Raw genomic sequence first — 56,009 nt, forward strand, 5'->3', positions numbered from 1 at the left:
CGTGGCTGGCCGAGGTGTCCTCGGTCGTGCTCCAGCAGGCCCTCGCCGACCTGAATACCGCGTACCGCAACTTCTTCGCCTCGGTCACCGGTAAGCGCAGGGGCCGCAAGGTGGCGCCGCCACGGTTCCGGTCCCGCAAGGACAACCGGCAAACGATCCGCTTCACCAGGAACGCCCGCTTCGCCGTCCTCGGCAACGGTCGGCTGCGCCTGCCGAAGGTCGGCGACCTTCCCGTTCGCTGGTCCCGGCAGCTCCCATCCGACCCGTCGTCCGTGACGATCATCCGGGACGCAGCCGGGCGGTACTTCGCCTCGTTTGTCGTCAGCACCATCCAGGACGAAACGCTGCCCGAGGTGGAGTCCGAGGTGGGTATCGACCTGGGGCTGACCCACTTCGCGGTGCTGTCGGACGGCACGAAGGTGGCGGCGCCGAAGTTCCTGCGCCGGGCGGCCCGCAAACTCAAGCGGTTGCAGCAGGACCTGTCCCGCAAGACCAAGGGATCGAACAGACGCAAGAAAGCCGCCGTCAGGGTGGCGAAGGCGCACGCCAGGGTGGCCGACACCCGGCGGGACTGGCAGCACAAACTCTCGACACGGATCATCCGCGACAACCAAGCGGTGTACGTCGAGGACCTGTGCGTCGCCGGTCTCGGCCGGACCCGGCTCGCCAAGAGCGTGCACGACGCCGGCTGGGCGTCGTTCACCGGCATGTTGGAGTACAAGGCCGCCCGGTACGGACGCACCTTCGCCAAGATCGACCGGTGGTTTCCGTCCACCCGGATGTGCTCTCACTGTGGGCGCATCAACGACAAGATGACGCTCAACGTCCGGGCGTGGGACTGCCCCTGCGGAGCAGCCCACGACCGGGACGCCAACGCCGCCATCAACGTGTTGGCCGCCGGACGGGCGGACAACTCAAACGACCGTGGAGCGCGGGTCAGACCACCAGCGATGGCGGCACCGCGCGGCGAAGCGGTAATCAACCCGGACGCCGCGTGTCCGACGCGCAGCGTGGAGGGAATCTCCGTCCTTCAGGGCGGAGAGAACGTCAACGCCAGAACACCGCCACAGCGGCGTTCAGCAGGGTCAACCCGATGATCGCGAGGAAGTGGCCGCGGGCGACCTGCTCCCGCTTACGGGAGAAGAAGACCATGACGAAGATCAGCAGAGCCAACACCAACTTGGTAACAAGCTTCGCGGGTGCGGGCTCGTCGCCGTCGCGCAGCGGCGCGGCGAGGCCGATGCCGGTGAGCAGACCGATCACCGAGCCCCAGAGCATGGCCGCGTTGATCCGCAGCCGCCCGCTGACGTACTGGGCGATCGCGCCGCCGAGCAGCAGCGCGAACCCGATCAGATGAACGTAGAGAAGTACCAGCCGAAGAGCTTCCACGCGAGCCATCCTCCCCCATCAACGACAGTTTGTAGTAGGCAGCCCACCGGCTGAGCTCATACCGTGATCTCGCTGGCGGTCGGCCGGGGCGCGCGAGCGCGACCGACCAGCACCAGGACGAGCCCGATCGCCGCGTAGCCGGCCAGCACGGCGACCGACCGGGCCGCGCTGGCGCCGTCGAAGAAGGTGGCCGAGCGGAGCAGTGTCCCGCCGGCCCCCACCGGCAGGAACTGCCCAACGGTGCCCCACGGCTGCGGCAGCAGTTCCGGCGCGGCGCTGACCGCGGAGAGCGGGTTGCCCACCAGGAAGACCAGCAGCGCGCCGAGGCTGAGCCCCGGGCCGCCGAGCAGCGCGCCCAGCCCGGCGACGACACCGGCGGCGGCGAGCGCGAAGAGTCCGATCGCCCCAGCCTCGGCCGCGAGGTCGCCCCCGATCACCCCGAGCCAGCCGTGCAGCACCGCCGTGCCGGCCAGCGCGGCGAGCAGGGCGTAGCCGAGCAGCCCGACCAGCCGGGCGCGCCGGCCGGGGACCAGGACGGTGAGCAGGACGCCGGCGAGCAGGCTGGTCAGCGCGAACGGCAGGAACCCGGCGGCGAAGCCGGCCCCCCGCGGGTCGTCCGGGTCGACCGGCACCACCGCCGTGACCGGCACCCGCTCGCCGGAAAACTCGGCTGCGGCCTCGGCGAGCAGGGCCGCCACGGTCGGGCTCGCGGCCGGGGCGCAGCAGATCCTCGACGCGGCCCGACGCTGCTTCGTGCGCGACGGCTTCCACAACACCTCGATGCAGGACGTGATCGCCGAGGCGGGGCTGTCGGTGGGCGCGGTCTACCGCTACTTCCCGAGCAAGAACGACCTGATCACCTCGATCGCCCAGTCGGTGATCGGCGGGGCGGACGCGGTCTTCGCCGAACTGGCCGCCGCCGAGCCACCGCTGCCCCTGGTCGAGGCGCTGGACCGGGCGCTGACCTACGTCGACGCCCAGGCGGGCGAGGACGGCGTGCTCCGCCTGGCGATCCAGGTGTGGGGCGAGTCGCAGCGCCACCCGGCGCTGGCCGCGTTCGTGCAGCGCCACGTACACCGGCTTCCGCGACCGCTTCGCGCTGCTGGCGCGGCGGGCGCGGGAGGCGGGCGAACTGCCCCCCGACGCCGACCCGGACGCCGTCGCCGCCGCGCTGTTCGGCCTGGTCCCGGGCTACCTCGTGCAGAAGGTGCTCACCGGCCGCCCCGACCGCCGGACCTACCTCACCGGCGTCCGCACCCTGCTCGGCCCCGGCACGGCCTGACCCGGCCGCCCGACGTGCCGGGGACGGGCCCGCGAGCGCGGGATCGCCGGGCCGGGGCCCAAGTCAGGACAGACGCCAGACCTGGAAGGTGGGGCCGTCGGCGGGGAGGGTGACCGTGCCGTCGGCATCGGGGCGCAGGGCGGGGGCGCCGCCGTACGCGTTCTCCCCCGCCGTCAGGCCGGCCAGCCGGACGGGCCGGCCGGCAGCGCGGCGGGCGAGCACCAGCACCGCGCCGGTCGGGGCCTCGCGAAGGAAGGCCAGGGTGTCGGCGTCGGCGTGCACCCGGCGCAGGCCGCCGTGGCGCAGCGCCGGCTCGTCGCGTCGCAGCGCCAGCAGCCCCCGGTACGCGGCGAAGGTGGCCTGGTCCCAGCTCTGCGGCCGGTGCCACGGCATCGGGGTACGCGAGCCCTCGCCGTTGGTGCCGGTCAGCCCCAGCTCGTCCCCGGCGAAGACCACCGGGGTGCCCGGCATGGTGGCGAGCAGGCCGGCGGCCACCTCCTGCCGGGCGGCGTCGCCGACCACGGTGCGGATCCGGGCCGAGTCGTGCGAGCCGAGCAACTGCCACGAGTGGATGTACGAGCGCCAGGAGATCAGCGACCGGTAGGTGTCCATGGTGGCCAGCACCGCTTCGGCGTCCCGCCGCCGCACCCCGCCCGGCGTGCCGAGGAAGTTCGGCACCGGCTCCTCACCGTGCCGCAGCCAGGACCAGACCGGGTCGGTGAAGCCGACGTAGTTCATCGTCCCGTGCCAGCCGTCGCGGTCCAGGTCGCCGGTGTGGTCGTGGCCGTGCTCGGCGAGCAGCAGTCCGTCGGCGCGGGTGTCGGCGACCACCTCGCGCAGCAGCCGCGCCACCTCGTGGGTGTACGCGTCCGCGCCCCGCCGGCCGGTCATGTTGGCCACGTCGACCCGCCAGCCGTCCAGCCCGTACGGCGGGCGCAGCCAACGCCGCAGCAGCGAGTCCTCGGCGGTGGCGAAGCGCCGGCGCAGCTCGGCACTGCCCCAGTTCAGCTTCGGCAGCGAGGTGACCCCGTTCCAGGACTCGTAGTCGCCGGTGGCCTCGTCGAAGTAGTACAGCTCCCGCTCGGCGGCGCGCACGTCGGCCACGGCGGTGGTGAACCACTCGTGCGCGTCGCCGGTGTGGTTGCTGGTGATGTCGCCGAGCAGCCGCCAGCCCCGGGAGTGGACCGCGTCGGCGAGCCGGGCCAGCGCGGCGTCCCCGCCGAGCAGCGGGTCGACGGTGTCGAAGCTGGCCGCGTCGTACCGGTGGTTGGATCGGGCCGGGAAGGTCGGGGTGAGGTAGAGGGTGTTCACGCCGAGCCGGGCCAGGTGATCCAGCCGCTCGGTGACGCCGTCCAGGTCACCGCCGTAGAACTGGTACGGCGTCTCCGGCCCACGGCCGATCACGGGGGTGTCCCAGTCGCACGGGATGGCCCAGTCCGGCGGGGTGCGACCGGCGGCGGCGGCGGAGCGGGCGAACCGGTCCGGGAAGATCTGGTAGATCACCGCGTCCCGCGCCCAGGCGGGCGGCGGGGCGTAGCTGACCAGCTTGAAGTCGGCGTTGTCCGGCACGTCGTGGGCGACCACGCCGGCGGCGTTGAGCCAGCGGTGGCCCGTCGCCCCGGAGAGCATGAAGCGGTAGTTGCTGACCGGGTTGCGGACCTGGACGTCGGCCCGCCACCAGACGTCGCCGCCGGCGCGCCGGTCCACGATGGCCTCGGCGAACCGGGGCTCACCGTCGCCGGTGGTCCGCACGTGCACGGTCCGCACGTCGGCGCCGGCCGGGACGCGGACGAAGACCGGCACGGTCTGACCGAGCGCGGGCTCCTGCTCGGGTACGTGGAGGGCGGATCCGTCGTGGTGCGGCTGCAGGAACATGGAGCGACCTTTCGCGTCGGTGGGACGGGGAGAGAGAGGGGTCACCCGCCGCGACCGCTCTCCCGGTCGCGGCGGTCGGCCCGTGACTGCTCCGGTGTACGTCGACCCGACGCCCTTGCCGCAGCGTGCGAACTGCCATCGGAGGTGTGGTCCCACCTTTCGGCAGGCGGCCCCGCCGCTCGGCGGACCCGGACCACTCACCCCGCGCCGCGCGGCGAGTGGCCACCCCTCCGATTCACCCCTTGACGGATCCGGCGGTGAGCCCGGAGACGATGTACCGCTGGAGGAACTGGAACACCAGCACCGTCGGGACGGCGGTGAGCAGGGTGCCCGCCGCGAAGATCCCGAAGTTGTTGTTGCGCTCGCCGGCCACCAGTCCGAACATGCCGACCGCCAGGGTCTTGGACTCGGAGTTGGTGAGGAACACGTTGGCGATCAGGAACTCGTTGATCGTGCCGATGAAGGCGAGCAGCCCGGTCACCGCCAGGATCGGCGCCACCAGCGGCAGCATGATCCGGAAGAAGACCTGGGCGTGCGTGGCGCCGTCCATGGTGGCCGACTCGTCCAGTTCCCGGGGGAGCGTGTCGAAGAAGCCCTTCATCAGCCAGGTGTTCACGCCCAGCGCGCCACCCAGGTAGAGCAGCAGCAGGCCCCACGGGGTGTTGAAGCCGATCGCCGGCCACAGATCGGAGACCGTGGTGAAGATCAGGAAGATCGCCACGATGGCCAGGAACTGCGGGAACATCTGGATCAGCAGCAATGAGAGCAGCCCGATCCGGCGGCCGGCGAAGCGCATCCGGGAGAAGGCGTACGCCGCCAGCGACGACAGGAAGATCGAGGCGAAGCTGGCCACGCCGGCGATGATCAGCGAGTTGAGGAACCACCACCCGAACGGGGTGCGGTCGAAGAGGTTGGTGAAGTTCTCGAGCGACACGCCGCTGGTCGGCACCAGGTCCGTGGAGGAGAGGGTGCCGAGCGGGTTGAGCGCCGCCGAGAGTACGAACAGGATCGGGAAGAGGCTGAACGCCACCGCCAGCACCCCGACCACGTGCCGCCAGCCGACCTGGGCGAACCAGCGGCTCTTCCGCCTGCCGGCCGCGTTGCGGTTGGCGACCGGGGCGTCCGCGTGGATGCTCACGTGTACACCTCCTCCTGCTTGCGGGTCCGCGAGAAGCTGACCGCGGAGACCACCGCGACGATTGTGAAGATGAAGATCGAGACGGCCGCCGCCAGGCCGAACTGGGCGCCCTGGGCGCCGAAGGCCAGCCGGTAGGTGTACGTGATCAGCAGGTCCGTCGCGCCCGAGGTCGGGTTGTCCGCCGGGAACGGCCCGCCCTCCGTGGTCAGGTAGATCGCGTTGAAGTTGTTGAAGTTGAACGCGAACGACGAGATCAGCAGCGGGGAGAGCGCGACCAGCAGCAGCGGCAGGGTGACCGCGCGGAAGGACTGCCAGGGCGACGCCCCGTCGACCGAGGTGGCCTCGGTCAGCTCGCGCGGAATCGCCTGGAGCGCCCCGGTGGCGACCAGGAACATGTACGGATACCCCAGCCAGAGCTGCACCAGGACCACCGCGATCCGGGCGGACCAGTCCTGCCCGAACCAGTCCACGCCGAGCCCGAACAGGTTGTTGATCAGGCCGAAGTCGGTGTTGAACATGTCCCGCCAGACCAGCAGCATCGCGAACGACGGCATGGCGTACGGCAGGATCAGCAGGATCCGGTAGAGGTTGGTGCCACGCATCCGGGGCGAATGCAGCGCCAGCGCGATGGCCATCCCGAGCAGGAAGGTGCCGCCGGTCGAGCCGATCGCGAAGGCGAAGTTCCAGACCAGGGTGCCGAAGAACGGACCGGAGATGGCCGGGTCGGTGAGCACCCGGTCGAAGTTCTTCAGCCCGACGTCGACCTTCCAGCCCTGGGCCAGCTGCTCGCCGTCGGCGGCGACGAACGCGCCGAGCTCCTCGTCGGCCGCCCAGGTCTTGCCGGTCTCGGTGTCCTTGATGCAGTCGCACCCGGCGTCGTAGGCGCGGAGCGCCTTGCCCTCGTACGCCCGGGAGAGGCCGGAGGAGCGCAGCGCGCCGCCGGAGGTCGGGACCACCAGGTCGGTGATCTCCTTGCTGCGGGTGCTGGCCTGGCTGAAGTTGAGCACCTGGTAGCCCTCGGCGGCGGTGACCTTGCCGCCCGGCGCCACCGTCACGTCGGCGGCGTCGAGCGGGGTCAGCCCGCCGGCGTCGCCGGCGGAGACCGTGCCGGTCTTCGGATCGGTGACCAGGAAGACCAGCGGGGCGGTGGCCGGGTCGCCCTTGGTGGCGATGGAGAGGGCGTACTCGGTGGAGCCGGGGACCTGCTTCACCGAGGAGCTCTGGATGGCGACGATCGCGTCGGACTTCTCGCCGCGGTGGCCGTCGCCGAAGTTCGTGAACGCGGTGCTCGCGGTGTAGAGCACCGGGAACACCTGGAAGGCGATCAGGAAGATCGTGCCGGGGACCAGGTACTTCGCCGGGATGTGCCGGCGGGTGAGGTACAGGTAGAAGAGGCCGACGGTGGTGACCGACAGGATGCCCAGCCCGACCCACTTCTCGGCCTCGATGAGCGGGAACGCCGCCCAGGTCGCGATCCCGGCCACCAGGCCGAGCAGGACCACCTTGACGAGCAGGCCGGTCAGGGTGATCGGCGCGTGGTGCCGCGCGTCACGGGACGTGCGCGGGAGCCCGGAGCGGACGGGCCCCCGGCCCGGGGCCTGCGTGGCAGACCCCGGGTCGGACAGCGACGCGCTCATTACTTGATCTGGCCGGCGATCGTCTTGCCGGCCGAGGTGATCGTCGTGGCCGGGTCGGCGCCACCGATGACGGCGGCCTCCGCCTTGCCGAACGGGTCCCAGATCGCGGCCATGGCCGGGATCGCCGGGAGCACGTGGCCGTTCTTGCCAGCCTCCTGGAACTTGCCCAGGTCGGGGTCGGTGCCCTTGACCTGGTCGAAGGCGGCGGTCAGCGCCGGCGGGCGCGGCTCGGCCTGGTACAGCGCGACAGCCAGCTCCGGCTTGGTCACGTAGTTGGCGACGAACTCCTGGGCCAGGGCCTTGTTCTGGCCCTTGGCGGCCACGTAGAACGCCTGGACGCCCACGAACGGCTGGGCCTCCTTGCCACCGGCGAAGCCGGGGACCGGGGAGATGTCGTAGGAGATGTTGGCCTTCTTGGCGTCGGCGATGGCCCACGGGCCGGAGACCAGGAAGGCGCACTTCTTGCCGGTGAAGGTGGCGATGGAGTTCTCGCCGGTGATGGAGCGCTTGAGCGCGCCCTCGCCCTTCTCACCGAGCTTCGCGATCTTCTGGAAGGCCGCGATCGACTCCGGCTTGCCCACGCCCAGGTCCTTCGGGTCGTAGTCGCCGTTGGCCGCCGTGCCGAACAGGTAGCCACCGCCGGAGGTGTACAGCGGGTAGATGTGGTACGCGTCGCCGTTCTGGCCGGACTGGAGGCAGAGGATCTCGCTGGCCTTCTTCTCGGCCTTGAGCTTCTTGCCGGTGGCGACCAGGTCCTCGATCGTCTTCGGTGCCTCGGGGGCCAGCTCGGTGTTGCGGATCAGCGCGATGTTCTCGGTGGCGTAGGGGACGCCGTAGAGCTGACCGTTGAAGGTCACGGCCTTGACGGCGGTCTCGTTGAAGCCACTCTTCTGCTCGGCGGCGAGCTGCACCGGGTCGATGGCGCCGTTCTGCACCAGGTTGCCGATCCAGTCGTGCGCGCCGACCACGACGTCCGGGCCGCTGCCCTGCTGGGAGGCGGTGACGAAGTTGGTCTGCAGGTCCTTGGAGACGGCCTGCACCTCGACGGTGACACCGTTCTCCTGGCCGAACTTCTCACCGAACGGCTTGAGGGCCGCGGCCCGCTTGTCGTCGGCCCAGATGACGAGCTTGCCGCTCGCGGCCTTGGGGGATTCCTTCGCGGCCGGCTCGTCCTTGCTGTTGTCGCCGCAGCCGGACGCGGCGAGCGCCAGACCGAGAACGGCGACCACACCCGCGGTACGGATGCGCATCGGTACTCCTGTCGTTGTGGCGGCCCGCCGGGGGAAGGGCGGCCCGCCAGTGGAAACCTCTGTACGTTCTTGCCAATCGGCGCCAGGGTGCTGCGCCGCTGCCTCGCGTGTTGCGGGGACGCTAGCAAGACGTTGCAGAGAATGGAAGGGCTTGCAGCAGTGTACGCAAGAACTTGCTCGTGAGCTAAAGTGCCGCCATGCGCGCTCGACTGTCCGACATCGCCCAGCAGGCCGAAGTCAGCGAGGCCACGGTGTCGCGGGTGCTCAACGACCGCCCCGGCGTGGCCCCCGAGACCCGGCAGGCCGTCCTCACCGCCCTCGATGTGCTCGGCTACGAACGCCCCGCCCGGCTGCGCAAGCGCAGCGCCGGGCTCGTCGGGCTGGTCGTCCCGGAACTCGACAACCCCATCTTCCCGATGTTCGCCCAGGTCATCGAGTCCACTCTGGCCCAGAGCGGGTTCACCCCGGTGCTGTGCACCCAGACCCCCGGCGGGGTCACCGAGGACGAGTACGTCGAGATGCTGCTGGACCGCCAGGTCTCCGGGATCGTCTTCGTCTCCGGCCTGCACGCCGACACCGCCGCCAACCACGACCGGTACCGCGCGCTGATCGCCCGCCCGCTGCCCGTCGTCATGATCAACGGGTACGTCCCGAACATCGCCGCCCCCTTCGTCTCCTGCGACGACGGCGAGGCCGCCGAGCTGGCCGTCGCCCACCTGGTCGCGCTCGGCCACCGCCGGATCGGCCTGATCACCGGCCCGGACCGGTTCGTCCCGGTGCAGCGCAGGGTGGCCGGCTGGCGTACCGCGATGACCCGGCTGGCCGACGCGACCGAGCTGGACCTGGAGGAGCTGGCCGAACTTTCGCTCTTCGGTGTGGAGGGCGGCGAGGCAGCCGCCGGCCGGCTGATCGAGCGCGGGGTCACCGGCGTCGTCTGCGGCTCCGACCTGATGGCGCTCGGCGCGATCCGGGCGGCCCGGCAGCGCGGCATGTCGGCTCCGCGGGACCTCTCCGTGGTCGGCTACGACGACTCCCCGCTGATGGCCTTCACCGACCCGCCGCTGACCACCATGCGCCAGCCGGTCGCCGCCATGGCGGTCGCCGCGGTGCGGGCCCTGGTCGACGAGATCAACGGCCACGCCGCGCCGCACTCGGAGTACCTGTTCCGCCCGGAGCTGGTGGTCCGGGGCTCCACCGCGGTCGTCCGCCCGGCCGGCACCACCCCGGCTCCGGGTGGGGCGCGCACCCCGGCTCCGGGTGGGGCGCGGCAGCGGCCGGCGCCGCCCACGCTCGTCGTCCCCGCCTGACTCGCGCTCGCCCTCCCCCGCCCGACCCCAGCCGTCCCGAGTTGTGGCGCTCGCACGAGTCGCCGCCCTGCCCTGAGAGCGGACCACAGCATTTCTTGCGCAAGGAATGCTTGACTCTTGCAGCCACCGGCGGCATTCTGCTCTGACACCCGCGCCTCCGGGCCCACTCCGGGTGCTCCACAGAACGGGGATCGTCACCGATGACCGACGCCACCAATCCGGCACCGCCGACCTCCGACGACGACTGGTGGCGGTCCGCGGTCGTCTACCAGGTCTACGTCCGCAGCTTCGCCGACGCCGACGGCGACGGCGTGGGTGACCTCCGGGGCATCCGGGAGCGGCTGCCGTACCTGCGTGACCTCGGGGTCGACGCGCTCTGGCTGACCCCCTTCTACACCTCGCCGCAGATCGACGCCGGCTACGACGTCGCCGACTACCGTGACGTCGACCCGCTGTTCGGCACGCTCACCGACTTCGACGCGATGATCACCGACGCGCACGCCCTGGGGCTGCGGATCATCGTCGACCTGGTACCCAACCACACCTCCAGCGCGCACCCCTGGTTCCAGGCCGCGCTGGCCGCCGGCCCGGGCTCGCCGGAGCGGGAGTTCTACCTCTTCGCCGACGGCAAGGGCGAGCGGGGCGAGCGGCCCCCGAACGACTGGGAGAGCATCTTCGGCGGCCCGGCCTGGACCCGGGTGCCGGACGGCCAGTGGTACCTGCACCTGTTCGACCCGGCCCAGCCGGACCTGAACTGGCGGCACCCACGGGTGCGCGCCGAGTTCTCCGACGTGCTCCGCTTCTGGCTGGACCGCGGCGTCGACGGGTTCCGGATCGACGTGGCACACGGGATGATCAAGGCCGAGGGGCTGCCGGACGTCGGCTTCAGTACGATGAGCACCGGCCAGCGCCAGTCCGAACTGCTCGGCAAGGGCAGCCTGCCCTACTTCGACCAGGACGAGGTACACGAGATCTACCGGGCCTGGCGGCCGATCCTGGACAGCTACCCCGGCGGCCGGATGGCCGTGGCCGAGGCCTGGGCGGAGACCCCGCAGCGGCTGGCCCGCTACATCGGCCCGGACGAGCTGCACCAGGCGTTCAGCTTCGACTTCCTCGACGCCACGTGGTCGGCCGACTCGTTCCGCAAGGTCATCGACACCGCGCTGGCGGAGTCCACCATCGTCGGCGCCCCGACCACCTGGGTGCTCTCCAACCACGACCGGCAGCGGCACGTCACCCGGTACGGCGACGGCGAGGTCGGCCTGCGCCGGGCCCGGGCCGCCGCCCTGTTGATGCTGGCCCTGCCCGGCTGCGCCTACGTCTACCAGGGCGAGGAGCTGGGCCTGCCGGAGGTGCTGGACCTCCCCGACGAGCTGCGCCAGGACCCTGCGTTCCTGCGTACCGGGCAGAGCCGCGACGGCTGCCGGGTGCCCATCCCGTGGAGCGGCGAGCTGGCCCCATACGGCTTCGGCCCGGCCGGCAGCGAGCTGAGCTGGCTGCCGGCCCCCGCGACCTGGCGTGCCCTCTCGGTGGCCGCCCAGACCGGCGTCGCCGGCTCCACGCTGGAGCTCTACCGCGCCGCGCTGCGGATCCGGCACGAGCACCCGGCGCTGGCCGGCACGACCGACGGGGTGACCTGGCTGGAGGCCGGGCCCGGCATGCTGGCCTTCCGCCGCTCCGCCGGTGGCACCACGCTGACCTGCGTGGTCAACATCAGCGGCGCCCCGGCCCTCGTCGAGGGGTACGGCCGGCCGGCCGTCGCGAGCGAGGAACTCACCGAGCAGGGATCGGGTCATCTCCTGCCGGTGGACGCAGCTGCGTGGTTCCAACGGCGCTGAGCCGGGTAACCCGCCATTGACCTGGTCGTCCGTTGTGCCCCGCGCCGACGGGCGACTGGGCTGCCGACCCCTTGTGGTGGGGGGTGAGGTGGCACCGGCGCCTCGGGGGGTCCGCTCCCCGGGGCGCCGGTGTCCGTCTCGGACGATCGGCGTCGAGGACGCCGACCTGGGGTGACGAAGGCTTCGCCGTGCCGGCCGACCCGGACCGCGGCGAGTCTGCGTGCTGGACCGGCCGCACCGGGTCAGCGGCCCTTACGCCGCAGCAGCTCGGCGATCCGGTCGAAGCCGGCCCGCAGCTCCTCCTCGCTGGGCGCGGGCAGCGGCTCGGCCGGGTGCTCCTCCCGCGCGGCGGCCTGCTCCAACTCCTCGTCGATGACGTCGGAGAAGTCACCGTAGAGATCGGACTCGTCGATCCGGGCTGCCTCGTCCGCGGCGGCGAGCTGCGCGGCGGCGATCTCGCCGCGCACCTCGTCGGCCGACAACGCCGGCACCAACGGCTCGACCACCGCCATCAGCTGTTCCTCGGCCACCACCGCCTCGGCCAGGGCCAGCGCGTGCGGGCGCTCGTACGGGCCGCAGACCACGGGCTCCCACTCCGCCGGGTCGCCGAGCGGGCCGAACGTGATGATCCACGGCAGGCCGAGCATCGGCGAGTCGTCCGGCAGGTCCAACGTCACGAGTGCGCCCACGCGCTCATCATGGCCGGTCACGGCGGAGAGGTGAGTGGCATTTGCCGCAACTGCCGGTTCGCGCATCGTCGGTTTTCCTGACCTCTCCGCCCAGTCCCGGCCGTGCGGCTCCGCCCAGGTCCCGGCCGTGCGGCTCAGCCCGGTCGGGCGGCGTCGAGGGCGGCGCGGACCAGGGCCAGCGCCCGGTCCGGCGGCACGCCGAGCCGCACCGCCTCGTCGGCGTACCGGGCCGCGGCCCGCTGCAACCGGTCGGTCGCGTCGTCGCGGCCCGGCGCGACGTACGTCCCGTGCCGCCCCCGGGTCTCCAGCAGCCCGGCCGCCTCCAGCTCCCGGTACGCCCGGGCCACCGTGTTCGCCGCCAGCCCCAGCTCGGCGGCGAACTGGCGCACCGGGGGCAGCCGGGTGCCCACCGGCAGCCGCCCGTCGCCCACCATCGCCGCCAACTGCCCGCGTACCTGCTCGTACGGGGGCACCGTCGACCCCGGGTCGATCTCGATCAGCACGTCAGCCCGCTCCTCCCGGGGTACCCGGACCGGTGTCCGGCTCCAGCTCGACGTCGAGGTCCGCCGGGACGGGCCCGTCGGAGAGGTCGACCACCCGCCCGTGCCGGCTGGTCGCGGCGAGCGCCGCGCCGAAGAGCACCATCTGGTTGAGCAGGTACAGGTAGAGCAGCAGCCCCACCGCACCGGCCACCACCGTGTATGCCGGGTTCCGCTCGGTGCGCACCACGTAGTAGCGCCCGACGGTGTTGAGCAGCGTGATCCCCACCGCGACGATCAGCACCACCGGCCGCAGCCGCCGGCGGCTCATCCGCAGCCGGGGCACCGCCACCAGCAGCGCCGTCGCCAGCACCGCGTTGACCAGCACGCTGAGCACCGCGCTGACCGTGGTCAGCCCGACCGAGCCGGTGGCCCGCAGCAGGAAGCGCAGCAGGGACTCCAGGGCGTCGACGGCGACCACCGACACGCCGAGCATCACGAAGACCAGCACCAGCACGCCCAGGTCGACCAGGCGGCGCACCACCAGGTTTCCGGGCTGCTGGTTGAAGCCGTACATCAGCCGCTGCGAGGAGCGGATCGCCTCCACCCAGCCGATCCCGGTGAAGACCAGGATGACCAGGCCGGCCACCCCGACCGCGTTGCTGCTCTCCGCGATCTTCGCCGGGTCGAGGAACGGCAGGTTCTCCCGCAGGAAGCCGGCCGCGGCCGCGCTGACGTCGTCGTTGTCCTCCACGATCGCCCCGAAGATCGAGTACGCCACCAGGGCGAGCGCGAAGACCGCGAAGAAGCCGTAGTAGGCGATCGCCGCGGCCAGCCGTCCGCCCAGCACGTTCCCGTAGAGGTCGATCGCCCGCCACAGGTGGTCGAAGCGGGGCCACCGGTGCCGGGCCGCGGTGAACCGGCGGTCGATCCCGGCCGTCAGCCGGCCCCACGCGTCCACCACGTCATCCTCGCCGATCTCCCGCCCGCTGGCGGGCATGTGGCCACCCGGCCCCGGTCAGCCGCCGAGCCGGAAGTCCCGGCGCGGTTGCCACCGGGTCTCGCCGCTGTGCGAGAAGAGGGTGAACGAGTCGACCTCGAACATGGCCGAGAAGTCGGCCAGGTCCTCGTACGCCCGGTCCAACGCGTCGGGCGCGACGTCCTGCGCGACGGTGACGTGCGGGTGGTACGGGAAGCGGGCCTGCCGGTGCAGCTCCGGCGCGGCGTTGATGGCGGCGGCGAGCACCTCGCACTCGCTGATCCCGGCGGCCACCGCCACGAAGACCACCTGGGTCACCGGCCGGAACGTGCCGGTGCCCCGCAGGTGCAGGGTGAACGGCAGGTGCGCGGCGGCGACCCGGGCCAGGTGCTCCTCGACCGCCGGCAGCGCCGCCACCGGGATCTCGGTGGGCCCGAGCAGCGTCACGTGCGCCGGAACCACCTGCGGGTCGCCCGCCTCGACCCGGCGCCGGGTGAGCATGCCGCCCCACGGCTCCGGGACGTCCACCGCGATCCCGATCTGGATGGTGCCGCCGGCCACCGGCGCCCCGTCCCTGCGCTCCACGCTCCGCGCCACCCCTCCACCCGTACCCGTCAGCCCCGGGGCCGTTACTCGAAGCGGACCGGCGGGAAGAACCCGATCCGGTCGTACGCCGCCCGCAGCGTCGGCCCGGCGATCGCGCGGGCCCTCTCCGCGCCGGCCGCGAGCAGCTTGTCCAGCTGCGCCGGGTCGTCGAGGTAGGCGTTGGTGCGCTCCTGGATCGGGGTGACGAACTCCCGGACCACCTCGCCGAGGTCCTTCTTGAGGTCCCCGTAGCCCTTGCCGGCGTACGCGGCGACCAGGTCGTCGATGCCCCGACCGGAGAGCGCCGAGTAGATGGTCAGCAGGTTGGAGACGCCCGGCTTGGTCTCGGTGTCGAAGACGATCTCGCGGCCGGTGTCGGTGACCGCTGAGCGGATCTTCTTGGCCGAGCGGGCCGGATCCTCCAGCAGGTCGATGATGCCGGCCGGCGAGGAGGACGACTTGGACATCTTGGCCGTCGGGTCCTGCAGGTCGGTGATCTTCGCGGTGTCCTTGACGATGTGCGGCGCGGGCATCGTGAAGGTCGGGCCGAACAGCGAGTTGAACCGCTGGGCCAGATCGCGGGAGAGCTCCAGGTGCTGGCGCTGGTCCTCGCCGACCGGCACCGCGTCGGCCTGGTAGAGCAGGATGTCGGCGGCCTGCAGGATCGGGTACGTGAAGAGGCCGACGCTGGCCCGTTCGCTGCCCTGCTTCTGCGACTTGTCCTTGAACTGGGTCATCCGGCTGGCCTCGCCGAAGCCGGTGATGCAGCCCAGCACCCAGGCCAGCTGCGAGTGCTCGGGCACCTGCGACTGGACGAAGAGGGCGCTGCGGTCGGGGTCGAGCCCCACCGCGAAGAGCTGCGCGGCGGCCACCCGGGACCGCTGCTTCAGCACGGCCGGGTCGTGTCCCGCGGTGATCGCGTGCAGGTCGACCACGCAGTAGAACGCCTCGTGGGTCTCCTGGAGCGCCACCCAGTGCCGCACCGCGCCGAGGTAGTTGCCGAGGTGGAACGAGTCGGCCGTCGGCTGGATGCCGGAGAAGACGCGTGGCCGTGCGGGAACGTCGGACATGCCGGCAATTCTGTCAGCAACGCCGGGCGTACGTCATGACGGGCCGGCGGGTCGGCTCGCCGCCGGCCCGGCGGGGGCGGTGACCTCGCGTCGCTGCTCGGGCAGGCGCGCGGCGGAGACCGCCACCCGGGACACCCGGCGCCCCTCCAGGGCCAGCACCCGCAGCAGCCAGCCGCCGACCGGCTCGTCCGGCGCGGCGGCGTCGGCCGGGGACACCGGCACCTCGTCGCCGGCCACCGGCAGCCGGCCGAGCGCCGCCATCAGGTAGCCGCCGACCGTCTCGTACGGCCCGACGGGCAGTGGCACCCCGGTGCGCTCGGCGAAGTCGGCGAGGTTGAGCCGGCCGTCCACCACGGCGGGCAGGCCGGCGTGCACGGGCTCGGGGGCGGCGTCGTACTCGTCGTGGATCTCCCCGATCAGCTCCTCGATCAGGTCCTCCAGGGTGACGATGCCGGCGGTCCCGCCGTACTCGTCGACCACCACCGCCAGGTGGTGCCGTTCCCGCCGCATCTCGGTCAGCGCGGCGAGCACCCGCTTGCTGCCCGGCAGCTGTTTGACCTCGCGGGTCAGCTCGCCGACGGTGGTGCACGGGTCGAGGTCGGGGCGGAGCAGCACGTCCCGTAGGTGCACGAAGCCGACCACGTCGTCGTGGGTGCCGTCGACCACCGGGTAGCGGGTGTGCGTCTCGGCCCGGACCACCCGCTCGGCCTCGGCGATGCTCAGCCCGGCGGAGAGGAAGACGACCTCGGTGCGGGGCATCATCACCTCGCGGACCAGGCTCGCGCCGGCGACCAGCACCTCGTCGATGATCCGCCGCTCGTCCGGGTCGAGCAGGGTGTTGGCCGCGACCAGGTCGCGCAACTCGTCCTCGCTGATCCGTTCCCGACCGGCCGCCGGGCTGGCCCCGAGCAGGTCGGTGACGCGGCGGATGGCGCCGTCGGCGGCGCGGACCACGAGCCGGGCGACCGTCCGGGCGACCGGCCCGGGTCGGCGTCGGGCCTGCCCCGACGCGCGCCGGCGCAGCCCGGGACCGCCCGCTTCCCGCATGGAAGTGATGGTAAGGCTGCGGGTCACCGACGGCGGCCGATGTTCGTATCTGTTCAGTCGTGAAGGTTCATGATGGAATGATGTGGGCCGCGACGCTGAGCGCGCGCACTGCGTGCGGCCGTAGGGTGATCACGAACGGCCGCGACGGGACGCGGCCAGGCAGGAGGACCCGACGTGAAACTGCTCGTCACCGGCGGCGCTGGCTTCATCGGCAGCGTGGTGACCCGGATGCTGCTCGACAACGGCCACGACGTGACGGTCCTGGACGACCTGCGCACCGGCCACCTGGCGGCGCTCGCGCCCGAGGCCACCCACGTCGACCTGCCCGTCCACGAGGCCGCCCGGGTGCTCACCCCCGAGGCCGGCTTCGACGGGGTGCTGCACCTCGCCGCGCTGATCGCCGCCGGCGAGTCGATGGTCCGGCCGGAGCTGTACTGGCACGCCAACACCGTCAGCTCGATCGCCCTGATCGACGCGGTCCGGGCCGCCCGGGTGCCCCGGCTGATCTTCTCCTCCACCGCCGCCGTCTACGGCAACCCGACCGAGCTGCCCATCCCGGAGACCGCCGTCAAGGCCCCCACCAACACGTACGGGGCCACCAAGCTCGCCGTCGACCTGGCGCTCACCTCCGAGGCGATCGCCCACGACCTGGCCGCCGTCTCGCTGCGCTACTTCAACGTCGCCGGGGCGTACCTGCGCGGCGACGTCGCGCTCGGCGAGCGGCACGACCCGGAGACCCACCTGATCCCGATCGCGTTGGACGTCGCCGCCGACCGGCGGGAGAAGCTCCAGCTCTTCGGCGACGACTACCCCACCGTCGACGGCACCTGCGTACGCGACTACATCCACGTGGCGGACCTGGCCCGGGCCCACCTGCTGGCGCTCAGCGCCGCCGTGCCCGGCCGGCACCGGATCTACAACCTGGGCAACGGCAACGGCTTCACCGTCAAGCAGGTGGTCGACGTGGTCCGCGAGGTCACCGGCCACCCGGTGCCGGTCGAGGTGTCCCCGCGCCGCGAGGGCGACCCGGTCGAGCTGGTCGCCTCCTCGGCGCTGGCCCGCGAGGAGCTGGGCTGGACGCCGGAGAAGCCGACCCTGCACGACATGGTCGGCGACGCCTGGGCCTTCTACCGGGCGCACGTGCTGGGTCAGCGGTGAACGGGCCGGCCGTGAGCACCGCACCACCGGCGGCCGCGTCGGGCGACGTCGCGGACCGCGCCGCCGCCGGCTTCCGCGCCGGGTACGGCGAGGCGCCCGCCGGCCGCTGGGCGGCTCCCGGCCGGGCCAACCTGATCGGCGAGCACACCGACTACAACGACGGCTTCGTGCTCCCCTTCGCGCTGACCCTGCGGACCGTGGTCGCCGCCGCCCCGCAGCCCGGTGAGCGGTGGACGGTCCGGTCGGAGCTCTCCGACACGCCCGTGGAGTTCGGCGCCGCCGAGGTCGGCGAGCCGGGCCGGGTCACCGGTTGGGGCGCATACGTCGCCGGGGTGGTCTGGGCGCTGCGCGAAGCCGGGCACCGGGTTCCCGGGGCCCGCATCGCGATCGCCTCCGACGTGCCGCTCGGCTCCGGGCTCTCCTCCTCGGCGGCCCTGGAGGCGGCCGTGCTCGCCGCCCTGGTCGACCTCGGCGGGCTGGACCTGCCCGCCGAGAAGCGGCCTCGACTGGCCCAGCGGGCCGAGAACGCCTACGTCGGCGCGCCGACCGGGATCATGGACCAGTCCGCGGTGATCCGCTGCCGTCCGGGGCATGTCCTCTTCCTGGACTGCCGCACCGAGGCCGTCGAACACATCCCGTTCGACCTCGACGCCGCCGGGCTGGCCGTGCTCGTCGTCGACAGCCGCGCCCCGCACCGGCACGTCGACGGCGAGTACGCCGCCCGCCGCGCGGCCTGCGAGCGGGCCGCCTCGCTGCTCGGGGTGCCGGCGCTGCGCGACGTCGCGGTGGCCGACCTCGACGGCGCGCTGGCCCGGCTCGACGACGAGGAGATCCGCCGCCGGGTCCGGCACGTGGTCACCGAGGACCAGCGGGTCCTGGACACCGTCGGCCTGCTCCGCGCCGGCCGGATACGCGAGATCGGACCGCTGCTCACCGCCTCGCACGTCTCGATGCGGGACGACTTCGAGATCACCGTCCCGGAGATCGACACCGCGGTCGAGGCGGCCCTCGCGGCCGGCGCGCTCGGCGCCCGGATGACCGGCGGCGGCTTCGGCGGCTGCGTCCTCGCCCTGGTCGAGGCCGACCAGGCCGACCCCGTGGCCCGCGCTGTGGCGCAGGCGTACGCCGACCGCGGCTTCCCCGCCCCCCGCACCGTCCTCCCCGCCCCCTAATCCCCTCCCTACTCCCGCGTCGCGGCGCCTTCTTACCCGGAAAGAGTGGCTATTCGCGCTGGAACAGCCACTCTTTCCGGGAAAGTGCGGTGTCGGAGGCCGGTCAGGCGGTGTCGACGATCATGGCGGCGGCGACCGTGCGGTTGGTGGCTTCGTCGATGATCACGAAGCCGCCGGTGGTGCGGTTGCGGCGGTACTCGTCGGCCAGCAGCGGCACGGTGGTGCGCAGCCGGACCCGGCCGATCTCGTTCAGCTTCAGCTCGCCGGCCGCCTCGTCCCGGTGCAGGGTGTTGATGTCCAGCCGGTAGTGCAGGCCGCGTACGATCGCCCGGGCGGACCGGGTGGTGTGCTTGATCGCGTACTTGCCGCCGACCTGGAGCGGGCGGGTCTCGTCCATCCAGCAGACCATCGCCTCGATGTCCTGCGAGACCGCCGGGGAGTTGTTCGGCCGGCAGATCATGTCGCCCCGCGAGATGTCGATCTCGTCCGCCAGGCGGACGGTCACCGACATCGGCGGGAACGCCTCGCCCACCGGGCCGTCCGCCGTCTCCACCGAGGCGATCCGGCTGGTGAAGCCGGACGGCAGCACCATCACCTCGTCCCCCGGCTTGAGCACGCCCGAGGCCACCTGGCCGGCGTAGCCGCGGTAGTCGGTGACGGTGGTGGACTGCGGGCGGATCACGTACTGCACCGGGAACCGCACGTCGACCAGGTTGCGGTCGGAGGCGATGTGCACCCGCTCCAGGTGGTGCAGCAGCGACGGCCCCTCGTACCAGGGCATGTTCTCCGAGCGGGTGACGATGTTGTCGCCCTTCAGCGCGGAGATCGGCACCACGGTCAGGTCCGGCACGTCGAGCTTCGCGGCGAACGCGGTGAACTCGTCGGCGATCCGCTCGAAGACCTCCTGCGAGAAGTCGACCAGGTCCATCTTGTTGACGCAGAGCACCAGATGCGGCACCCGCAGCAGCGAGCAGAGGAAGGCGTGCCGGCGGGACTGCTCCACCAGGCCCCTGCGGGCGTCCACCAGAATCAGCGCCAGGTCGGCGGTGGAGGCGCCGGTGACCATGTTCCGGGTGTACTGGATGTGCCCCGGGGTGTCGGCGATGATGAACTTCCGCCGCGGGGTGGCGAAGTAGCGGTACGCCACGTCGATGGTAATGCCCTGCTCCCGCTCGGCGCGCAGGCCGTCGGTGAGCAGCGCCAGGTTGGTGTACTCGTCGCCCCGGGCCGCGCTGACCGCCTCCACCGCGGCGAGCTGGTCGGTGAAGAGCGACTTGGTGTCGTACAGCAGCCGGCCGATCAGGGTCGACTTGCCGTCGTCCACACTGCCGGCGGTGGCGAAGCGGAGCAGGTCCATCGGCCGGGCCTCCGGCCCGGCCCCGGTGGCAGCCCGGGCGTCCGTCGCGCCGTCGGCCGGGGCCACGGTCTCGGTGGTCATCAGAAGTAGCCCTCCCGCTTGCGGTCCTCCATGGCGGCCTCGCTGACCCGGTCGTCACCGCGGGTCGCGCCGCGCTCGGTGATCCGCGTGGCGGCCACCTCTTCGATCACCTTCTCCACCGTGTCGGCGTCCGAGCGGACGGCCGCGGTGCAGGAGGCGTCGCCCACGGTGCGGTAGCGCACCCGGGCCTTGAACCGCTCCTCCCCCGCGCGGGGGCGGAAGAACTCGTTCACCGCGTAGAGCATGTCGTCGCGCTCGACCACCTCGCGCTCGTGCGCGTAGTAGATCGAGGGCAGCGGGATGCGCTCGCGGGCGATGTAGTGCCAGACGTCCAGCTCGGTCCAGTTGGACAGCGGGAAGACCCGGATCGACTCGCCCGGGTGGTGCCGGCCGTTGTAGAGCGACCACAGCTCCGGACGCTGGTTCTTCGGGTCCCACTGGCCGAACTCGTCGCGGAAGCTGAACACACGCTCCTTGGCGCGGGCCTTCTCCTCGTCGCGCCGCGCGCCGCCGAAGAGCGCGTCGAAGCGGTGCTTCTCCACCGCGTCCAGGAGCACCGGGGTCTGGATCCGGTTGCGCATCCCGTCGCCGGACTCGCGGACCATGCCGCTGGCCAGGGCCTCCGGCACGCTGGCCACGACCAGGTGCAGGCCCAGCGCGGCGACCCGCTGGTCGCGGTATTCCAGGACCTCGGGGAAGTTGTGCCCGGTGTCCACGTGCATGACCGGGAAGGGGATGTTGGCCGGGGCGAACGCCTTCTGGGCCAACCGGAGCATGACGATCGAGTCCTTGCCGCCGGAGAAGAGCAGCACCGGGCGCTCCATCTCCGCGACCACCTCGCGCATCACGAAGATGCTCTCCGCCTCCAGCGCGTCGAGGTGGGACACCTGGTAGAAGCGGGCGGGGGCGGTCATGACACGGTCTTGATCGGCGCGGATCCGCTCATGGATTCCAGACCTTTCCGGTCGGATACATCAAGAACAAGCGCTCAGGTTACCCGGAATGTCTCTGCAGCGCTGCAAGCAACCGGGTGGCGAGATCCTTGCGGCAGACCAGCAGGTCCGGCAGGCGCGGATCCGCCTCGTTGTATTTCAGCGCAGAACCGTCGATCCGGGAAGCGTGCAGGCCGGTGGCCGTCGCCACAGCGACCGGGGCTGCCGAGTCCCACTCGTACTGGCCGCCGGCATGGATGTAGCCGTCCACCTCACCGGTCACCACCGCCGCGATCTTCGCGCCCGCCGAACCCATCGGCACCAGGTGCGCGCCCACGTCCTCCGCCAGGTCGGTCAGGAACACCGGCGGCCGGCTCCGGCTCGCCGCCAGGCGCAGCGTCCGCCCGCCACCCGAGGTCGCCGCCTCCAACGTCATCGGCGGGTACGCCGGCGGATGGTCCGTGCCGAGCACCCGGTGCTGCGCCGGCAGCCCCACCGCACCCGCCACCAGCCCGTGCGGCGTCGGCGCGTTGCGCGCCCAGAGCGCCACGTGCACCGCCCAGTCCGAGCGCCCATCCTCGGAGAACTCCCGGGTGCCGTCCAGCGGATCGACGATCCACACCCGGTCGGCGGTCAACCGGGACACCGCCCCGGGGTTCACCTCCGCCGCCCAGGCCAGCCGCGAGCCCTCGTCCTCCTCGGAGAGCACCGCGTCACCGGGCCGCCACTTCGCCAACTCGGTGCGGATCAGGTCGTGCGAGACCTTGTCTCCCGCCGACTTCAACGCGCCGGCGTCGGCGAAGCCCATCTCGGCCCGCAACCCCAGCAACGCCTGCCCGGCCCGCGCCGCCAGCCACCGGGCGAACGCGCCGTCGATCATCGGAGGACTGCCCACGTGCGCGCTCCCGTCGCCCAGCACGATCGGCGGCGCCGGTCACGCCACGCCAGAAGGCGCAGACTACCGGCCGGAGCAGCCCCTTCCCGGTACGCCCCGCCCTCAGGCCCCGTGGTAGGCGTTCTGCGTCGGCTCCACGCCCTTGGTGACCACCGACTCCACCACGTCCGCCGCCCGGTCCACGAGGAACTCCAACTCCTTGCGCTCCGCGGCGCCGAAATCCGACAGGACGTAGTCCGCCGGGTCCTGCCGCCCCGGCGGCCGGCCGATGCCGAACCGCACCCGGACGTAGTCCTTCGTCCCCAGCGACTTCGACATCGAGCGCAGGCCGTTGTGCCCACCCTCCCCGCCGCCGATCTTGATGCGCAGCTGGCCGTACGGGATGTCCAGCTCGTCGTGCACCGCGACCACCCGCTCGGCGGGAATCTTGTGGAACTGGGCCAGCCCGGCCACCGGACCGCCCGAGAGGTTCATGTACGTCAGCGGCTTGACCAGCACCAGCTTCGGCCCGCCGAACCCCAGCCGTCCCTCGGCGACCTCCGCCACCGCCCGCTTGGGCCGGCCGAACCGCGCGCCCACCCGGCCCGCCAGCAGGTCGGCGACCATGAAGCCGACGTTGTGCCGATTACCGGCGTACTCCCGACCGGGGTTGCCCAGGCCGACCACCAGCCACGGCCCCGCCTCGTCCGTCACGTCCCGTCCCTCCCGCCCGCCGCATCAGCGCCGCACGTGTCCCGATACGCCGGCAGGCGCCCCCGGTGTCCGCCGGGAGCGCCTGCCACAAACGATGATGCGAACCGATCAGGCCTCGGTCCGCGCCTCGGCGCTCTCCTCGCCCCCGGCGACGGCCGGAGCGCCGACCTCGGCGCCCTCGGAGGACTCGGCGGTCTCCTCGCCGACCCCGGCCTCGACCTCCTCGTCGGCCACCTCGATCTCGGGCAGGGTCGCCTCGAGCTGCTCGGCGGTCGGGGCGGCGGTCACCGAGGCGACGGCCAGCTCCGAGTCGGCGGCCAGCTCGACGCCGGCCGGCAGCTCGACGTCGGCGGCGGTCACCTGGGTGCCGGCCTCCAGGCCCTCGATCGAGGCCTCCAGGTGGTCCGGCACCTTGGTCGCGTCGGCGGTCACCGACAGGGTGTCGTGGTCGTGCACGATCAGGGTGTCCTTGGCGGCCTCACCGACCAGCTGGACCGGAACCTCGACGGTGACCTTCTCGCCCCGGCGCACCAGCAGCAGGTCGACGTGCTCGAAGCTGTCCTTGATCGGGTCACGCTGGATCGCCTTCGGCAGCGCCAGCACCTGGGTGCCGTCGCTGACCTCGATCGCGAAGAGCTGGTTCGCGCCGCCCTTGCGGATCGCGGCGGCGAACTCGCGGGCCGGAAGCGCGATGTGCTTGGGCTTCTCGCCGTGGCCGTACAGCACGGCGGGCACCTTGCCGGCCCGGCGGGTACGACGGGCACCACCCTTGCCGAACTCGGTACGGGGCTCGGCGCTGATCTTTACCTCGGACACGGGGAAACTCCTGATGCTTTCGCGGCGGCGGCTTGTCGTCTTGCGGTGCCGGGGCGAGGGGCTCGCTGGGGCTCATGCGTCATGAACGACTGCCCGGAGCACCGCGTCGATGACGGTGCCTCCGTGCGGCGCTCTTCAGCGGCCCGCCGGGCACCCTCGCCGTGGCAACCGCACCAGTCTACCCGAACTGATTCCGCGGTCGCCGGCAGTCCCCTCCTCACCGTTCCCGCCGGCGCGCCGGCCAGCGGGAACGGTGCCGCACCGCGGTCACCGCCGCGGCGCGAAGGTCAGCTCAGGCCGCCGAAGAGGGTGGTCACCGACCCGTCGTCGAAGACCTCGCGGATCGCCCGCGCCAGCAGCGGCGCGATCGACAGCTCGGTGAGCTTGTCGAGCTGCTTCTCCGGCGGGATCGGCAGCGTGTTCATCACCACGACCTCGCTGATCGGGCTGTTCTTCAGCCGCTCGGTCGCCGGGTCCGACAGCAGGGCGTGGGTGGCGGCGACGACGATCTCGGCCGCGCCGGACTCCTTCAGGATCTCGGCGGCCTTGGCGATCGTGCCACCCGTGTCGATCATGTCGTCGACGATCAGGCAGACCCGTCCCTCGACCTCACCGACCACCCGGTTCGCCACCACCTGGTTCGGCTTCATCGGGTCCCGCGTCTTGTGGATGAACGCCAGCGGGCACCCACCCAGCCGGTCGGTCCACCGCTCGGCCACCCGTACCCGGCCGGAGTCCGGCGCGACCACGGTCATCGGCCGGCCGGCGAACTTGCGTTCCACGTACTCGGCGAGGATGTCCATCGCGAAGAGGTGATCCACCGGGCCGTCGAAGAAGCCCTGGATCTGGGCGGTGTGCAGGTCGACCGTGAGGATGCGGTTCGCCCCGGCGGTCTTCAGCAGGTCGGCGATCAGCCGGGCGGAGATCGGCTCCCGGCCGCGGTGCTTCTTGTCCTGCCGGGCATACGGGTAGAACGGCAGCACCACGGTGATCCGCTTGGCCGAACCGCGCTTCAGCGCGTCGATCATGATCAGGGTCTCCATGACCCAGGTGTTCACCCCGTGCGTGACGGACTGCACCACGAAGGCGTCCGAACCACGCACCGAGTCCTTGAACCGTACGAAGATCTCGCCGTTGGCGAACTCGTACGCGTCGGAAGGCGTCGGCGCGACGCCGAGCACCTCACCGATCTCCTTGGCCAGCTCCGGAAAGCCACGTCCGGAGAAGAGCATCAGGCTCTTGCGGTTTTCGGCGACGATGCTGCCCATGGGCCCGTCTGCTCCCGTTGGTCGGTGGTTCCCGGCGGCGGTGTGGGGCCGGGGACTATTCGGTTGCAGTATCCCCCGCGCCCGACGGTCGTCCCACGGTCTCGGCACCCCCGTGGATTGCCTCACCTTCGCTTGCGGCCGGGCCACCGGCCGACGCACCCTCCGCCAGCGCCCGCTCCGCCGCCGCCGCCGACGCCGTACCGGCCCGCTTGCGGGTCACCCAGCCGTCGACGCTGCGCTGCGGTGCCCGGGTCACCCCGAGCGCACCCGGGGGCACGTCCTGCGTGATCGCGCTGCCCGCCGCCACGTACGCCCCCGCGCCCACCTCGACCGGCGCGATCAGGCTGGTGTCGCAGCCGATGAAGGCCGCCTCACCCACCGTGGTGCGGTGCTTGTTCACCCCGTCGTAGTTCACGAAGATCGTCGCCGCGCCGATGTTGGCCTTCGCCCCGATCGTCGCGTCACCCACGTACGACAGGTGTGGCACCTTGGCGCCCGGGCCGAGCTCGGAGTTCTTCACCTCAACGAACGTGCCGACCTTCGACTTCGCGGCCAGCCGGGCGGCCGGGCGCAGGTACGCGTACGGCCCGACACTGGCCCCGGGACCCACCTCGGCGCTCACCGCGTGGCTGCGCAGCACGGTCGCCGCCGGCCCCACCACGGTGTCGATCAAGGTGACGTCCGGCCCGACGACCGCCTCCGCGCCGACCACGGTCGTGCCGCGCAGCTGGGTGTTCTGGTCGATCACCGCGTCCCGCTCCACGGTGACGGTGACGTCGATCCAGGTGGTCTCCGGGTCGAGGATGCTCACCCCGGTGCGCATCCACGCCTCGTTGACCCGGTCACGCAGCAGCCGGCGCAGCCCGGCCAGCTCCACCCGGTCGTTGCAGCCCAGCGTCTCGACGTGGTCCGCCGCGACGTGCACCCCCACCGGCTCCCCGGCCGAGACGAGCAGGCCGAAGACGTCGGTCAGGTACTCCTCGCCCTGGTCGTTGTCGGTGGAGAGCTTGCCCAGCGCGTTCCGCAGCCGCACCGCGTCGAACGCGTAGATGCCGGCGTTGATCTCCCGCAGCGCGCGCTGCGGCGCAGTGGCGTCGCGCTCCTCGACGATCTGCTCCAGCCGGCCTGCGGCGTCGCGCACGATCCGCCCCAGGCCGGTCGGGTCGGGCACCTCGGCGGCGAGCACCGTCGCCGCCGCACCCTCGCTCTCGTGCGCCGCCACCAGCGCGGCCACCGTCTCCGGGCGCAGCAGCGGGACGTCACCGTTGATCACGACCACCGTGCCGGAGGCCTCCGGCACCGCCTCCAGCGCGATCCGCACGGCGTGCCCGGTGCCGAGCTGCTGCGCCTGCAGGACCGGGGTGGCGTCCGGGGCGGTCTCGGTCAGGTGCGCCCGGACCTGCTCGGCGCCGTGACCGACCACGACCACGGTGCGGTCGGCGGCCAGGGGCGCGGCCGCGGTCAGCACGTGGCCGAGCAGCGTACGACCGAGCAGCGGGTGCAGCACCTTGGGCAGCGCCGACTTCATCCGCTTGCCCTCACCGGCGGCGAGCACGAGAACGGTACGGAGGTGGGGCTGGGGCACGACGTGGCTCCCGTCGGGAAGGCGACTGTCTCGCGGCCATGCTAACCAGGCTGCGCGGGCAGTTCGTCCCATACCCCGACTGAGAGGTGTGTACGCGGGCAGGGCTCGGCCGCCAGGGTTCGAACCTGAAACACGGGTACCAAAGACCCGGGTGTTGCCAATTACACCACGGCCGATTGTGACGCAAGACAGCTTAACGCCTCCGCCGGAGGCACCCCCACCCCTATGTGATCGCCTCGTCAAACCCGGCAACGAGTCCCTCGATCCGCCAGTACACGTACGGCGCTGAAACCGGGCGGTGCCTGCGGAGATCACCTGGCAGGATGGCCGGGTGACCGAGGCAGACGGGCACGGCGGCAGGAACATCCCACGACAGGGCGTCACCGAGCGCCGGCGAGGTGACGAGATGGCGGACGAGGCCACCGACGGGCGACGACGGGCGACGGCGGCGGCCGCGAAGCCCACCTCCCGGGTACGCATGTCCGCCGCCCAGCGGCGGGAGCAGTTGATAGCGATCGGCCGGCAGGTCTTCGCCGAGCGCGGTTTCGACGCCACCTCGATCGAGGAGGTGGCGTCCCGCGCCAAGGTCTCCAAGCCGGTGGTCTACGAGCACTTCGGCGGCAAGGAGGGCCTCTACGCGGTGGTGGTCGATCGCGAGGTGCGGGCCCTGCTGGACCGGATCACCACCGCGTTGACCGCCGGGCACCCACGGGAGCTGCTGGAGCAGGCGGCGCTGACCCTGCTCACCTACATCGAGGAGGAGACCAGCGGGTTCCGGGTGCTGGTCCGGGAGTCGCCGCTGATGTCGGCGACGGGCAACTTCAGCAGTGTGATGAACGACGTCGGGCACCAGGTGGAGCACATCCTGGCGGCCGAGTTCTCCAGCCGGGGGTACGACCCGAAGCTGGCCGAGCTCTACTCGCAGGCCCTGGTCGGGATGGTGGCGTTGACCGGCCGCTGGTGGCTGGAGGTGCGCAAGCCGCGCAAGGAGACGGTGGCGGCGCACCTGGTGAACCTGGCGTGGAACGGGCTGTCGCACCTGGAGGCGGAGCCGGGGCTGATCACCCGTAAGCGGGCCTGACCCGCCCGGGCCGGCCGGCTCAGCGGGTGCCGGCCTCGGAGATCGAGTGTTCTCGGTGGCGCCGGGTCGCCTCGGCGTGCTCGTCCGTGCCGACCTTGTCGTAGAGGCCGGTGGCGAGCAGCAGCAGCCCGAAGAGCAGCGACACGATCACCGTGGACATGGAAAAGTTGAGGAAGTTCGCGCTGGTCTGCAGGACGGACATCATGGCGACGCCGGTGACCATGAAGACCACCCCGGCGGTCAGGTTCATGTAGTGGCCGAGGTTGCTGCGCCGGGACGCCCCGATGATCAGGAAGGCCCCGAAGAGCACCGAGACCAGCGCGAACGCCAGGTTGGTGCGGAGCCCGAGGACCCAGTCGCCACCGCGGTGGAACAGCGGCTGGCCCCAGGTCTGCACGACGCCCCAGACGCCGAAGATCAGGATGTAGAGCCCGACGAGCCCGGAGAAGACCCGGTACAGCGGGCGGGCCGGGTGGTTCACCGGAAAGTGCGGCATGACCCCTCCGTCCGAGTACGACCACTTCCGGAGAATTGTCGCCCAGATCGGAGCCCGCGTCCGCCGAACAGCCGTAGGAGTCGGCCCACCAACGAAAGATCCCGCCCCGCCGGGGAGCAGAGCTCACGGGCGGAGCGGGACCACGAACGGTTTTCGCCGGAGCCCGACCCGCGCACGGATCAAGCCTGCCCACCCGGAGCGGGTCGGGCTCCGGCGAAACCCACAACAGATCAGAGCACGAGCCGAGCCTTCTCGAAGGCTTCCTGCTCCTCGTCGGTGCCGACCTTGCCGTACATGCCGACCATCAGCAGGACGAGGCTGAGCGTCAGCACCACGATGACAGTGAGGATGGTGAAGTTGAAGATGTTGGCGTCGGTCTGCAGGAACGCCAGCTCGGCCAGGCCGAGCACCATCAGGCCGTACGCCAGGAACTGGCTGATCGCCACGTCGAGGTTGCGGCCGATCGCGGTGCCGGCCAGCACGAGGATGCCGAGCAGGATGCTGAGCAGCGCGAATCCGAGGTTCGTCCCCTGACCCAGGACCTTGGTGTCATCCTGGGCGAGGATGTCGTTGCCGGCGCTCGTGATGACGCCGAGCACACCGAAGACCACCAGGTACAGACCAACGAGCCCGCCGATCGCCCGGTAGATCGGCCGCGCGGGGTGGTTGACGGGGGTATGGGCCATGTCTGAGTCTCCAACGCCGTGGGGATGAGAGAGGTCGACGACGATTGTCCCGCACGCCGGGATGTGACGCCGCACACGGCCCCGTCTTCCGGTGGGACGGGCGCGCGGCGGCGGTCAGACCGGCGGGATCTCTTCGGCCAGGGTGAGCCAGGTCTCCTCGGTCCGCTCGCGCTCGGCGCGTACCTCCTTGAGCTGCGCGTCGAGTTCGGCGACCTTGGCGTAGTCGGTGGCGTGCGCGGCGAGCTGGTCGAGCAGCCCCGTCTCCTTCTGTTCGAGCTTGGCGATCTGCCGTTCCAGCCGGCCCAGTTCCTTGCGGGCCTGCCGGGCCTCGGCGGCGGACATGCCGGTGGTGGCGGGGGCGTCCGCCGGGGCGGGGCCGGCCTCGGTCCGCGCTGGGGCGGGGGCGCCGGCGGCGCGGGCGAGGTACTCGTCGACCCCGCCGGGCAGGTGCACCAGCCGGCCGTCGCCGAACATCCCGTACGCGACGTCGGTGACCCGTTCGATCAGGTAGCGGTCGTGGCTGGCCACGATGATCGTTCCGGGCCAGGAGTCGAGCAGGTCCTCCAGCGCGGCGAGGGTGTCGGTGTCCAGATCGTTGGTGGGCTCGTCGAAGAGGAGCACGTTGGGCTCGCCGGCGAGCAGCCGGAGCATCTGCAACCGGCGGCGCTCCCCGCCCGAGAGGTCGCTGACCGGTGTCCAGAGCCGCCGGTCGTCGAAGCCGAAGATCTCGGCGAGCTGGGCGGCCGAGACCTCCCGGTCGCCGAGCTGGACCCGGCGGGCGACCTCCTCGACGGCTTCCAGGACGCGCAGGTGGCCGGGGAGTTCGGCCAGCTCCTGCGACAGGAACGCGGGCCGGACGGTCGAGCCGGTGTGGAAGTGACCGCCGTCGGGGCGGGTGACGCCGGCGAGCATCCGCAGCAGGGTGGTCTTGCCTGCGCCGTTGCGGCCGAGGACGGCGATCCGCTCGCCGGGGCCGACCTGCCAGGTGGCGTCGTGCAGGATCTCCTTCGGGCCGGCGTGCAGCCGGACGTGCTCCAGGTCGTACACCTGCTTGCCGAGTCGGGCGGTGGCGAGCCGTTGCAGCGACATGGTGTCGCGCGGCGGCGGGACGTCGGCGATGAGCGCGTTGGCCGCGTCGATGCGGAAGCGCGGCTTGGAGGTGCGGGCGGGCGGGCCGCGGCGCAGCCAGGCGATCTCCTTGCGGAGCAGGTTCTGCCGGCGGGCCTCGGTGGCCGCGGCGACCCGCTCGCGCTCGGCGCGGGCCAGGGTCCAGGCGGCGAAGCCGCCCTCGTACGCGCGGACGGCCTGGTCGGCGACCTCCCAGGTGGTGGTGCAGACCGCGTCCAGGAACCACCGGTCGTGGGTGACCACGACCAGCGCGCCCTTGCGACCGACCAGGTGCCGGGCCAGCCAGTCGACGCCGCCGACGTCGAGGTGGTTGGTGGGCTCGTCGAGGATGAGCAGGTCGGCGTCGCGGACCAGCAACGCGGCGAGGGCCACCCGGCGCCGCTCGCCACCGGACATCGGGCCGACGGGCTGGTCGAGGCCGAGGTGCGGCATGCCGAGGCCGTCGAGGATGGCCCGGACCCCGGCGTCGCCGGCCCACTCGTGCTCGGCGCCCATGCTCTGGCCGAGCCAGGCGGTGCCGAGCACCACGTCCCGCACGGTGGCGTCGGGGGCGAGGGTGAGGCTCTGCGGCAGCCAGAGGACCCGCAGGTCCCGGCGGTGGGTGACCCGGCCGCCGTCCGGCTCCTCCTGTTTGGTGAGCAGCCGCAGCAGGGTGGACTTGCCGGCGCCGTTGAGGCCGACCACGCCGATCCGGTCGGCGTCGTCGAGGCCGAGCGAGACGTCGGTGAGCAGCGGCCCGGCGGCGCCGTACCCCTTGGACACCCGGTCCAGGTTGACGATGTTGGCCACGACCTCACCTACCTCCCATGATCAAGGCGTCCCGGTGCCAGCGGGGCACGTGGGACGCCTGCGACGGTTCAGGGTACGCGGGCGCCGTGGCCGTCCGGCCGGGCGCCGGGCCCCTGGGGGTCAACCGGCCGCGGCACCCGCTTGTTCCGTCCCGGCCGCGGCGCGGCGTACCCGCCGGTGGGCTGGGGCCGTCCCGGGCCGGCCCGGTGACGCGGGCCGGGGTGGCCGAGCCTGCTCAGGTGATGCGGGCGCCGGCGACCGGGCCGTGGGCGACCCGAGCCTCCCGGCACACGTCGGCCGCCTCCAGCTCGCCGGCGATCCGCTCGGCGTCGGCGGCGTCGGCGGCGAGGAAGACACAGGTGGGCCCGGAGCCGGAGACGATGCCGGCGAGCGCGCCGGCCGCCTCGCCGGCCTTGAGGGTGTCGGCCAGGGACGGGCGCATCGCCAGGGCGGCGTCCTGGAGGTCGTTGCCGAGGGTGGCGGCGAGCACCCGGGGGTCGCGCTGGCGCAGCGCGGCGAGCAGCGCGTCGGTGCTGCCCAACGGCTCACCGGCGGTGCCGGCGTCGCGGAGCCGGTCCAGCTCCCGATAGGCCGCCGGGGTGGAGAGGCCGCCGTCGGCGACGGCGACCACCCAGTGCCAGGAGGTGGGACGGGCCAGCACCGGGCTGACCGCCTCGCCCCGGCCGGTGCCGAGGGCGGTGCCGCCGTGGATCAGGAAGGGCACGTCCGAGCCGAGGTCGGCGGCGATGCCGGCCAGCTCGTCGCGGGACAGCCCGGTGCCCCAGAGCGCGTCGCAGGCGACCAGCGCGGCGGCGGCGTCGGCGCTGCCGCCGGCCAGCCCACCGGCGAGCGGGATCTGCTTGCGCAGGTGCAGCCGGGCGTGCGGCATCACCCCGGCGTACCCGGCCAGGGCGTGGGCGGCCCGGATCACCAGGTTGGTGTCGTCCAGGGCCAGCTCCCCGGTGCCCTCGCCCTCCATGGTCAGGGTGAGCGTGTCGCCGCGGCGGGCGGTGAGCTCGTCGTGGATGGAGATGGCGTGGTAGACGGTGTTCAGCTCGTGGTAGCCGTCGCGGCGCAACGGCCCCACCCCGAGGTGCAGGTTGACCTTGGCCGGCACCCGGACCCGGACCGGTCCGGTGGCGCCGCGCCGCTGCCGCTCGTCGTCTTCGTCCGGTCGCCAGGCCTCGGTCATGGGGCGAGGTCCCGCAGGCGCAGGCGGATGTCGAACGGCTTCTCCACGATCAGCTCCTCGGCGGAGTCGGCGGCCAGCTCGTACCGGCCGTCGACCAGGTCGTACGCGTACATGTGCGGCGTGCCCTCGGCGGGCACGGCGCCAGCCTACTGCGCGGCGGGCGCGGCGGCCGGAGCCGACGCGGCGATGGCGGCGAACTGCTCGACGGTGAGTGACTCCCCCCGTGCGCCGGGATCGACGCCGGCGGCGGTGAGCGCGGCGGCGGCCCGGTCGGCGCCGCCGGCCCAGCCGGCCAGCGCGGCCCGCAGGGTCTTGCGGCGCTGCGCGAACGCGGCGTCCACCACGGCGAAGACCCGCTTGCGGGTGACATCGTCGCGGGGCGGTTCGCGGCGGGTGAAGGCGACCAGGCCGGAGTCGACGTTCGGCACCGGCCAGAACACGTTCGGCGGCACCCGGCCGGCGGCGCGGGCGCGGGAGTACCAGGCCAGCTTCACCGACGGGACGCCGTACACCTTGGAGCCGGGACCGGCGACGAGCCGGTCGGCGACCTCCTTCTGCACCATCACCAGGCCGTGCCGCAGGGTGGGCAGCTCGGCCAGCAGGTGCAGCACCACCGGCACGGCCACGTTGTACGGCAGGTTCGCCACCAGCGCGGTGGGGGCCGGATCGGCCAGTTCGGCGGCGGTGACCCGCAGCGCGTCGGCCGGGTGCACGGTGAGCCGGTCGGCGGCCGGGCCGGCGAACCGGGCGGCGGTCTCCGGCAGCGCGCCGGCCAGCGTCCGGTCGATCTCCACGGCGTGCACGTGCGCGGCGACCGGCAGCAGGGCCAGGGTGAGCGAGCCGAGCCCGGGCCCGACCTCCAGCGCCACGTCGTCCGGGGCCAGCCCGGCGGCGGTGACGATCCGGCGGACCGTGTTCGGGTCGTGGACGAAGTTCTGGCCGAGCTTCTTGGTGGGGGCGACGCCCAGCCGGGCGGCCAGTTCCCGGATCTCCGCCGGGCCGAGGAGACCGGTCACGCCCGTAGCGTAGCGGCGGGACCGGGTCCGCTCACCACGGGCCGAAGACCCGGTCGCCGGTGGCGGAGATGGCCGCGCAGAGCTCGTCGAGGTCGGCGCCGGTGGTGGCGGCCAGCGACCGGACGGTCAGCGGGATCAGGTACGACGCGTTGGGCCGTCCCCGGTGCGGCATCGGGGTCAGGTACGGGGCGTCGGTCTCCACCAGGATCTGGTCGACCGGGGTCACCGCGGCGGCCTCGCGCAGCGCCCCGGCGCTGCCGAAGGTGACGGTGCCGGCGAAGCTGAGCAGGTAGCCCCGGCGGACGCACTCGCGGGCGAAGTCGGCGTCGCCGGAGAAGCAGTGCAGCACGACCGTGTCCGGGGCGCCCTCGTCGTCGAGGATGCGCAGCACGTCGGCGTGCGCGTCCCGGTCGTGGACGACCAGCGCCTTGCCGTACCGCTTGGCGATGGCGATGTGCGCCCGGAAGCTCTCCTCCTGCGCGGCCCGCCCCTCGTCCGCGGTCCGGAAGAAGTCCATCCCGGTCTCGCCGATGCCCCGGACCCGGTCGCGGGCGGCGAGCGCCTCGATCTCGCGCAGCGCGGAGTCCAGGTCGGCCAGCCGGGGCGCCTCGTTCGGGTGCAGCGCGACCGTGGCCAGCACCGCCGGGTACTTCTCGGCGACGTCCGCGCCCCAGCGGGAGGAGCCCACGTCGACGCCGACCTGGACCAGCCGGTCCACGCCGACCGCGGCGGCCACCTCGACCGCCGCGGCGACCGGGTCGTCGGCGGGGCCGCCGCCGGGCACCCCGGCCTCGCTGACCGTGATGTCCAGGTGGGTGTGGCTGTCGAGCACGGGACGGGGCAGTGCCTCCGGCGCGGGCGGGAACTCCCCGGCCCGCCGGGCGGCGCGCTGCTTGCGGGTTTGGGTCGGCTCACTCATCGCGGCCAGCATCACACACCACCGACGCGCCACGTCGCCGGGACGCCATCGACTGTTCACCGGTCTGGCATCCGGTGCGCTTAGCGTTCCGGTATGACCCTCACCCCTCAGGCCAGCGGCATCGAACTGCGCGTCGGGTACGGGGGCGCGGTGTACCCGGCGGAGGAGATCGCCCGGGGCGCGGCGTACGAGCTGTTCAGCGCCGACGAGGCGCCCGGTTTCGAGTGGTCGCCCCGGCCCGGGCCGGCGCTGCCCTGGCGGAAGTTCGTGCACGTGACCGAGGTGGGCGCGGTGCACGGGGCGGCGGAGCCGGCCGAGGAGCCGGAGGCCCCACTGCTGGTGCCGCTGCACCGCGACCGGGGCTGGGCGTACGTGCACCAGCTCAGCCAACAGCCGGGGGCGGCCGGGGACCCGACGCTCACCGCCGTCCGGGCCTCGGCGGTGGTCCGGCGCGGCACCCGGATGGTCAAGGTGCTCTCCGCCCAGCAGCTCGCCGGGTACATGCGGGGTTGGCTGCCGCACGGCTACTGCTACCGGGAACACGACGTGGCGCACCTGCGTACGCCGGGGGCGCTGGCGGTGCTGCGCGGCGACGGCGGGGGCGGGGGCGACGACGTGGCGTACGTGCTGCGCTGGCGAGCCGCCGACCCGGTCGACTACGACGTGCCGGCCGGCGCGGCGCACCGGGGCCTGCTGGCGATGCCGCCGCGGGACCGGCTCGGCCCGCCGGTGCTGGGCACCGGTTTCGTGCCGAGCAACGCGCAGCTGATCCCGGAGTTTCTCACCCGGGACTGCGCCGACCTGCCCATGCCGGCCAACGCCACCCTGATCGCGTACACCGCGGAGGGGGTGGAGGTGGTGCTCTACAGCTACCAGGCGGAGCAGCGGGGCTGGTTGCGGATGGTCGGCCCGCAGTGGCGGCACCTGCTCACCGCGGTGCCGGGGCTCTCCCCCGACCAGGAATACCTGCCCACCGGAGACACGCCCCGCTCCACCCAGCTGGTCGGCGGCTATGCCGGCACCGACTACGAGGCGGTGGCCGACCTGCCGGGCGGGTTCCGGGTGCTGGCGATGACCCGGGCCGCCCGCTACCCGGTGGAGTCGGTCGCCCGCCGGCTGCGGTACGCGCGCTGGCGGGACGTGCCGTGCCTGGTGTTGCGGGAGGAGGCGGGGTGGCTGCGGCTGCGGCTGTGCCGGCCGAATCCGGACGCGGTGGTCGGGACGGGGTCGCAGTGCCAGGAACGGGGCGTCTACGAGACGTGGGCGCCGGGGGCGGAGGTCACCGACGACCAGGTGGTGGATGTGCCGTACGCGCTGTGACGGGCGCGCATAACGGGTAGCGGTTCGGGAAAGCGTCGGCGTCCGACATCCACGGATCAGGAGACCCGCATGCCTTTCATCACCGTTGGAGCGGAGAACACCGCGCCCATCGACCTGTACTACGAGGATCATGGCTCCGGCCAGCCGGCGGTGCTGATCCACGGCTTCCCGTTCAACGGCGCGACCTGGGAGAAGGTGTCCATTCCACTGCTGAACGCCGGCTACCGGGTGATCACCTATGACCGGCGGGGCTTCGGCGCGTCCAGCCAGCCGACGACGGGGTACGACTACGACACCTTCGCCGCCGACCTCGACGTGATCATGACCGAGCTGGACCTGCGGGACGCGATGCTGGTGGGCCACTCGATGGGCACCGGTGAGGTGACCCGTTATCTGGGCACGTACGGGTCGAGCCGGGTGAGCAAGGCGGTGCTGATGGCCCCGCTGGCGCCGTTCCTGCTGAAGACGGCGGACAACCCGGAGGGGGTCGACAAGAAGCTCTTCGACGGCTTCCAGCAGGCCATCCGGGCCGACCGGTTCGCCTACCTGACCAGCTTCTGCGACGCGTTCTTCAATTATTCGGAGAACAAGGGCAAGTGGGTCAGCGACGAGGCGTACCGGGCGCACTGGAACATCGGCACGATGGCGTCGGCCAAGGGCACCCACGACAGCGTGGACGCGTGGCAGACCGACTTCCGGGGTGACCTGCCCCGGATCGACGTGCCGGTGCTGATCGTGCAGGGCGACAAGGACAACGTGCTGCCCTACCCGGCGACCGGGCAGCGGCTCCAGCCGATGCTGCCGAACAGCGAGCTGATCACGTTGAAGGGCGCCCCGCACGGCACGCCCTGGACGCACGCCGACGAGGTCGGCAAGGCGATCATGAACTTCTTCGGCCAGCCCGCCATGGCCCGCGCCTGACGGAGGCCGGCGGATCGGCGGCGCGGCCGGGGCCGCGCCGCCGTGCGTCCGGTCAGCCCGCCAGGCGGGCCAGCTCCTCCTCGACGATGGACGGGTCGAGCTTGCGGAAGACCGGCTTCGGCGCCGCGAGCGGCCGGCCGGCCGCCACCGGTACGGACTCCCAGCGCGCCCCGACCGTGTAGTCGCCGGTCAGCACCGGGTACGCCGGCCCGCCGTCGAGGTCGTCGACCTCCTCGATGACCGGCATCGGCGCGTGCACACCGCTGCCGCCGAGCAGCTCGTGCACCTTCTGCGCGGAGTGCGGCAGGAACGGGGTGAGCAGCGTGTTGGCGTCGCTGACCACCTGGAGGGCGACGTGCAGGATGGTGCCCATCCGCGGCTTGTCCGCCTCGTCCTTCAGTTTCCACGGGGCCTGCTCGGAAAGGTACTTGTTGGCCTCGGCGACCACCTTCATCGCCTCGCCGATGGCCTGCTTCTGCCGGTGCCGGGCAATCAGGTCGCCGACAACTGCGAAGCCAGCCCGGGCGGTGGCGAGCAGCGCCTCGTCGGCCTCGGTGAGCCCGGCCGGATCGACCGGCGGGATCGCGCCGAAGTTCTTCGCCGCCATCGACACGGACCGGTTGACCAGGTTGCCCCAGCCGGCGACCAGTTCGTCGTTGTTGCGGCGGAGGAACTCCGCCCAGGTGAAGTCGGTGTCGTTGCTCTCCGGGCCGGCGGCGGCGATGAAGTAGCGCAGCGCGTCCGCGTCGTACCGCTCGAGGAAGTCGCGGACGTAGATGACGACCTTGCGGGACGAGGAGAACTTGCGCCCCTCGATGGTCAGGTATTCGCTGGAGACGACCTCGGTGGGGAGGTTGAGCCGGCCCAGCTCGCCCCGCTCGCCGTCGTTGGCGCCCTCGCCGGAGTAGCCGGAGAGCAGCGCCGGCCAGATCACCGAGTGGAAGACGATGTTGTCCTTGCCCATGAAGTAGTAGCTGCGGGCATCCTTGCCCTCGCCGTCGGCCAACCACCACTTCCGCCAGGCCTCGGGGTCGCCGGTGCGGCGGGCCCACTCGATGGAGGCGGACAGGTAGCCGATCACCGCGTCGAACCAGACGTAGATCCGCTTGTCGCCGCGGTCGCGCCAGCCGTCGAGCGGGATCGGCACGCCCCACTCCAGGTCCCGGGTGATCGCCCGGGGCTGGAGGTCGTCGAGCAGGTTCCGGGAGAAGCGCAGCACGTTGGGGCGCCAGCCCTCCCGGGTGTCCAGCCACTGCCGCAACACGTCGGCCAGGGCGGGCAGGTCCAGGAAGAAGTGCTCGGTCTCGACGAACTTCGGCGTCTCGCCGTTGATCTTCGAGCGGGGGTCGATCAGGTCGACCGGGTCGAGCTGGTTGCCGCAGTTGTCGCACTGGTCGCCGCGGGCGCTGTCGTAGCCGCAGATCGGGCAGGTGCCCTCGATGTAGCGGTCCGGCAGGGTCCGGCCGGTGGACGGGGAGATCGCGCCGGTGGTCACCTTGGGCACGATGTAGCCGTTGCGGTGCAGCCCCTGGAAGAGTTCCTGCACCACCGCGTAGTGGTTGCGGGTGGTGGTGCGGGTGAACAGGTCGTAGGTGAGCCCCAGCGCCCGCAGGTCCTCGGCGATCACCCGGTTGTACCGGTCGGCCAGCTCGCGGGGCGTGACCCCCTCGGCGTCGGCCTGCACCTGGATCGGGGTGCCGTGCTCGTCGGTGCCCGAGACCATGAGCACGTCGTGGCCGGCCATCCGCATGTACCGGGCGAAGACGTCGGAGGGAACGCCGAAACCGGAGACGTGGCCGATGTGGCGCGGGCCGTTGGCGTACGGCCAGGCGACCGCCGCGAGAACGTGACTCATGAGCAGCAAGCCTAATGACCGCTCCCGGGTGGCCGCGAACCAATAGGCCTGCCCGGGTCCGGGCCGACCCGGCCGGCGGCTTCCTGCTCGCCGACTGGTGAGGCCGACGCCTCAGCTGTGCACGACGGTGTAGACGTCCCGGCGGCGCAGCCCGTACCCGGCGGCGACCTCGCTGATCGCGTCCCGGCGGGACAGCCCGGCGGCCTCCCGCTCGGCGACCGCGGCGCGCAGCGCGTCGTCGTCGGGGCGTTCCGCGGGCCGCGCCGGGGCCCCGGCGACGACCAGGGTGATCTCCCCGCGCGGCTCGCCCTCGGCCGCCCAGTCCGCCAGCTCGCCGAGCGGCCGGCGGACGATCTCCTCGTACGTCTTGGTCAGCTCGCGGCAGAGCGCGGCCGGGCGGTCGGTGCCGAAGGTGGCGGCCAGGTCGGCCAGCGCGCCGGCAATCCGGTGCGGGGCCTCGAAGAAGACCAGGGTCCGTTCCTCGGCCGCCAGGGCGCGCAGCCGGGACCGCCGGCCGCCGGGCGAGCGGGGCAGGAAGCCCTCGAAGCAGAACCGGTCGCACGGCAGGCCGGACAGCGCCAGGGCGGTGGTCACCGCGCTCGGGCCGGGTGCGGCGGTGACCGGCACGCCGGCGTCGAGCGCCGCCCGGACCAGCCGGTAGCCGGGGTCGGAGACGCTGGGCATTCCGCCGTCGGTGACCAGCGCGACGAGGTACCCGGCACTGAGCACCTCGACCAGCTCCGGGGTGCGCCGCTCCTCGTTGCCCTCGAAGTAGGAGACGATCCGGCCGCCGACGGTGACGTCGAGGTCGCGGGCCAGCCGGGTGAGGCGGCGGGTGTCCTCGGCGGCGACCACGTCCGCGATGGAGAGCACCTCGCGCAACCGCGCGGAGGCGTCGGCGGGGTTGCCCAGCGGCGCGCCGAGCAGGATAAGACGCCCGAGCTCGGACATTTCACCCACGAGATGCGCTCCTTCATCGATGACCGTGCCGACGTCGGGGACGATGGGCGCCACCGGGCACCTTCAGAGCCTACGATCGCCGGGTGACGAGTGCGTCGACAGCACAGAGCGCGAACGCGGACCGACCCGACCAGGGGAACCCGGCCACCGACGGTGGCGGCGTTCCGGCTGTCGTGCGTCGCCGGCTCGCCACCGTCGAGGCCCGGCTGGACGTGAACTCGTGGATCGCCACCACGGTGGTGGTGGCGATCGCCGCGATCCTGCGCCTGCTCGGCCTGAGCGGCCCCAAGGGCAAGATCTTCGACGAGATCTACTACGCCCGCGACGCCTACGGCCTGATCGACAAGGGCGTCGAGTGGAACTACAAGGACAACGGCCCGTCGTACGTGGTGCACCCGCCGCTGGGCAAATGGCTGATCGGGCTCGGGGAGTGGGCCTTCGGCTACTCCGACCAGGAACACCACATCTCGGTGCCGGGGCACCTGATGACCACCGCCCCGGAGTTCGGCTGGCGGATCTCCGCAGCGCTGGCCGGCATCGTGTCGGTGCTGATGCTGACCCGGATCGCGCGCCGGCTGTTCCGCTCCACCACGCTCGGCTGTGCCGCCGGCCTGCTGCTCGCGCTGGACGGCTTCCACCTGGTGCTGTCCCGCACCGCGCTGCTCGACATCTTCCTGCTGCTGTTCGTGCTGGCCGCCTTCGGCGCCCTGGTGCTGGACCGGGACTCCCGGCGACGGGGCTGGGCCCGGGCGTTGGAGGGCGGGCTGGACCCGGCCGCGCCGGGGCGGGCGGGCCGGCCGGCCGGCGGCTGGCGGACCTGGCCCTGGTGGCGGCTGGTCGCCGGGGTGCTGCTCGGCTGCGCGGTGGCGGTGAAGTGGAGCGCGCTGTACTTCGTGCCGGCGTTCGGGCTGCTGGCGCTGCTCTGGGAGGTCGGCGTCCGCCGCTCCGCCGGGGTACGCCGCCCGTGGCGGGACGCGCTCCTCGACGAGCTGCCCTGGCTGGTGCTCGCCGGGGTGCTGCTGGTCGTGACGTACGTGACCACCTGGTCGGGCTGGCTGCTGGGCGACGACGGCTACTACCGGCTGGCCGAGCGCTACCCGAACACGCCCGGCCTGAGTGACACTCCGATCATCGGGGCGCTGAACAACCTGTACCAGTACCACCGGGCGGCGTTCGAGTTCCACACCGGGCTGGAGACCCCGCACAAGTACCAGTCGTGGCCGTGGCAGTGGTTGCTGCTCGGCCGGCCGGTGGCCTTCTACTGGTCGGGTGACGGGGCGTGCGGGGCGCCGAGCTGCGCCTCGGAGATCCTGCTGCTGGGCACGCCGCTGCTGTGGTGGTCGTTCCTGCCGGCGCTGGCCGCGACGGCCTGGCTGGGCCTGGCCCGGCGGGACTGGCGGGCCGGGGCGATCCTGCTCAGCGTCGCCGCCGGCCTGCTGCCGTGGTTCTGGTTCGCCCTGGACGGCCGGACGATGTTCTCGTTCTACGTCGCTCCGGCGCTGCCGTTCCTGGTGCTGGCGGTGGTCTACGTGCTGGGCGCGATCGTCACCCCGACCGGCCCGGAGGGCGCCGCAGCGACCGACGTGGAGCGGGGCAACGACCGGCGCCTGATCGGCGGGGTGATCGTCGGCGCGTACGTGCTGCTCGTGGCGCTCTGTTTCGCGTACTTCTACCCGATCTTCGTGGGCAACCTGCTGCCGTACACCGACTGGTCGGCCCGGATGTGGTTGGACGGCCGCTGGATCTGACCCGGCGCGCGGGTCAACCCGGCGCGCCCGGTCGACCGCGTATCGCCGAGATGGCGGTGTCCTGGTGATCCGGGCACCGCCATGCCGCGGCAATGGTGTGGAGATCTGCCCAGCGGCGGCGTGGGCCGCGGCAGGCCGGGCGAGTGAACTGCCCTGGCGGGCGGCACGCGGGCACACATAAAAAGCGCGCCCCGATCGCCTGCCACGGGGGAAGCGGGCGATTGGGGCGCGCAAGACAGAGCTTAACTACCCTTCGGCACCGACACAACGGGTCGACTCAGGTCAGATTCCCGACGGGTGCCTGGCCGGGCGAAAGGTTTACATCCGGCAGTTAACGGATGGTCACTTCACAGTCGACGGTTTGCCGGGCGGGACGGTCTGGTCCGTACCGGTTCCTGCCCGATCACGGGAATCGGCACGGAGACGGACGGTGGAGGAGGCGTCACCGGAGCGGCCCGGGAAGGGCACGGAAGACCAACGGAACCCACCCGGACGTGCCGGTACGACCACCCGGCTCCGCACGCCACGCCGCCGGGGCGGGCCAGGGCCGGACGGGAACAGGCCGCCCCAAATGATCATCCAGAGTGGATCGCACTACACTCCGCCCGGTGATCAACAAGAGACGATCAACGGCCGTCCTGATCGGGCTGCTGGCGGCGACCGTGCTGACCGGTCCGGCACCGGCCATGGCGGGCGAGGAGCCACCCGCCGAGCCGCCGAAGGTCGAGCTGGTGCTCGACGTCAGCGGCTCGATGCGGGCCCGGGACATCGACGGCCGCAGCCGGATCTCGGTGGCCCAGCAGGCATTCAACGAGGTGGTCGACGCGCTGCCCGAGGAGACCCAGCTGGGCATCCGGGTGCTCGGCGCGACCTACCGGGGCAAGGACAAGAAGCAGGGCTGCCTGGACACCCAGCAGATCGTGCCGGTCGGGCCGGTCGACCGGGTGCAGGCGAAGGCGGCGGTGGCGACCCTGCGGCCCACCGGCTTCACCCCGGTCGGGCTGGCCCTGCGCTCGGCCGCCCAGGACCTGGGCACCGGCGCCACCGCCCGCCGGATCGTGCTGATCACCGACGGCGAGGACACCTGCGCGCCGCCGGACCCCTGCGAGGTGGCCCGCGAACTGGCCGCCCAGGGCACGAAGCTGGTGATCGACACCCTCGGCCTCGCCCCCGACGAGAAGGTGCGCCGGCAGCTGCTCTGCATCGCCGGCGCGACCGGCGGCACGTACACCGCGGCGCAGAGCGCCGACGAGCTGACCGGCCGGATCAAGCAGCTGGTGGACCGGGCGAAGGAGACGTACACCGCCGCGCCCACCGTGGTCGGCGGCGCGGCGGAGTGCGCGAACGCGCCGCTGCTCGCCCCCGGCGTCTACAGCGACCGGGAGGCGTTCTCCGAGCACCGCTGGTACCGGGTGCCGGTCCGGCCGGGGCAGGAGCTGCGCGCCTCGGTCAGCGTGGCGCTGGACCGGCCGGTGAACCCGGACTACGGGGTGCTGCTGCGGGCCACCGCCACCGACGGCCGGGAACTGGTACGCGGGGTGGACGCCGGCAGTGGGCGTACCGACGTGGTGTCGGCCGGGCTGCGCTGGTCGGCGACCGAGGACGGCGCCACGCCGACGCCTGAGGCCAGCGCCGCGCCCGTCCCCGCCACGACGGTGTGCCTGGTGGTGAGCAACTCCTTCGCGCCCCGGCCGGGCACCCGGCCCGAACCGGGGATGCCGGTGGAGCTGACCGTCGACGTGGTCGCCTCCTCTCCCGCCCCGGCCGCGCCCGACCTCGGTCGGGGTTGGGTGCTGCTCGCCCTGCTCACCCTGGCCGGCCTGCTCACCGGCCTGGTCGCCGGGCTGCTCACCCGCTGGTGGGTCGCCACCTGGAGGGAGAACTGAGATGCGTACCCCGATGATCCTGGCGGGTGGGGCGCTCGCCGCCGGGCTGGCCCTGCCGGCCGTCCCCGCCGCGGCCGCCGCTCCCACTCCCTCCCCCGGCGCCACCCCGGTCACCCGGGCCGGCACGTCCTTCCTCACCGCCACCGGCATCGCCGCCGGCCAGCCGGTGCGGATGAGCGCCTCCACCGGCGACCACCTCTACTGGTCGTTCCCCGCCTCCGCCGGGCAGCGGCACGAGGTCAGCGCGACGGTGTCCTTGCCGAAGGCCCGCACCGGGGCGTCCACCTGGACGGTCGAGGTCTTCGACGGGCTGCGCCGCCGGCAGTCCTGCACCGCCGGGGCGCAGACCCCGACGGTCGACGCCGCCGCCGGCAGCGTGTCGCTCGGCTGCACCCTGCGCGAGGTGCGCTCATGGGCCGAGCCCTGGTCGGCCGACCCGCTGCCCGGCACCTACTACGTCCGGCTGTCGGTGACCGAGCTGCCCGAGTCTGACCTCGGGCTCCCGGTCGACGTCGACCTGCTGGTCAGCGCGGACGGCGAGGGCTCGCGCGACGACGGCGAGCTGAAGGCGCCCCTGGTGCCAAACACCAAGGCCGGGACGGTGCTGACCGGGGAGCCGGCGGCGGCCCCGGCCGAGGAGGAGGACGGCGGGTTCGGCCACTGGCTGCCCGGCCTCGGCTCCCGGTGGATCTGGAGCACGGTCGGCGGGGTCCTCGCCGCCGTGGCCGGGGTGGTCGGCTTCGCGCTGACCCGCCGCCCCCGCCGACCCTGACGTTCCGGCGGTGGCCGCCCCGACCGGGGGTGGCCACCGCCGGGCTCAGGACGTCAGGGGTCGCCGGGGGACCCAGCCGATGAACCGGTCCTGCAGGGACGTCACCGGCAGGGCGTACAGGTCGGTGGTGGCGACGGCGAGGCACGACCCCAGGTAGACGCTGAGCGAGGCGCGGTCCACCGCGTACTCCCGCAGCAGCCGGGTGCGCTTGGTCGGACACGGCCACTCCTCACCACAGGAGTCGCAGGTCCACGCCGGGGTCATCGGAACGTGTTCGTCGGGGTGAGAACCCGAGGGCACCAGGGCACCGGTCATCACCACTTCCTCTCCGGACGGTCGTACCTGGCACGAGCCGCAACGTCCGCGACGCGCGGACGCCGGGTGGCCTCCCACCACGCTCCAACAGCGACACAGAACCCTCGGGCGTTACATGGTTGCGGTACGTTCACCGTCGATGGCGATCGCGGATCTTTCCACCGAGCGGGTGCTGGCGTGGCGGGCACGCCGACACCTCCCGCACAGCCCGACGGCCCGAGTCGCCGCCGGTGCCGGCCGACCGGCTCGACGCCGAACGGGCCAGACTGTCGTCGTACCTGAAGGGGGTCGGTGATGCGTGACCTGCTGCCGCCGGCCGTCTCGGTCGTGGTGGCCGGGCCGGCGGACTGGGCGGGCGAGCTGCTCCCGGCCGAACGGAACGGCCTCGGCGCGCGGGCGGTGGAGAGCCGGCGGCGGGACTTCACCGCCGGTCGGGTCTGCGCTCGGCGGGCGATGGCCGGGCTGGGGCTGCCCGAGCTGCCGGTCCCGGCGGCGGCCGACCGCTCCCCCGCCTGGCCGGCGGGAGTGGTCGGCACGATCACCCACACCCGCGGCTACTGCGCCGCCGCGGTCGCCCGGGCGACCGACGTGCGGTCCGTCGGCATGGACGCCGAGCGGCACCGGGAGCTCAACGCGGGGGTACGCCGGCTGATCTGCCGCCCCGAGGAGGAGGAGCGCTGCGCCCGGCTGCCGGCCGGCACGTCCTGGCCGCTGGTGCTGTTCAGCGCGAAGGAGACCGTCTATAAGGTCTGGCACCCGGTGGTCGGGTCCTGGCTGGACTTCCAGGACGCCACGGTCGACCTGGACCCGGACGCCGGCACGTTCACCGCGCGGATCGACCCGGTCCGGGTGCGGGCGGCGACCGTGGCCGACCCGCCCGCCGTCGTCACCGGGCGCTTCGTCGTCGAGGGCGACCTGGTGCGCACGGCGGCCGTGCTGACGCATTGACCGTCCGGCCCACCCTCGTCCCCCACATCACTGGTCGAGACCCGACACAATTCCGCGTTGCCGGCACCGACTAGCGTTCGGGAGTTCCCGATGCCACCGAAGTGCCGAGGAGTACGGTGAGCCAGCCCCAGCCCCCTTACGGGCCGCAGGACCCCAACCAGCCGCCCGTGGACCCGTTCCCCACGGCGCCGGTGCCGCAGTACCCCGCCGACCCGACCGCGCCGCTGCCGCCGGTCTCCGGGGCACCGCAGTACCCGACCGCCCCCCAGCCGCCGTACGCGCCGCAGTACCCGGCCGCCCCGCAGCCGCCGACCTCCGGCGCGCCGTACCCGCCGGTGTCCGGGGCCCCGCAGCCGCCGGTGTCCGGCACCCCCTACCCGCCGTACGACCCGAACGCGTCGATGCCGCCGGTCTCCGGCGCGCCGTACCCGCCGGTGTCCGGCGGCGGCTACCCGCCGGTGTCCGGGCCCGGCTACTCGCCGGCGCCGGGCCAGCCGCTCGGCCCGCCGGTGAAGTCCGGCTCGAAGAAGAAGACCTGGATCATCGTCGGCATCATCGTGGCGGTGCTGCTGCTGCTCTGCTGCGGCGGAGGCATCGCCGCCGTCGTCGTCGGCGGCAAGAAGGCCGCCGACAAGGCGGAGGAGATCGAGCGGTCGCTGCCCACCCCGCTGACCACCGCCGCCCCGGCCCTCCCCAGCGCCAAGCCCTCGGCCTCCGCCAACGACGGCGAGACGTTCAACATGGAGCCCGGCGACACCCTGCTGATCGAGGACGACGAGGGCACCATCGAGATCACCATCCGCAAGTTCTCCACCTCCACCAAGGGCTGCCGCTCGTACGCCCCCGCCCCGGACAAGGGCCTCTACCTCATCGCCGACGTCACCGCGACGGTCACCAAGGGCAAGGCGTCGATCAACCCGTTCTACTTCCAGTGGGTGGCCGAGGACGGCACCACCGTCAACGGCCTGGCCGGTGCGCTGTCCGGCTGCGGCGGCGACATGCTCGACTCCGGCAGCGGCATCCGGGCGGGCAGCAAGCGGTCGGGCGCGGTGGTGTTCGACGTCAAGGACAAGAACGGCGTCGTGGAGTACCAGCACAACTTCGAGGCGGCCGGCTCCTGGAAGCCGTGACATCTCTGGTCCCCTGGCGGGCCGGCTCCCTCGCGGGGAGTCGGCCCGCCTGAGTTGCACCCTCGGTGGAGTGCGGGACACCGGCACCACGACCGTCGTTCCGCTGGCCCGTTTCGTACTAGGACGGGCCTTCCCAGGCCAGAGATCCGATCGAGAGGACACCCGAGATGAGAAAGCTGGTCGTGAACACCTTCCTGACCCTCGACGGGGTCATGCAGGCCCCGGGCGGCCCCGGAGAGGACGACGACAACGGCTTCGCGCACGGTGGCTGGTCGTTCAACTACTGGGACGACAAGATGGGCGAGGTCATGGGGGCGGCGATGGGCAGGCCCTTCGACCTCGTCCTCGGCCGCCGGACCTACGACATCTTCGCCGCGTACTGGCCGAAGGCGCCGGAGGAGGCCGGCGGCAAACCGCTGAACGACGCCACCAAGTACGTCGCCTCACGGAGTCGTCCCGCCCTGGAGTGGCGCAACTCGGTGCTGATCGAGGGGGACGTGGCCGAAGGCGTCGCGGCGCTCAAGCAGGGAGACGGGCCGGAGCTCCAGGTGCACGGCAGCGGCAACCTGATCCAGACGCTGATGCGGCACGATCTGGTCGACGAATACCGCCTGTGGGTCTTCCCGGTCGTCATCGGGGCGGGGAAGCGCCTGTTCGCGGAGGGCACAATTCCGTCCGGGCTGAAGCTCGTCGACAGCACGGTCTCCACGACCGGGGTCGTGATGGGGACGTACGTGCCGGCCGGCGAGATCCCCCTCGGGTCATTCGCACTGGCGTAGTCGCGAGATACCGGCCAGCCAAACCTTGCCGACCTCGCGGGACCGACCTGGTCTTTCCCCACCCGACTCGGCACGCCGGTCGAGCCAGACAGCCTCCACCGGGAGTTCAAGGCCCGGTTGCTGGACGCCCGGGGTGGGGACTGCCAGGTCGCTCCCGGCGAGAAGCTGAAGCGCCTCGGCGAGCAGTTCCGAAGCTGAGCAGGGTTTTCACCCACGGACCGGCGGGGACGCGGGTCGGGAGGGGCGGACAGGGCTGCGGACCGCCCACAACGACACAGGAGGCGACATGGGCGTCGAGAGGGCACAGGATCAGGTCGAGCAGCTGGCCGGCCCTGCCCGGGCACGGATGGGCGACATGGCCCAGAACGAGCGGTCGGAGGCGGAGCAGGTGAAGCGGCTGGACGAGGTCCGGGGCAAGCAGCCGGGAGAGCACGTCCAGGAGGACGCCCGGGACGCGCCGGACGACTTCACGGGCTGACCCGGGTCCGCCGAGCCTCGGCTGGCAGTTGCTGTACTCCGCTGCTGTACAAGATCGAAAAAGGCCGTCTCCCGTAACGGAAAACGGCCTTTGAACTGGGTGGAGCTGAGGGGATTTGAACCCCTGACCCCCTCGATGCGAACGAGGTGCGCTACCAGTCTGCGCCACAGCCCCTCCGCCGGCGAACCGGCTTCGGTCCCACCTGGCTTTCACCAGGCGGGCCGGCGACAAGGCTAACAGGTCCACCACCCCGCCGCGAATCCACCCCCGCCGCGCCGACGTGAGCCCCCGAAAGATCGACTCGGGACGCGGCATGTCGCGGTGTCCGGGCGGCGGAACACCGCGACATGCCGCAAGGCGAGCGAGCGGCCCCGACGACGCTCAGGCGGGGGCGGGGGCGGGGGCGGGACGGTGCGACATGCCCAAGAGCGCAGCACCGGACCCCCGACGAGCGGTCAGGCCGGGTGGGCGCCGCGGCCGGAGTGGTACGGCCGCCCTCGCAGGCCCCCCGCCCGCCGGTAGGAGACCGAGCCGCCCCCGCTGGACGCCGCCGGCAGGTCACCCGACCGGTCCAGGCCCATCGCAGAACGGCGTACCGCCTCGCGCTGGGCCGCCAGGCGGCGCTGCGCCTCCCGGCGAGCCGCCGCCCGGCGGGCCTGCTCCCGCCGTACCTCGGCCTGCCGGGCGGCCAGCCACGCCGCCTCCCGAGCCTGGATCCGCCGCCGCCGGCGCTCCGCCACCGCCCGCTTCCGTAGGTGCACGACGTACGCCACGAGCAGCGTCGCGGTTACCGAGAAGCTGATCCAGAATCCGGGGCTGACCACGATCACGCCGACCAGCTCGACGAAGTTGAGCAGCAGCAGCGCGGCGAGCACCCGGCGACGCCGGTAGACGGCCGGGGTGTGGCGTCGCCGGGGCGGGGGTCGGCGGCGCGCCCGGCGCGGGGCGGGCGGCACGGCGCGCAGCCGGCCCGACCGGCGGCCCGGCACCGGAGGCGCGGAGACCGGAGCGCTCAGGCCGCCGGTGTTCGCATCTTCACTGAGGGTGACGACAAGCGCACGGGACGGGTTGACGGGCCGCCGTCCCGGGACAGTACGGCGCCGCCGGCGGCGCTGGAGCACCCGCGCCGTCGACTGCGCCCGCTCCGCCACCAGCCGCTCGGTGGCGTCGTACCGGCGGACCAGCGCCGGCGCGAGGGCGAGCAGGCCGGCGGCGGCGAGGACGGCGAGGAGCACCGAGGTCGGCACCCTCACCCCTCCCGTCACCGAATTCGGGGCAACCGCCGGACCACCGCAGGATCTTCCCCGGATGGTCGTCCACGGCGCAGATCGTACGGCCGGGCAGCGCTTGCCACAGCTTGCAGTCACTTGAGGTTACGGGCCGCCGACCGTCATGCCGGCACGCCGCGCCGATCCCGTCCGTGGGACGACTCACCCCTTGCGGTCGCGTACCCGGTGCCAGCGGGCCAGCAGACCGCCCTCGGCGGCCACCTCCTCGCTGGTCATCGCGTATCCGATGTGGTCGCGCCACGCCCCGTCGATGTGCATGTAGCGTACGTGGTACGCCTCCTCGCGGAAGCCCAGCTTCTCCACCACCCGCCGGGACGGCCGGTTCTCCGGCCGGATGTTCACCTCGACCCGGTGCAGCCCGCCTGGGCCGAACGCGTGGTCCACGGCGAGCGCCATCGCGGTGGGGATCACCCCGCGACCGGCCACCCGGGAGTCCACCCAGTAACCGACGTACCCGGAGCAGAGCGCCCGCCGGACGATGCTGCCCACGTTGATGTGCCCGACCAGCCGGTCCCGGCCGTCCTCGCGGAGGCAGACCGCGTACGGCATCCCCTCACCGGTCCGCGCCGAGCGCCGCTGGTCTTTGTGGACGAAGCGGAACACGGCCGGCGAGTTGGTCTCGTCCCAACTGCCGGGCAGGTGCGACTCCCACGGCGCCAGCCAGGCCCGGTTGGCGCGCCGCACCTCCGACCAGGCGCCCGCGTCCGAGCGCCGGTACGGCCGCAGCACCACCGGCCCGTCGGTCAGCACCACCGGCCAGCCCGGCGGCCGACCGAACCCGAGGAAACTCACCGACGCCGATCCAGCAGAAGCACGTCCACGGTGGAGCCGGCGGCGGCGGTGGTGACCCGCTCGCCGAGCACCATCAGTCCGTTCGCCTCGGCCAGCCCGGACAGCGTGAACGGCCCACCCGGCAGCGGCTGGACGGTGTAGCCGCCGCCGCGCCGCTCGGCGACGTGCGCGGGCCGGAACTCGCGCAGCCCGCCCGGCGAGGTGATGGTCTCCAGCAGGTGCGCGCGGACACTCGGCCGGAACACCGGCTCCGCACCGGCCAGCAGGTTGATGGCCGGGCGGGCCAGCACCTCGAAGCCGATCAGCGCCGCGCCGGGGTCACCGGGAAGACACACCACGGGCACCTCCTCGGCGCCGACCGTACCGAATCCGAGCGCGGTGCCGGGATAGAGCGCCACTTCGGTGAAGGTGACCGGACCGGCCCGGCCACCCTCCCTCCTGGACAGGATGCGGCGGACCATGTCGCCGGGGCCGGTGCCGGTGCCACCGGTGGTGATGATCAGGTCGGCCCGCAGGGTCTGGTCCTCCAGCAGGCCGCGCAGCCCCTCCGGGTCGTCGTCGCAGATGCCCACCCGGTACGCCAGCGCGCCCACCTCGGCCGCGGCGGCGGTCAGTGCGTGCGAGTTGGCGTCCACCACCTGGCCGGGCTGGCTGCCCCGGCCGACGTCGACGAGTTCGTCGCCGGTGGCCACGATGACCACCCGGGGGCTGGGCCGGACCACCACGTGCCCGATCCCGGTGGCGGCGAGGACGGCGACCAGGGCCGGCGAGACGTACGTGCCGGCGCGGGCGAGCAGGGTGCCGGCGGGCAGTTCCTCACCGGCGCGGCGGACGCCGTACCCGCGCTTGGGGGTGCGAAAGATCTCCACCGCGGCCATGCCCTGGTCGGTCCACTCCACCGGGACCACGACGTCCGCGGCGACGGGCAGCGGCGCCCCGGCGGCGACGGAGAAGCACGAGCCCGGGGTGAGCCGGACCGGGCGCCAGCTCGCCGCCCCGAGGTCGCCGACCACGTTGAGCCGCACGATACGGCCCGACCCCCCGGAGGGGGCCGGGCCGTACCCGACGAGGTCCTCCCAGCGGGCCGCGTACCCGTCCACCGCGGCCTGGTCGAAGGCGGGGAAGGAGTGCGGCGCGATGACGTCCTCGGCGAAGACGTTGCCGTACGCCTGGGTGAGGTCGAGGTCGAGCGGAGGCAGCGCGCGCAACCTGCGCAGCACACTGCCCAGGTAGTCGGCGAGCGGCGTCAACTCGTTCGCGGCCGCCTCGGCGTCGGCCGTCGCGGTCATGTATTAGGACCGCCCGACGTGTCGGAGTTGACGAACTCGGCCAGCCACTTGCGGAACTCACCGCCAAGGTCTTCGCGCTCGGCGGCGATCTGCACCACGGTCTGGAGGTAGCCCAGCGGCATGCCGGTGTCGTAGCGGGTGCCCCGGTAAACGATCGCGTGCACCGGCACGCCCTCGTTGCGCAGCAGTTCCATCGCGTCGGTCAGCTGGATCTCGCCCCCGCTGCCCGGCTCCGTCCGGCGGATCGCGTCGAAGATCCGGCCCGGCAGCACGTACCGGCCGAGGACGGCGAGGTTGCTCGGCGCGTCCTCCGGCTTCGGCTTCTCCACCATGCCGGTGACCTTGACGACCTCGCCGATGTCGGTCAGCTCCGGCTCGGCCGGTTCGACGGAGGCGATGCCGTACCGCTTGGTGTCGGCCGGGTCGACCTCGAAGAAGGCGAGCACCACGCCGCCGGTGCGGGCCTGCAACTCCAGCATGGCCGGCAGCAGCGGCTGGTCGAGCTTGACGAACTCGTCGCCGAGCAGCACCGCGAAGGGCTGGTCGCCGACGTGCGACTCGGCGTACCCGACGGCGTGGCCGAGGCCGAGCTGCTCGGGCTGCCGGACGGTGTAGATCTCGGCCAGCTCGCTGGGGCGCTGCACCGCGGCCAGCAGCTCGGGCTTCTTCTCCAGCCGGGCCTCCAGATCGGGCCGGCGGTCGAAGTGGTCCACCATCGACGTCTTGCCGCGCCCGGTGATCAGCAGGACGTCACCGATGCCGGCCTGGGTGGCCTCCTCGACGATGTACTGCAGGACCGGACGGTCGACCACCGGCAGCAGCTCCTTGGGCACCGCCTTCGTCGCCGGCAGAAACCGGGTGGCCAGACCGGCGGCCGGGATGACAGCCTTGACCGCACGGGGACGGCCGGTCGCGGCGGCCGCTGAGGGGTTCGCAGAGTGCTCCGACATGCCGCGAGACTATCGGCCACGGCTCTGCCGCGGCGGGTGAGGACCGGAAGACGCGCCGCCCGTAGCCGGCGGTGTCACACCCGCAGCGGGCCCCGGCAGGTCCGGGGCGTACCGGCCGGAGCCCTCCGCCGCCCTGGCGGCCGCCGGGCCGGCGCGCGGCAGCCCGTCGTCCGGGCTGACCGCGCCGGCCGGCACCGGGATCTCCTCCGCCATCGCGTCGGCGCGCTGCCCGGTCACCCGGTACCCGTCACGCCCGGCCGCCTTGGCCGCGTAGAGCGCCTCGTCCGCGGCGTCGAGCACCTGCTGGCCGGTGCTGGCATGGTCGGGAAAGACGGCGATGCCGATGGAAACGGTCACCGGGATCGCCACGTGCTCGTCCACCACCATCGGGGTGTCCCGCACAGCCGCACCGAGCCGCTCGGCGACGATCACCGCACCCGGTGCGTCGGTCTCCGGCAGCAGCACCACGAACTCCTCGCCGCCGTGCCGGAACGCCAGGTCGACCTCGCGGATCTCGTCGCGGATCCGGCTGGCGAACTCGGCGAGCACCGCGTCGCCGGCGGTGTGGCCGTACGTGTCGTTGACCCGCTTGAACCGGTCCACGTCCAGGGCGAGGATGCTCAGCATCCGCCCGAACCGGCTGGCCCGCTCCACCTCGCGGCGCAGCGACTCGCGCAGGTAGCGGTAGTTCCACAGCCCGGTCAACGGGTCGGTCAGCGAGAGCCGTTGCGCCTCCTCGTGCACCCGGACGTTCTCCACCGCCACCGCCGCATGCCCGGCGAAGGTGCGCAGGGTGGCCAGGTCGTCGTCGTCGAACTCCTCGCCGCCCGGCCGGTCGTAGAGGGCCAGCACCCCGACCGCGGGGTCGCGGCCCGCCGGGTCGGCGCTGGCGGGCGCCGCGAAGGGCACCGCCACGTACGTCTCGCAGCCCGGCTCCCCCGTTGGCGCCTCCGCGGGCTCGCCCCGGCCGCGCTGCGGCTCCCCGGTGGCCGCAACCGCGCCAATCACCCCGGCGCCGACCGGCACCCGCAGCGGCTCTGCCCCCGGCACCCGACCCTCCAGGCCTTCGGCGCACTGCCCCACCAGCACGCCGTCGGGGTCGAGCAGCAGCACCGCGCCGGCCCGCGCCCCGGTCGCCGCGAGGGCGCTGTGCAGGATCACCCGCAGGATGCGTTGCAGGTCGTGGGTGCTGGCCAGGGTGTCGCCGAGCACCGCGAGGTGGCCCCGCAGCTGGTCCCGGCTGCTGGTCAGCGCCGCCACATAGCTGGCGGTCTCCCGGGTCATCCGGTTGAACGCGCCGGCCAGCCGGCCGATCTCGTCCCCGCTGCGCACCGGCACCCGGGCGGTCAGGTCACCACGGGCCACCCGGTCCACCGCGCCGGCCAGCTCGACCAGCGGCCGGGTGGTCACCCGGGCCAGCCGCCAGGCGGCGAGCACGGCCAGCACGGCGGCGAGGAGCACCGCGCCGACCAGCACGGCGGGCAGCCCGGCTGGCTGCTCGCCCGCAACGGAGAGGACCAGCGGCAGCGGCTGCCCCGGCCCCGGGCCGAGGCGGCGCACGTACCGGCCGTCGGGGGTCTCGGTGACCCGGTCGCCGTCGACGGTGCCCGCGGCGGCGAGCACCGCCTCGCGTACCCGGTTGGACTCGGTGGTGTGGGCGACCCGGCCTGGAGCGGCGGGGCCGTCGAGCAGGGTGACCCCGACGCCGGTGGCGGCGGCCAGCCGGGCCACGAACGCCGGGTCGACGACCTGGGCGGCGGTGACCGTGCCGAGCGCGACGCCGGCGGGGTCGCGCAGGTCGACCCGGGCGCTGAGCGCCCGCACCGGCCCGACGACGGCACGGTCGCCGGAGCAGTCCTGCCAGGGCGTCGGGGGCGCGCCGGGGCTGGCGTACGTCGTCGTGCCGGCCCCGTCGGTGATCAGTACCGCCCCGGCCAGGCCCCGGCTGACCACCTGGGCGGCGGTGCCGGCGCGGGCGGCGGGGTCGGTGTGCAGCGCGACCGCGTCGGCGGCGGCCCGCAACTGCTGGCAGAGCGCGTCCACCGAGGTGCGGACGGTCGAGGCGGCGAGCCCGAGCCGTTCGGTGGAGCGGCTGCGGTCGACGGCCGCGAGGGTGGTGCCGACAAAGACCGCCCCGAGCAGCACCGGGCCGAGCACCACCGCGAGGAAGGCTGCCGTCAACCGCCCGCGTAGCGTCAAGCTTCCCCCCCGGAAGTTCCGCGCCCGTTCCTGCGATGCTGACACAGAGCGACCGGGAGACGAGGTTTGCGTCAGGGAGTGTTGCGTGCCGGAATTTTCTGATGGAGCGCACGAGGCGAAGCGCGAGACGCGGGCCGCGCTGCTCGCCCACCGCCGGGCGCTGACCGCGCCACGGCGGGCCGAAGCCGCGGCGCGCGTCCGGGCCGAGCTGGTCGAGCTGGTACGCCGGCTGCGCCCGCACCGGATGAGCGGGTACGTGCCGGTGGGCTCCGAGCCGGGCGGGCCGGAACTGCCGGACGCGCTCCGCACGGCGCTGCCCCGGCAGGCCGAGCTGCTGCTGCCGGTACTGCGGGACGACCTGGACCTCGACTGGGCGGCGTACGACGGGCCGGGCTCGCTGGTGGCGGCCGGGCGCGGGATGCGAGAGCCGGACGGCCCCCGGCTGGGCCGCGCGGCGATCGGCGACGCGGAGCTGGTGGTGGTGCCGGCGCTGGCGGTGGACCGGCGCGGCCTGCGCCTGGGACGAGGCGGCGGCTCGTACGACCGGGCGCTGGCCCGGGTGCCGGAGACGGCGTTGACGGTGGCGCTGCTGCACGACGGTGAGCTGGTCGACGCGCTGCCCGCCCAGCCGCACGACCGCCCGGTACGCGCCGTCATCACCCCCTCGGGCGGTCTGCGTACGCTGACCGGCGCGCCGGATGTCGATCCCCCCACGTCCGCTGGACGAACCCGGGTCCGATGACGCACCATTGGCACTCGAAACCGTCGAGTGCCAACCGGCCGTGCCAGATCGGGAGAAGAACGTGCCCACGTACCAGTACGCCTGCACTGCGTGCGGCCACCAGCTCGAGGCGGTGCAGTCCTTCTCTGACGAGCCGCTGACCGAGTGCCCCGCGTGCGAGGGGCGGCTGCGCAAGGTCTTCAACTCGGTCGGCGTCGTGTTCAAGGGCTCCGGCTTCTACCGCACCGACTCCCGCTCCTCCGGCTCGGAGGGCCAGTCCGGCAGCACCACCCCGAAGCCGGCGAAGTCGGACAGCGGCTCCTCCTCGGGTGACGGGTCGTCGTCGACCGCCTCCTCCAACGGCGGCAGCACGTCCGGCTCGTCCAACGGCGGGTCGGCCAAGGCGCCGGCCGCCAGCACCTCCGCCTCCTCCTGATCTCGAACGCCACCGCCCTCGCCGCCCACCGGGCCGCGGGGGCGTTCGGCGTACGCGCCGTCCGGGCCTCGGGGGCGGTGGGCGCGGCCGCGAGTCCCGGGTTGATCTGGCGGGGCTGCCGACCCTGGTGTGACGCTTTGGAGCTGATGACGTCAACGATTCAGCCGGGCGGCGCTGCGACGTCGGTGACGTGGTAAAGATTCGACCGCCCGGACCGTCGGGCCCGGCCGCCCGTCTGGGGCTGATCTTCGATAGCAGGTCGGGCGCCACTTCTGGCGTTGTCCACAGGCCCGTCGGTTGTCCACAGGCCGGTGCGCACGGCGCTCCTGCGACGACTCCGACGCCTAGCGTCTGTCGAGCGCCGTGACGGCGGCCGGACGGCGAGGGCGGGAGGTGGGCGGCATGGCGGGTGGTGGCCCGGACGGTGATGGCTCCCTGCGCCCGGTGCGCTGGCGCCGCCGGCCCGGCGCGGGCACCCTGCTACGCCTCGGGCTGGTCGCCGCCCTGCTGGGCCTGGCGGTGGTCGTCCTCGACTCGTCCGGCGGCTGCCCCAGTCCGGCGCCGCCGTCGGCGGGTCCCTCGGGCGGGGGCACGACCCCCGGGGGCGCTGCGGCCACACCGGCGGCCGGGGTCGGGTCGGCGGGTGGCCCGTCGGCCGGAGGCCGATCGGACGGCGAGCTGCCCGGTGCGGGGCCGTCGGCCGGAGGCCGATCGGACGGCGAGCTGCCCGGTGCGGGGCCGTCGGCCGGAGCCGGTCGGCCGGGAGCGCTGCCGCTGCCGAGCGGGTCGGTGGGCGTACCGGTGCGGCTGGCCGAGCCCGCCGCGCTCGCCGTGCTCCGGCCGGGAGCGCGGGTCGACCTGCTGGTCGTACCGGCCGGCCGGGCGCCGGTCGAAGCCGGCCTGCTGGCCTCCGGGGCGCTGGTGCTCGACGTGGTGGGCGGCGACGCCACCGACGGGTCGTCGGCGCTCTACCTGGCGCTCCGGCCGGACCAGGCGCAACGCGCCGTCGGCCAGCCGGAGGGGAGCCGCTTCGCCGTCGTGGTACGCGGCTGACCCCGGCCCGCGTGCCGCTCTCCGCCGACTCCACGGCGTTGCGCGCTCGCGCCGGGTGCGGAAAGGGTTGCTCAGTCCCAGTGCGGCGGGCGCTCGGCGAGCAGCCAGTCGTCGTTGCCGCCGGTGCGCTCACCCCAGCCGTGGTCGGTGTCGTCCACCGTCTGCTCGGGCAGCACCACGAAATCCTCGCTGAGATCGACGGCGCGGTCGTCGTCGCGCACGCCCGGGTCCTCGATGCTCACGAGCGGCAACACTATCCCAGCCCGGGCCATCCGACGGCACCGCATTTGACCACGGCAGCCCGCGCCCCCACCGACGGCACACACAGCGCCACCGCAG

Annotated in this window: 53 protein-coding genes, 2 tRNA genes and 1 pseudogene (1 of these 56 only partly in view); 19 read left to right on the plus strand and 37 right to left on the minus strand. The window is 73.0% G+C overall.

What is annotated here, in order from left to right:
* Positions 1–1,097, plus strand: partial view of a transposase gene (locus ABZ807_RS04455; RefSeq protein ID WP_357152749.1) — the 3' portion only. The gene continues 202 nt to the left of window position 1, outside the view; the window shows 1,097 of its 1,299 coding nt (coding positions 203–1,299); its start codon lies beyond the left edge, outside the window; its stop codon occupies positions 1,095–1,097.
* Here the strand turns inward: ABZ807_RS04455 and ABZ807_RS04460 are convergent.
* Together ABZ807_RS04460 and ABZ807_RS04465 are read right to left on the minus strand one after the other, a co-directional pair.
* Positions 1,048–1,389 (minus strand): hypothetical protein, encoded by a 342-nt coding sequence (locus ABZ807_RS04460; protein ID WP_357152752.1) that lies wholly within the window; start codon positions 1,387–1,389, stop codon positions 1,048–1,050. The genes ABZ807_RS04455 and ABZ807_RS04460 overlap by 50 nt on opposite strands.
* A gap of 56 nt (positions 1,390–1,445) precedes the next feature.
* Positions 1,446–2,087, minus strand: coding sequence for a hypothetical protein (locus ABZ807_RS04465; RefSeq protein WP_357152754.1), 642 nt, complete (start codon positions 2,085–2,087; stop codon positions 1,446–1,448).
* 338 nt (positions 2,088–2,425) lie between these two features.
* Here ABZ807_RS04465 and ABZ807_RS04470 point away from each other — a divergent pair.
* A pseudogene (locus ABZ807_RS04470) lies at positions 2,426–2,671 on the plus strand (TetR family transcriptional regulator C-terminal domain-containing protein); the annotation flags it as partial.
* Positions 2,672–2,734: 63 nt separating this feature from the next.
* Here the strand turns inward: ABZ807_RS04470 and ABZ807_RS04475 are convergent.
* The 4 genes from ABZ807_RS04475 to ABZ807_RS04490 form a co-directional block, all read right to left on the minus strand.
* A complete protein-coding gene (locus ABZ807_RS04475; protein ID WP_357152756.1) occupies positions 2,735–4,546 on the minus strand; it encodes a glycoside hydrolase family 13 protein in 1,812 nt (603 codons plus the stop codon).
* 235 nt (positions 4,547–4,781) lie between these two features.
* Positions 4,782–5,684: a sugar ABC transporter permease gene (locus ABZ807_RS04480; RefSeq protein ID WP_357152759.1), complete on the minus strand. Its 903-nt coding sequence runs from the start codon at positions 5,682–5,684 to the stop codon at positions 4,782–4,784.
* Positions 5,681–7,321, minus strand: a complete 1,641-nt coding sequence (locus ABZ807_RS04485) for an ABC transporter permease subunit (RefSeq protein ID WP_357152761.1) — start codon at positions 7,319–7,321, stop codon at positions 5,681–5,683. The genes ABZ807_RS04480 and ABZ807_RS04485 overlap by 4 nt, the downstream gene beginning before the upstream one ends.
* Positions 7,321–8,571, minus strand: a complete 1,251-nt coding sequence (locus ABZ807_RS04490; protein WP_357152764.1) for a maltose ABC transporter substrate-binding protein — start codon at positions 8,569–8,571, stop codon at positions 7,321–7,323. The genes ABZ807_RS04485 and ABZ807_RS04490 overlap by 1 nt, the downstream gene beginning before the upstream one ends.
* Before the next feature lie 197 nt (positions 8,572–8,768).
* Here ABZ807_RS04490 and ABZ807_RS04495 point away from each other — a divergent pair, with 197 nt between their 5' ends.
* Both ABZ807_RS04495 and ABZ807_RS04500 read left to right on the plus strand, forming a co-directional pair.
* On the plus strand, positions 8,769–9,878 hold the full coding sequence (locus tag ABZ807_RS04495) for a LacI family DNA-binding transcriptional regulator (RefSeq protein WP_357152766.1): 1,110 nt from the start codon (positions 8,769–8,771) through the stop codon (positions 9,876–9,878).
* A gap of 200 nt (positions 9,879–10,078) precedes the next feature.
* Entirely contained in the window at positions 10,079–11,716 is a 1,638-nt protein-coding gene (locus tag ABZ807_RS04500; protein WP_357152769.1) for a glycoside hydrolase family 13 protein, read from the plus strand.
* Between the two features lie 242 nt (positions 11,717–11,958).
* Here ABZ807_RS04500 and ABZ807_RS04505 read toward each other — a convergent pair whose 3' ends face one another.
* From ABZ807_RS04505 to ABZ807_RS04530, 6 genes are all read right to left on the minus strand, one after another.
* A complete protein-coding gene (locus tag ABZ807_RS04505) occupies positions 11,959–12,405 on the minus strand; it encodes a hypothetical protein (protein ID WP_357152771.1) in 447 nt (148 codons plus the stop codon).
* Between the two features lie 134 nt (positions 12,406–12,539).
* Positions 12,540–12,908, minus strand: a complete 369-nt coding sequence (locus ABZ807_RS04510) for a GntR family transcriptional regulator (RefSeq protein ID WP_357108151.1) — start codon at positions 12,906–12,908, stop codon at positions 12,540–12,542.
* A gap of 1 nt (position 12,909) precedes the next feature.
* Positions 12,910–13,845: a YihY/virulence factor BrkB family protein gene (locus ABZ807_RS04515; RefSeq protein WP_357153078.1), complete on the minus strand. Its 936-nt coding sequence runs from the start codon at positions 13,843–13,845 to the stop codon at positions 12,910–12,912.
* A gap of 57 nt (positions 13,846–13,902) precedes the next feature.
* Entirely contained in the window at positions 13,903–14,448 is a 546-nt protein-coding gene (locus tag ABZ807_RS04520) for a 2'-5' RNA ligase family protein (RefSeq protein WP_357152773.1), read from the minus strand.
* A 44-nt stretch (positions 14,449–14,492) separates the two neighbouring features.
* Complete coding sequence (gene trpS / locus ABZ807_RS04525; protein ID WP_357152775.1) at positions 14,493–15,518, minus strand: tryptophan--tRNA ligase; 1,026 nt, start codon at positions 15,516–15,518, stop codon at positions 14,493–14,495.
* A gap of 33 nt (positions 15,519–15,551) precedes the next feature.
* Positions 15,552–16,565, minus strand: coding sequence for a hemolysin family protein (locus tag ABZ807_RS04530; protein WP_357152777.1), 1,014 nt, complete (start codon positions 16,563–16,565; stop codon positions 15,552–15,554).
* Positions 16,566–16,793: 228 nt separating this feature from the next.
* Between ABZ807_RS04530 and galE the strand changes: the two genes are divergently transcribed.
* A complete protein-coding gene (gene galE, locus ABZ807_RS04535; RefSeq protein ID WP_357153080.1) occupies positions 16,794–17,723 on the plus strand; it encodes a UDP-glucose 4-epimerase GalE in 930 nt (309 codons plus the stop codon).
* An 11-nt stretch (positions 17,724–17,734) separates the two neighbouring features.
* Entirely contained in the window at positions 17,735–18,895 is a 1,161-nt protein-coding gene (galK, locus tag ABZ807_RS04540; RefSeq protein ID WP_357152779.1) for a galactokinase, read from the plus strand.
* A gap of 103 nt (positions 18,896–18,998) precedes the next feature.
* Here the strand turns inward: galK and ABZ807_RS04545 are convergent, their stop codons facing one another.
* From ABZ807_RS04545 to ABZ807_RS04580, 8 genes are all read right to left on the minus strand, one after another.
* Positions 18,999–20,252: a GTP-binding protein gene (locus ABZ807_RS04545; protein ID WP_357153082.1), complete on the minus strand. Its 1,254-nt coding sequence runs from the start codon at positions 20,250–20,252 to the stop codon at positions 18,999–19,001.
* A gap of 80 nt (positions 20,253–20,332) precedes the next feature.
* Positions 20,333–21,247 carry a sulfate adenylyltransferase subunit CysD gene (gene cysD / locus ABZ807_RS04550; protein WP_357152781.1) on the minus strand — a complete coding sequence of 305 codons (915 nt, stop codon included), beginning with the start codon at positions 21,245–21,247 and terminating at the stop codon, positions 20,333–20,335.
* A 79-nt stretch (positions 21,248–21,326) separates the two neighbouring features.
* On the minus strand, positions 21,327–22,145 hold the full coding sequence (locus tag ABZ807_RS04555) for an inositol monophosphatase family protein (RefSeq protein ID WP_357153084.1): 819 nt from the start codon (positions 22,143–22,145) through the stop codon (positions 21,327–21,329).
* A 117-nt stretch (positions 22,146–22,262) separates the two neighbouring features.
* Entirely contained in the window at positions 22,263–22,853 is a 591-nt protein-coding gene (gene pth, locus ABZ807_RS04560; protein ID WP_357152784.1) for an aminoacyl-tRNA hydrolase, read from the minus strand.
* 108 nt (positions 22,854–22,961) lie between these two features.
* Positions 22,962–23,669 carry a 50S ribosomal protein L25/general stress protein Ctc gene (locus tag ABZ807_RS04565; protein WP_357152787.1) on the minus strand — a complete coding sequence of 236 codons (708 nt, stop codon included), beginning with the start codon at positions 23,667–23,669 and terminating at the stop codon, positions 22,962–22,964.
* 287 nt (positions 23,670–23,956) lie between these two features.
* Positions 23,957–24,937, minus strand: coding sequence for a ribose-phosphate diphosphokinase (locus tag ABZ807_RS04570; protein ID WP_357152789.1), 981 nt, complete (start codon positions 24,935–24,937; stop codon positions 23,957–23,959).
* A 55-nt stretch (positions 24,938–24,992) separates the two neighbouring features.
* On the minus strand, positions 24,993–26,522 hold the full coding sequence (glmU, locus tag ABZ807_RS04575; RefSeq protein ID WP_357152792.1) for a bifunctional UDP-N-acetylglucosamine diphosphorylase/glucosamine-1-phosphate N-acetyltransferase GlmU: 1,530 nt from the start codon (positions 26,520–26,522) through the stop codon (positions 24,993–24,995).
* Positions 26,523–26,626: 104 nt separating this feature from the next.
* Positions 26,627–26,698: transfer RNA gene (locus ABZ807_RS04580), tRNA-Gln, on the minus strand.
* A gap of 230 nt (positions 26,699–26,928) precedes the next feature.
* Between ABZ807_RS04580 and ABZ807_RS04585 the strand changes: the two genes are divergently transcribed.
* Positions 26,929–27,603, plus strand: a complete 675-nt coding sequence (locus tag ABZ807_RS04585) for a TetR/AcrR family transcriptional regulator (protein WP_357153086.1) — start codon at positions 26,929–26,931, stop codon at positions 27,601–27,603.
* A gap of 19 nt (positions 27,604–27,622) precedes the next feature.
* On the opposite strand, the gene ABZ807_RS04590 is transcribed toward ABZ807_RS04585, so the two are convergent.
* The 7 genes from ABZ807_RS04590 to ABZ807_RS04620 all read right to left on the minus strand — a co-directional run bounded on the left by ABZ807_RS04590 (position 27,623) and on the right by ABZ807_RS04620 (position 33,841).
* The gene (locus ABZ807_RS04590; RefSeq protein WP_357152795.1) at positions 27,623–28,099 is read right to left on the minus strand and encodes a DUF4383 domain-containing protein; all 477 of its coding nucleotides are present in this window, start codon (positions 28,097–28,099) and stop codon (positions 27,623–27,625) included.
* Positions 28,100–28,329: 230 nt separating this feature from the next.
* Positions 28,330–28,785: a DUF4383 domain-containing protein gene (locus tag ABZ807_RS04595; RefSeq protein WP_357152798.1), complete on the minus strand. Its 456-nt coding sequence runs from the start codon at positions 28,783–28,785 to the stop codon at positions 28,330–28,332.
* 114 nt (positions 28,786–28,899) lie between these two features.
* Positions 28,900–30,702, minus strand: coding sequence for an ABC-F family ATP-binding cassette domain-containing protein (locus ABZ807_RS04600; protein WP_357152801.1), 1,803 nt, complete (start codon positions 30,700–30,702; stop codon positions 28,900–28,902).
* Positions 30,703–30,937: 235 nt separating this feature from the next.
* The gene (locus tag ABZ807_RS04605; protein ID WP_357152804.1) at positions 30,938–31,894 is read right to left on the minus strand and encodes a 4-(cytidine 5'-diphospho)-2-C-methyl-D-erythritol kinase; all 957 of its coding nucleotides are present in this window, start codon (positions 31,892–31,894) and stop codon (positions 30,938–30,940) included.
* The gene (locus ABZ807_RS04610; protein ID WP_357152806.1) at positions 31,891–32,031 is read right to left on the minus strand and encodes a hypothetical protein; all 141 of its coding nucleotides are present in this window, start codon (positions 32,029–32,031) and stop codon (positions 31,891–31,893) included. The genes ABZ807_RS04605 and ABZ807_RS04610 overlap by 4 nt, the downstream gene beginning before the upstream one ends.
* Before the next feature lie 9 nt (positions 32,032–32,040).
* A complete protein-coding gene (gene rsmA / locus ABZ807_RS04615) occupies positions 32,041–32,910 on the minus strand; it encodes a 16S rRNA (adenine(1518)-N(6)/adenine(1519)-N(6))-dimethyltransferase RsmA (RefSeq protein ID WP_357152808.1) in 870 nt (289 codons plus the stop codon).
* Between the two features lie 31 nt (positions 32,911–32,941).
* On the minus strand, positions 32,942–33,841 hold the full coding sequence (locus ABZ807_RS04620; RefSeq protein WP_357152810.1) for a TatD family hydrolase: 900 nt from the start codon (positions 33,839–33,841) through the stop codon (positions 32,942–32,944).
* An 81-nt stretch (positions 33,842–33,922) separates the two neighbouring features.
* Between ABZ807_RS04620 and ABZ807_RS04625 the strand changes: the two genes are divergently transcribed.
* On the plus strand, positions 33,923–35,149 hold the full coding sequence (locus tag ABZ807_RS04625) for a hypothetical protein (RefSeq protein WP_357152812.1): 1,227 nt from the start codon (positions 33,923–33,925) through the stop codon (positions 35,147–35,149).
* Positions 35,150–35,218: 69 nt separating this feature from the next.
* Entirely contained in the window at positions 35,219–36,070 is an 852-nt protein-coding gene (locus ABZ807_RS04630) for an alpha/beta hydrolase (RefSeq protein ID WP_357152814.1), read from the plus strand.
* A gap of 52 nt (positions 36,071–36,122) precedes the next feature.
* On the opposite strand, the gene metG is transcribed toward ABZ807_RS04630, so the two are convergent.
* Positions 36,123–37,925 (minus strand): methionine--tRNA ligase, encoded by a 1,803-nt coding sequence (gene metG, locus ABZ807_RS04635; protein WP_357152816.1) that lies wholly within the window; start codon positions 37,923–37,925, stop codon positions 36,123–36,125.
* A gap of 111 nt (positions 37,926–38,036) precedes the next feature.
* The gene (rsmI, locus tag ABZ807_RS04640; protein ID WP_357152818.1) at positions 38,037–38,885 is read right to left on the minus strand and encodes a 16S rRNA (cytidine(1402)-2'-O)-methyltransferase; all 849 of its coding nucleotides are present in this window, start codon (positions 38,883–38,885) and stop codon (positions 38,037–38,039) included.
* Between the two features lie 83 nt (positions 38,886–38,968).
* Here rsmI and ABZ807_RS04645 point away from each other — a divergent pair, with 83 nt between their 5' ends.
* From ABZ807_RS04645 to ABZ807_RS04655, 3 genes are all read left to right on the plus strand, one after another.
* Complete coding sequence (locus tag ABZ807_RS04645; RefSeq protein WP_357152820.1) at positions 38,969–40,633, plus strand: phospholipid carrier-dependent glycosyltransferase; 1,665 nt, start codon at positions 38,969–38,971, stop codon at positions 40,631–40,633.
* Between the two features lie 608 nt (positions 40,634–41,241).
* Positions 41,242–42,519 (plus strand): VWA domain-containing protein, encoded by a 1,278-nt coding sequence (locus ABZ807_RS04650; protein ID WP_357152823.1) that lies wholly within the window; start codon positions 41,242–41,244, stop codon positions 42,517–42,519.
* Position 42,520: 1 nt separating this feature from the next.
* Positions 42,521–43,291, plus strand: a complete 771-nt coding sequence (locus tag ABZ807_RS04655) for a peptidase (protein WP_357152825.1) — start codon at positions 42,521–42,523, stop codon at positions 43,289–43,291.
* Positions 43,292–43,336: 45 nt separating this feature from the next.
* On the opposite strand, the gene ABZ807_RS04660 is transcribed toward ABZ807_RS04655, so the two are convergent.
* Positions 43,337–43,606 carry a hypothetical protein gene (locus tag ABZ807_RS04660; RefSeq protein WP_357152828.1) on the minus strand — a complete coding sequence of 90 codons (270 nt, stop codon included), beginning with the start codon at positions 43,604–43,606 and terminating at the stop codon, positions 43,337–43,339.
* 294 nt (positions 43,607–43,900) lie between these two features.
* Here ABZ807_RS04660 and ABZ807_RS04665 point away from each other — a divergent pair, with 294 nt between their 5' ends.
* From ABZ807_RS04665 to ABZ807_RS04680, 4 genes are all read left to right on the plus strand, one after another.
* Positions 43,901–44,554: a 4'-phosphopantetheinyl transferase superfamily protein gene (locus ABZ807_RS04665; RefSeq protein WP_357152830.1), complete on the plus strand. Its 654-nt coding sequence runs from the start codon at positions 43,901–43,903 to the stop codon at positions 44,552–44,554.
* A gap of 116 nt (positions 44,555–44,670) precedes the next feature.
* Positions 44,671–45,684, plus strand: a complete 1,014-nt coding sequence (locus tag ABZ807_RS04670) for a hypothetical protein (protein WP_357152832.1) — start codon at positions 44,671–44,673, stop codon at positions 45,682–45,684.
* Positions 45,685–45,851: 167 nt separating this feature from the next.
* Positions 45,852–46,463, plus strand: a complete 612-nt coding sequence (locus tag ABZ807_RS04675; RefSeq protein WP_357152835.1) for a dihydrofolate reductase family protein — start codon at positions 45,852–45,854, stop codon at positions 46,461–46,463.
* 286 nt (positions 46,464–46,749) lie between these two features.
* Positions 46,750–46,941 (plus strand): general stress protein CsbD, encoded by a 192-nt coding sequence (locus tag ABZ807_RS04680; RefSeq protein WP_357152838.1) that lies wholly within the window; start codon positions 46,750–46,752, stop codon positions 46,939–46,941.
* 100 nt (positions 46,942–47,041) lie between these two features.
* On the opposite strand, the gene ABZ807_RS04685 is transcribed toward ABZ807_RS04680, so the two are convergent.
* From ABZ807_RS04685 to ABZ807_RS04710, 6 genes are all read right to left on the minus strand, one after another.
* A tRNA-Ala gene (locus ABZ807_RS04685) sits at positions 47,042–47,115 on the minus strand.
* A gap of 281 nt (positions 47,116–47,396) precedes the next feature.
* Entirely contained in the window at positions 47,397–48,194 is a 798-nt protein-coding gene (locus ABZ807_RS04690; RefSeq protein ID WP_357152841.1) for a hypothetical protein, read from the minus strand.
* Between the two features lie 177 nt (positions 48,195–48,371).
* Entirely contained in the window at positions 48,372–49,022 is a 651-nt protein-coding gene (locus ABZ807_RS04695; RefSeq protein ID WP_357152843.1) for a GNAT family protein, read from the minus strand.
* Complete coding sequence (glp, locus tag ABZ807_RS04700) at positions 49,019–50,311, minus strand: gephyrin-like molybdotransferase Glp (protein WP_357152846.1); 1,293 nt, start codon at positions 50,309–50,311, stop codon at positions 49,019–49,021. The genes ABZ807_RS04695 and glp overlap by 4 nt, the downstream gene beginning before the upstream one ends.
* Positions 50,308–51,261 (minus strand): UTP--glucose-1-phosphate uridylyltransferase, encoded by a 954-nt coding sequence (locus ABZ807_RS04705; protein ID WP_357152849.1) that lies wholly within the window; start codon positions 51,259–51,261, stop codon positions 50,308–50,310. The genes glp and ABZ807_RS04705 overlap by 4 nt, the downstream gene beginning before the upstream one ends.
* 9 nt (positions 51,262–51,270) lie before the next feature.
* Positions 51,271–53,460 carry a diguanylate cyclase gene (locus ABZ807_RS04710; RefSeq protein WP_357152852.1) on the minus strand — a complete coding sequence of 730 codons (2,190 nt, stop codon included), beginning with the start codon at positions 53,458–53,460 and terminating at the stop codon, positions 51,271–51,273.
* An 85-nt stretch (positions 53,461–53,545) separates the two neighbouring features.
* Between ABZ807_RS04710 and ABZ807_RS04715 the strand changes: the two genes are divergently transcribed.
* From ABZ807_RS04715 to ABZ807_RS04725, 3 genes are all read left to right on the plus strand, one after another.
* A complete protein-coding gene (locus ABZ807_RS04715) occupies positions 53,546–54,202 on the plus strand; it encodes a 5-formyltetrahydrofolate cyclo-ligase (protein WP_357152855.1) in 657 nt (218 codons plus the stop codon).
* 61 nt (positions 54,203–54,263) lie between these two features.
* Positions 54,264–54,617, plus strand: a complete 354-nt coding sequence (locus ABZ807_RS04720; protein WP_357152858.1) for an FmdB family zinc ribbon protein — start codon at positions 54,264–54,266, stop codon at positions 54,615–54,617.
* A gap of 402 nt (positions 54,618–55,019) precedes the next feature.
* Positions 55,020–55,670 (plus strand): flagellar biosynthesis protein FlgA, encoded by a 651-nt coding sequence (locus ABZ807_RS04725; protein WP_357152860.1) that lies wholly within the window; start codon positions 55,020–55,022, stop codon positions 55,668–55,670.
* Positions 55,671–55,741: 71 nt separating this feature from the next.
* On the opposite strand, the gene ABZ807_RS04730 is transcribed toward ABZ807_RS04725, so the two are convergent.
* Positions 55,742–55,912, minus strand: a complete 171-nt coding sequence (locus ABZ807_RS04730) for a hypothetical protein (protein ID WP_357110795.1) — start codon at positions 55,910–55,912, stop codon at positions 55,742–55,744.
* Positions 55,913–56,009: the final 97 nt, after the last annotated feature.

The sequence above is a fragment of the Micromonospora sp. NPDC047548 genome (genome assembly GCF_040642975.1).
In the GTDB taxonomy this organism is placed as follows: domain Bacteria; phylum Actinomycetota; class Actinomycetes; order Mycobacteriales; family Micromonosporaceae; genus Micromonospora.

Coding starts and splice junctions, on each gene's coding strand:
- ABZ807_RS04495 (WP_357152766.1), top strand. CDS start 8,769: ATGCGCGCTCGACTGTCCGACATCGCCCAGCAGGCCGAAGTCAGCGAG.
- galE (WP_357153080.1), top strand. CDS start 16,794: ATGCTGCTCGACAACGGCCACGACGTGACGGTCCTGGACGACCTGCGC.
- metG (WP_357152816.1), bottom strand. CDS start 37,925: ATGAGTCACGTTCTCGCGGCGGTCGCCTGGCCGTACGCCAACGGCCCG.
- ABZ807_RS04555 (WP_357153084.1), bottom strand. CDS start 22,145: ATGATCGACGGCGCGTTCGCCCGGTGGCTGGCGGCGCGGGCCGGGCAG.
- ABZ807_RS04490 (WP_357152764.1), bottom strand. CDS start 8,571: ATGCGCATCCGTACCGCGGGTGTGGTCGCCGTTCTCGGTCTGGCGCTC.
- ABZ807_RS04585 (WP_357153086.1), top strand. CDS start 26,929: ATGGCGGACGAGGCCACCGACGGGCGACGACGGGCGACGGCGGCGGCC.
- ABZ807_RS04625 (WP_357152812.1), top strand. CDS start 33,923: ATGACCCTCACCCCTCAGGCCAGCGGCATCGAACTGCGCGTCGGGTAC.
- ABZ807_RS04675 (WP_357152835.1), top strand. CDS start 45,852: ATGAGAAAGCTGGTCGTGAACACCTTCCTGACCCTCGACGGGGTCATG.
- ABZ807_RS04630 (WP_357152814.1), top strand. CDS start 35,219: ATGCCTTTCATCACCGTTGGAGCGGAGAACACCGCGCCCATCGACCTG.
- cysD (WP_357152781.1), bottom strand. CDS start 21,247: ATGACCGCCCCCGCCCGCTTCTACCAGGTGTCCCACCTCGACGCGCTG.
- trpS (WP_357152775.1), bottom strand. CDS start 15,518: ATGTCCGACGTTCCCGCACGGCCACGCGTCTTCTCCGGCATCCAGCCG.
- ABZ807_RS04725 (WP_357152860.1), top strand. CDS start 55,020: ATGGCGGGTGGTGGCCCGGACGGTGATGGCTCCCTGCGCCCGGTGCGC.
- ABZ807_RS04680 (WP_357152838.1), top strand. CDS start 46,750: ATGGGCGTCGAGAGGGCACAGGATCAGGTCGAGCAGCTGGCCGGCCCT.
- ABZ807_RS04620 (WP_357152810.1), bottom strand. CDS start 33,841: ATGCTGGCCGCGATGAGTGAGCCGACCCAAACCCGCAAGCAGCGCGCC.
- ABZ807_RS04570 (WP_357152789.1), bottom strand. CDS start 24,937: ATGGGCAGCATCGTCGCCGAAAACCGCAAGAGCCTGATGCTCTTCTCC.
- ABZ807_RS04475 (WP_357152756.1), bottom strand. CDS start 4,546: ATGTTCCTGCAGCCGCACCACGACGGATCCGCCCTCCACGTACCCGAG.
- ABZ807_RS04660 (WP_357152828.1), bottom strand. CDS start 43,606: ATGACCGGTGCCCTGGTGCCCTCGGGTTCTCACCCCGACGAACACGTT.
- glp (WP_357152846.1), bottom strand. CDS start 50,311: ATGACCGCGACGGCCGACGCCGAGGCGGCCGCGAACGAGTTGACGCCG.
- ABZ807_RS04655 (WP_357152825.1), top strand. CDS start 42,521: ATGCGTACCCCGATGATCCTGGCGGGTGGGGCGCTCGCCGCCGGGCTG.
- ABZ807_RS04665 (WP_357152830.1), top strand. CDS start 43,901: ATGCGTGACCTGCTGCCGCCGGCCGTCTCGGTCGTGGTGGCCGGGCCG.
- ABZ807_RS04530 (WP_357152777.1), bottom strand. CDS start 16,565: ATGCGGGAAGCGGGCGGTCCCGGGCTGCGCCGGCGCGCGTCGGGGCAG.
- ABZ807_RS04590 (WP_357152795.1), bottom strand. CDS start 28,099: ATGCCGCACTTTCCGGTGAACCACCCGGCCCGCCCGCTGTACCGGGTC.
- ABZ807_RS04605 (WP_357152804.1), bottom strand. CDS start 31,894: ATGACCGAGGCCTGGCGACCGGACGAAGACGACGAGCGGCAGCGGCGC.
- ABZ807_RS04500 (WP_357152769.1), top strand. CDS start 10,079: ATGACCGACGCCACCAATCCGGCACCGCCGACCTCCGACGACGACTGG.
- ABZ807_RS04595 (WP_357152798.1), bottom strand. CDS start 28,785: ATGGCCCATACCCCCGTCAACCACCCCGCGCGGCCGATCTACCGGGCG.
- ABZ807_RS04705 (WP_357152849.1), bottom strand. CDS start 51,261: ATGTCGGAGCACTCTGCGAACCCCTCAGCGGCCGCCGCGACCGGCCGT.
- ABZ807_RS04545 (WP_357153082.1), bottom strand. CDS start 20,252: ATGGACCTGCTCCGCTTCGCCACCGCCGGCAGTGTGGACGACGGCAAG.
- ABZ807_RS04485 (WP_357152761.1), bottom strand. CDS start 7,321: ATGAGCGCGTCGCTGTCCGACCCGGGGTCTGCCACGCAGGCCCCGGGC.